The 57,671-nt window shown below is 58.9% G+C and carries 46 protein-coding genes and 5 pseudogenes (2 of these 51 only partly in view); 22 read left to right on the forward strand and 29 right to left on the reverse strand.

The annotated features are described in order from the left end of the window. The 9 genes from ACF6ZU_RS29400 to ACF6ZU_RS29440 all read left to right on the forward strand — a co-directional run. On the forward strand, positions 1–1,465 hold the 3' portion of the coding sequence (locus ACF6ZU_RS29400; RefSeq protein ID WP_392889506.1) for an amino acid ABC transporter permease/ATP-binding protein. The gene continues 44 nt to the left of window position 1, outside the view; 1,465 of the gene's 1,509 nt are visible here — the last part of the coding sequence; the start codon falls outside the window, past its left edge; it ends in the stop codon at positions 1,463–1,465. A 17-nt stretch (positions 1,466–1,482) separates the two neighbouring features. Next, the gene (locus tag ACF6ZU_RS29405; RefSeq protein WP_392889508.1) at positions 1,483–2,148 is read left to right on the forward strand and encodes a GntR family transcriptional regulator; all 666 of its coding nucleotides are present in this window, start codon (positions 1,483–1,485) and stop codon (positions 2,146–2,148) included. Between the two features lie 15 nt (positions 2,149–2,163). After that, entirely contained in the window at positions 2,164–3,015 is an 852-nt protein-coding gene (locus ACF6ZU_RS29410; RefSeq protein WP_392889510.1) for an urea carboxylase-associated family protein, read from the forward strand. Between the two features lie 143 nt (positions 3,016–3,158). Further along, positions 3,159–3,461: a helix-turn-helix transcriptional regulator gene (locus ACF6ZU_RS29415; RefSeq protein WP_168232933.1), complete on the forward strand. Its 303-nt coding sequence runs from the start codon at positions 3,159–3,161 to the stop codon at positions 3,459–3,461. Positions 3,462–3,523: 62 nt separating this feature from the next. Next, complete coding sequence (locus ACF6ZU_RS29420) at positions 3,524–4,498, forward strand: zinc-dependent alcohol dehydrogenase family protein (protein WP_392889512.1); 975 nt, start codon at positions 3,524–3,526, stop codon at positions 4,496–4,498. A gap of 41 nt (positions 4,499–4,539) precedes the next feature. Next, on the forward strand, positions 4,540–4,869 hold the full coding sequence (locus tag ACF6ZU_RS29425; RefSeq protein WP_392889513.1) for an antibiotic biosynthesis monooxygenase family protein: 330 nt from the start codon (positions 4,540–4,542) through the stop codon (positions 4,867–4,869). Positions 4,870–5,081: 212 nt separating this feature from the next. Beyond that, entirely contained in the window at positions 5,082–5,597 is a 516-nt protein-coding gene (locus ACF6ZU_RS29430; protein WP_392889515.1) for a sigma-70 family RNA polymerase sigma factor, read from the forward strand. After that, the gene (locus ACF6ZU_RS29435; protein ID WP_392889516.1) at positions 5,584–6,573 is read left to right on the forward strand and encodes a FecR domain-containing protein; all 990 of its coding nucleotides are present in this window, start codon (positions 5,584–5,586) and stop codon (positions 6,571–6,573) included. The genes ACF6ZU_RS29430 and ACF6ZU_RS29435 overlap by 14 nt, the downstream gene beginning before the upstream one ends. A gap of 122 nt (positions 6,574–6,695) precedes the next feature. After that, complete coding sequence (locus ACF6ZU_RS29440) at positions 6,696–9,107, forward strand: TonB-dependent siderophore receptor (protein ID WP_392889517.1); 2,412 nt, start codon at positions 6,696–6,698, stop codon at positions 9,105–9,107. A 123-nt stretch (positions 9,108–9,230) separates the two neighbouring features. Here the strand turns inward: ACF6ZU_RS29440 and ACF6ZU_RS29445 are convergent, their stop codons facing one another. After that, positions 9,231–9,644, reverse strand: coding sequence for a PaaI family thioesterase (locus ACF6ZU_RS29445; RefSeq protein WP_392889519.1), 414 nt, complete (start codon positions 9,642–9,644; stop codon positions 9,231–9,233). 271 nt (positions 9,645–9,915) lie between these two features. Between ACF6ZU_RS29445 and ACF6ZU_RS29450 the strand changes: the two genes are divergently transcribed. Both ACF6ZU_RS29450 and ACF6ZU_RS29455 read left to right on the forward strand, forming a co-directional pair. Then, positions 9,916–10,728: a lytic transglycosylase domain-containing protein gene (locus ACF6ZU_RS29450; RefSeq protein WP_392889520.1), complete on the forward strand. Its 813-nt coding sequence runs from the start codon at positions 9,916–9,918 to the stop codon at positions 10,726–10,728. Between the two features lie 197 nt (positions 10,729–10,925). Then, a pseudogene (locus ACF6ZU_RS29455) lies at positions 10,926–11,174 on the forward strand (hypothetical protein). Between the two features lie 170 nt (positions 11,175–11,344). On the opposite strand, the gene ACF6ZU_RS29460 reads toward ACF6ZU_RS29455, so the two are convergent. The 5 genes and pseudogenes from ACF6ZU_RS29460 to ACF6ZU_RS29480 form a co-directional block, all read right to left on the reverse strand. Beyond that, the gene (locus ACF6ZU_RS29460) at positions 11,345–11,587 is read right to left on the reverse strand and encodes a hypothetical protein (protein ID WP_392889522.1); all 243 of its coding nucleotides are present in this window, start codon (positions 11,585–11,587) and stop codon (positions 11,345–11,347) included. 356 nt (positions 11,588–11,943) lie between these two features. Beyond that, positions 11,944–13,080, reverse strand: coding sequence for a methyl-accepting chemotaxis protein (locus ACF6ZU_RS29465; RefSeq protein WP_392889524.1), 1,137 nt, complete (start codon positions 13,078–13,080; stop codon positions 11,944–11,946). A gap of 428 nt (positions 13,081–13,508) precedes the next feature. Continuing rightward, positions 13,509–13,874, reverse strand: a pseudogene (locus ACF6ZU_RS29470) (methyl-accepting chemotaxis protein); the annotation flags it as partial. 231 nt (positions 13,875–14,105) lie between these two features. Next, a pseudogene (locus tag ACF6ZU_RS29475) lies at positions 14,106–14,777 on the reverse strand (PAS domain S-box protein); the annotation flags it as partial. 99 nt (positions 14,778–14,876) lie between these two features. Beyond that, complete coding sequence (locus tag ACF6ZU_RS29480; protein WP_392889526.1) at positions 14,877–15,770, reverse strand: helix-turn-helix domain-containing protein; 894 nt, start codon at positions 15,768–15,770, stop codon at positions 14,877–14,879. A 300-nt stretch (positions 15,771–16,070) separates the two neighbouring features. Between ACF6ZU_RS29480 and ACF6ZU_RS29485 the strand changes: the two genes are divergently transcribed. Beyond that, positions 16,071–16,982: a LysR substrate-binding domain-containing protein gene (locus ACF6ZU_RS29485; RefSeq protein ID WP_392889528.1), complete on the forward strand. Its 912-nt coding sequence runs from the start codon at positions 16,071–16,073 to the stop codon at positions 16,980–16,982. 497 nt (positions 16,983–17,479) lie between these two features. Here the strand turns inward: ACF6ZU_RS29485 and ACF6ZU_RS29490 are convergent. After that, positions 17,480–17,845: pseudogene (locus ACF6ZU_RS29490) on the reverse strand (methyl-accepting chemotaxis protein); the annotation flags it as partial. A gap of 231 nt (positions 17,846–18,076) precedes the next feature. Continuing rightward, positions 18,077–18,697, reverse strand: a pseudogene (locus tag ACF6ZU_RS29495) (PAS domain S-box protein); the annotation flags it as partial. Positions 18,698–20,166: 1,469 nt separating this feature from the next. Here ACF6ZU_RS29495 and ACF6ZU_RS29500 point away from each other — a divergent pair. Continuing rightward, positions 20,167–20,532 (forward strand): DUF6632 domain-containing protein, encoded by a 366-nt coding sequence (locus ACF6ZU_RS29500; RefSeq protein WP_392889530.1) that lies wholly within the window; start codon positions 20,167–20,169, stop codon positions 20,530–20,532. A 49-nt stretch (positions 20,533–20,581) separates the two neighbouring features. On the opposite strand, the gene ACF6ZU_RS29505 is transcribed toward ACF6ZU_RS29500, so the two are convergent. Beyond that, positions 20,582–21,538: a LysR family transcriptional regulator gene (locus tag ACF6ZU_RS29505; protein ID WP_392889532.1), complete on the reverse strand. Its 957-nt coding sequence runs from the start codon at positions 21,536–21,538 to the stop codon at positions 20,582–20,584. Between the two features lie 42 nt (positions 21,539–21,580). On the opposite strand from ACF6ZU_RS29505, the gene ACF6ZU_RS29510 reads away from it, so the two are divergent. Then, positions 21,581–22,021: a GFA family protein gene (locus ACF6ZU_RS29510; protein WP_392889534.1), complete on the forward strand. Its 441-nt coding sequence runs from the start codon at positions 21,581–21,583 to the stop codon at positions 22,019–22,021. On the opposite strand, the gene ACF6ZU_RS29515 is transcribed toward ACF6ZU_RS29510, so the two are convergent. Both ACF6ZU_RS29515 and ACF6ZU_RS29520 read right to left on the reverse strand, forming a co-directional pair. Beyond that, positions 22,005–23,864 (reverse strand): ABC transporter ATP-binding protein, encoded by a 1,860-nt coding sequence (locus tag ACF6ZU_RS29515; RefSeq protein ID WP_392889536.1) that lies wholly within the window; start codon positions 23,862–23,864, stop codon positions 22,005–22,007. The genes ACF6ZU_RS29510 and ACF6ZU_RS29515 overlap by 17 nt on opposite strands. Before the next feature lie 132 nt (positions 23,865–23,996). Beyond that, positions 23,997–24,746, reverse strand: a complete 750-nt coding sequence (locus tag ACF6ZU_RS29520; protein ID WP_392889538.1) for an SDR family NAD(P)-dependent oxidoreductase — start codon at positions 24,744–24,746, stop codon at positions 23,997–23,999. Positions 24,747–24,903: 157 nt separating this feature from the next. Between ACF6ZU_RS29520 and ACF6ZU_RS29525 the strand changes: the two genes are divergently transcribed. After that, positions 24,904–25,815, forward strand: coding sequence for a LysR substrate-binding domain-containing protein (locus ACF6ZU_RS29525; RefSeq protein WP_392889540.1), 912 nt, complete (start codon positions 24,904–24,906; stop codon positions 25,813–25,815). Between the two features lie 49 nt (positions 25,816–25,864). On the opposite strand, the gene ACF6ZU_RS29530 is transcribed toward ACF6ZU_RS29525, so the two are convergent. Beyond that, positions 25,865–26,614, reverse strand: coding sequence for a glucose 1-dehydrogenase (locus ACF6ZU_RS29530; protein ID WP_392889542.1), 750 nt, complete (start codon positions 26,612–26,614; stop codon positions 25,865–25,867). Between the two features lie 208 nt (positions 26,615–26,822). On the opposite strand from ACF6ZU_RS29530, the gene ACF6ZU_RS29535 reads away from it, so the two are divergent. After that, entirely contained in the window at positions 26,823–27,713 is an 891-nt protein-coding gene (locus ACF6ZU_RS29535; protein ID WP_392889544.1) for an AraC family transcriptional regulator N-terminal domain-containing protein, read from the forward strand. A 194-nt stretch (positions 27,714–27,907) separates the two neighbouring features. Here the strand turns inward: ACF6ZU_RS29535 and ACF6ZU_RS29540 are convergent, their stop codons facing one another. The 11 genes from ACF6ZU_RS29540 to ACF6ZU_RS29590 form a co-directional block, all read right to left on the reverse strand. Further along, positions 27,908–29,305 (reverse strand): MFS transporter, encoded by a 1,398-nt coding sequence (locus ACF6ZU_RS29540; protein ID WP_392889546.1) that lies wholly within the window; start codon positions 29,303–29,305, stop codon positions 27,908–27,910. A gap of 599 nt (positions 29,306–29,904) precedes the next feature. Continuing rightward, positions 29,905–30,918, reverse strand: coding sequence for a GlxA family transcriptional regulator (locus ACF6ZU_RS29545; RefSeq protein ID WP_392893969.1), 1,014 nt, complete (start codon positions 30,916–30,918; stop codon positions 29,905–29,907). 105 nt (positions 30,919–31,023) lie between these two features. After that, the gene (locus ACF6ZU_RS29550) at positions 31,024–32,022 is read right to left on the reverse strand and encodes a 4-hydroxyproline epimerase (protein ID WP_392889547.1); all 999 of its coding nucleotides are present in this window, start codon (positions 32,020–32,022) and stop codon (positions 31,024–31,026) included. A gap of 12 nt (positions 32,023–32,034) precedes the next feature. Continuing rightward, a complete protein-coding gene (locus tag ACF6ZU_RS29555) occupies positions 32,035–32,886 on the reverse strand; it encodes an ABC transporter permease (protein ID WP_392889548.1) in 852 nt (283 codons plus the stop codon). Further along, entirely contained in the window at positions 32,883–33,731 is an 849-nt protein-coding gene (locus ACF6ZU_RS29560; protein WP_392889550.1) for an ABC transporter permease, read from the reverse strand. Before ACF6ZU_RS29560 ends, ACF6ZU_RS29555 begins: the two co-directional genes overlap by 4 nt. After that, a complete protein-coding gene (locus ACF6ZU_RS29565) occupies positions 33,728–34,846 on the reverse strand; it encodes a glycine betaine/L-proline ABC transporter ATP-binding protein (RefSeq protein ID WP_392889551.1) in 1,119 nt (372 codons plus the stop codon). The genes ACF6ZU_RS29560 and ACF6ZU_RS29565 overlap by 4 nt, the downstream gene beginning before the upstream one ends. 74 nt (positions 34,847–34,920) lie before the next feature. Beyond that, a complete protein-coding gene (locus tag ACF6ZU_RS29570) occupies positions 34,921–35,769 on the reverse strand; it encodes a glycine betaine ABC transporter substrate-binding protein (RefSeq protein ID WP_392889552.1) in 849 nt (282 codons plus the stop codon). A gap of 72 nt (positions 35,770–35,841) precedes the next feature. Further along, positions 35,842–37,188: an NAD(P)/FAD-dependent oxidoreductase gene (locus ACF6ZU_RS29575; protein ID WP_392889554.1), complete on the reverse strand. Its 1,347-nt coding sequence runs from the start codon at positions 37,186–37,188 to the stop codon at positions 35,842–35,844. Continuing rightward, positions 37,185–38,702: an aldehyde dehydrogenase gene (locus ACF6ZU_RS29580; RefSeq protein WP_392889557.1), complete on the reverse strand. Its 1,518-nt coding sequence runs from the start codon at positions 38,700–38,702 to the stop codon at positions 37,185–37,187. The genes ACF6ZU_RS29575 and ACF6ZU_RS29580 overlap by 4 nt, the downstream gene beginning before the upstream one ends. Then, complete coding sequence (locus tag ACF6ZU_RS29585; protein ID WP_392889559.1) at positions 38,695–39,606, reverse strand: dihydrodipicolinate synthase family protein; 912 nt, start codon at positions 39,604–39,606, stop codon at positions 38,695–38,697. The genes ACF6ZU_RS29580 and ACF6ZU_RS29585 overlap by 8 nt, the downstream gene beginning before the upstream one ends. Next, on the reverse strand, positions 39,603–40,316 hold the full coding sequence (locus ACF6ZU_RS29590; RefSeq protein WP_392893971.1) for a GntR family transcriptional regulator: 714 nt from the start codon (positions 40,314–40,316) through the stop codon (positions 39,603–39,605). Before ACF6ZU_RS29590 ends, ACF6ZU_RS29585 begins: the two co-directional genes overlap by 4 nt. Before the next feature lie 423 nt (positions 40,317–40,739). On the opposite strand from ACF6ZU_RS29590, the gene ACF6ZU_RS29595 reads away from it, so the two are divergent. The 4 genes from ACF6ZU_RS29595 (at position 40,740) to ACF6ZU_RS29610 (ending at position 45,267) form a co-directional block, all read left to right on the forward strand. Continuing rightward, positions 40,740–41,678: a LysR substrate-binding domain-containing protein gene (locus ACF6ZU_RS29595; protein WP_392893972.1), complete on the forward strand. Its 939-nt coding sequence runs from the start codon at positions 40,740–40,742 to the stop codon at positions 41,676–41,678. A gap of 138 nt (positions 41,679–41,816) precedes the next feature. Beyond that, positions 41,817–43,073, forward strand: a complete 1,257-nt coding sequence (locus ACF6ZU_RS29600) for an SRPBCC family protein (RefSeq protein ID WP_392889561.1) — start codon at positions 41,817–41,819, stop codon at positions 43,071–43,073. A gap of 3 nt (positions 43,074–43,076) precedes the next feature. Beyond that, positions 43,077–44,219: an FAD-binding oxidoreductase gene (locus tag ACF6ZU_RS29605; RefSeq protein ID WP_392889563.1), complete on the forward strand. Its 1,143-nt coding sequence runs from the start codon at positions 43,077–43,079 to the stop codon at positions 44,217–44,219. Between the two features lie 139 nt (positions 44,220–44,358). Beyond that, positions 44,359–45,267: an alpha/beta fold hydrolase gene (locus ACF6ZU_RS29610; RefSeq protein ID WP_392889566.1), complete on the forward strand. Its 909-nt coding sequence runs from the start codon at positions 44,359–44,361 to the stop codon at positions 45,265–45,267. Positions 45,268–45,587: 320 nt separating this feature from the next. Here the strand turns inward: ACF6ZU_RS29610 and ACF6ZU_RS29615 are convergent, their stop codons facing one another. From ACF6ZU_RS29615 to ACF6ZU_RS29630, 4 genes are all read right to left on the reverse strand, one after another. Beyond that, positions 45,588–47,006 (reverse strand): efflux transporter outer membrane subunit, encoded by a 1,419-nt coding sequence (locus tag ACF6ZU_RS29615; RefSeq protein ID WP_392889568.1) that lies wholly within the window; start codon positions 47,004–47,006, stop codon positions 45,588–45,590. Continuing rightward, the gene (locus tag ACF6ZU_RS29620) at positions 47,006–50,197 is read right to left on the reverse strand and encodes an efflux RND transporter permease subunit (protein WP_392889569.1); all 3,192 of its coding nucleotides are present in this window, start codon (positions 50,195–50,197) and stop codon (positions 47,006–47,008) included. The genes ACF6ZU_RS29615 and ACF6ZU_RS29620 overlap by 1 nt, the downstream gene beginning before the upstream one ends. 11 nt (positions 50,198–50,208) lie before the next feature. Next, complete coding sequence (gene mexE / locus ACF6ZU_RS29625; protein ID WP_392889570.1) at positions 50,209–51,453, reverse strand: multidrug efflux RND transporter periplasmic adaptor subunit MexE; 1,245 nt, start codon at positions 51,451–51,453, stop codon at positions 50,209–50,211. 140 nt (positions 51,454–51,593) lie between these two features. Beyond that, positions 51,594–51,872, reverse strand: a complete 279-nt coding sequence (locus tag ACF6ZU_RS29630) for a LysR family transcriptional regulator (RefSeq protein WP_392889571.1) — start codon at positions 51,870–51,872, stop codon at positions 51,594–51,596. Between the two features lie 169 nt (positions 51,873–52,041). On the opposite strand from ACF6ZU_RS29630, the gene ACF6ZU_RS29635 reads away from it, so the two are divergent. After that, on the forward strand, positions 52,042–52,629 hold the full coding sequence (locus ACF6ZU_RS29635) for a TetR/AcrR family transcriptional regulator (protein ID WP_392889572.1): 588 nt from the start codon (positions 52,042–52,044) through the stop codon (positions 52,627–52,629). A gap of 1 nt (position 52,630) precedes the next feature. On the opposite strand, the gene ACF6ZU_RS29640 is transcribed toward ACF6ZU_RS29635, so the two are convergent. Continuing rightward, positions 52,631–55,657, reverse strand: coding sequence for an FAD-binding and (Fe-S)-binding domain-containing protein (locus tag ACF6ZU_RS29640; RefSeq protein ID WP_392889573.1), 3,027 nt, complete (start codon positions 55,655–55,657; stop codon positions 52,631–52,633). Positions 55,658–55,814: 157 nt separating this feature from the next. On the opposite strand from ACF6ZU_RS29640, the gene ACF6ZU_RS29645 reads away from it, so the two are divergent. Continuing rightward, positions 55,815–56,699 (forward strand): LysR substrate-binding domain-containing protein, encoded by an 885-nt coding sequence (locus ACF6ZU_RS29645; protein WP_392889574.1) that lies wholly within the window; start codon positions 55,815–55,817, stop codon positions 56,697–56,699. 119 nt (positions 56,700–56,818) lie between these two features. Here the strand turns inward: ACF6ZU_RS29645 and ACF6ZU_RS29650 are convergent, their stop codons facing one another. Next, positions 56,819–57,671 carry the 3' portion of an amidase family protein gene (locus tag ACF6ZU_RS29650; RefSeq protein WP_392889576.1) on the reverse strand. Its footprint extends 692 nt past the window's final position, so only the last 853 of its 1,545 coding nucleotides appear in the window; its start codon lies beyond the right edge, outside the window; the stop codon is at positions 56,819–56,821.

Below are 57,671 nucleotides of genomic sequence, written 5' to 3' on the forward strand. Positions count from 1 at the left end.
CGATTTCTGGCGAGCCGTGGCGACCGTGGTCGAACTGAGCCTGGAAACCTGGCTGCTGGGTATCGTGCTCGGCTTTCTCCTGGCCTTGGCGCGACAGTCGCAGCGGCGTTTCCTGCGGGAGGCGGCCGGCCTCTATATCTGGTTTTTCCGCAGTCTGCCGCTGCTGGTTCTGTTGATCTTCGTCTACAACCTGCCCCAGGTGTTTCCATCCACCAGTGCGCTGCTGTCCAACCCCTACTCGGCCGGCCTGATCGCCCTGGTACTGAGTGAAGCAGCCTACATCGCCGAGATTCACCGCGGCGGCCTTCTGGCGGTGGCCAAGGGTCAACTGGAAGCGGGCAAGGCCCTGGGCATCGGCTATCGCGGCGTTCAGCGACTGATCGTGGTGCCCCAGGCGCTACGCGTAGCGCTGCCGACCCTGGCCAATGAATACATCACCATCGTCAAGCTGACCTCGTTGGTGTCGGTGATTTCGTTATCGGAAATCCTTCTCGTAGGCCAACAGCTCTATACCCAGAATTTCCTGGTCATGGAGACCATGTTCGCGGTGGCCTTCTACTATGTGTTCATTGTTACCGTGTTCAGCCGCCTGTTGCGCCTGCTGGAAAACCACCTGGACGTGACCCGTCGCAAACCGAAGCGCATCGCCCCTGCCGAACTCGGGCAAGTGACGACCCGGCGAGCCGCCGGCCAATCCACGCCAGGAGAGTTTGCTCTGCAGGCGCGGGGCGTGCGCAAATCCTATGGCGAGCTGGAAGTCCTCAAAGGTGTCGAGTTGAACGTGCGATGGGGCGAGGTGGTGTCGATCATCGGCCCATCGGGCTCAGGTAAAACCACGCTGATTCGCACCATGAATGGCCTGGAAAGCCTGGATCATGGCGAAATCACCCTCCAGGGCCAACCGTTCCTGCGGGGTACCAAAGCACCGGAGGGGGCCCTGGGTAACAAAGTACATATGCGGGGCATCGTGCATGTCGGGATGGTCTTCCAAGGCTTCAATTTGTTCCCGCACAAAACCGCCCTGGAAAACGTCATGCTCGCACCGGTCTACCACGCCCATAGCGGTGGTGAAGAGCTGCGCTTGTTGAGCCTGGCGATGCTGCGCAAGGTCGGCATGCTCGAGCATGCCGGCAAATACCCGCACCAGCTTTCCGGCGGCCAGCAGCAGCGCGTGGCGATTGCCCGGGCGCTGGCGATGCGACCTTCAGTCATGCTGTTCGACGAGCCGACGTCGGCCCTCGACCCGGAACTGGTCGGTGATGTACTGGCTGTCATCGAAGAGCTGGCCCGCGAAGGTATGACCATGGTGATCGTCACCCACGAAATGAACTTCGCCTTCAAACTCTCGGATCGGGTGGTGTTCATGGAAGGCGGCGAGATTATCCAGAACGCCGCGCCGCGAGAGATGCTGGAGCAGCGCAGCGAGCGCATGACCAAGTTCCTCAAAGACGTACAACTGGCGTGAGCCGAGGGAGCACAACGTTGAGTCAACCCAAGGAAAAAAGTCTGTCGCTGGTCGATCAGGTTGCCATCGAGTTGCGCGAAGACATTATTGGCGGGCGCCTGCTGCCCGGCATGCCGCTGGTAGAAAGCGAACTGGTCAATGCCTACAACGCCTCGCGCAATACCGTGCGCGAAGCGTTGCATCAGCTGGGCCGTGAAGGCCTGACCAGCTACGTGCGCAACAAAGGCGTGATGGTGCGCCGGCTGGGCATCGACGACGTGCGCGATATCTTCAAGGTCCGCCGCACCCTCGAATTGCAGGCGATCGCCGCAAGCAAACCGCTGCGCGAATACCAGTCAGACCGGATGCTCGAAGCCATCGAAGCCGCTCAACTGGCTCAAGACCGCGAGAACTGGCAAGCCTTCGGCACCCACAGTTTGCGCTTTCACCAGCACATCGTCGGCCTGTTGCGCAGCCCGCTGTTCGACGAATTCTTCACCCACGTCGCGGCCCAGATGCGTCTGGTGTTTTCCAACGCGCCCAGCGAGGAGACCTTCCAGAAACCCTGGCTCGAACGCGACCGGCATATCCACGATCTGCTGGGTGACGGGCGCAAGAAAGAAGCCGAGGAAGCCATGAGCAGCTACCTCAACGACTCCGAATTGGTGCTGCTGGACATTCTGAGCAGCATCCCAAAACACTGAAAAGAGGATCCCCCCATGTACAAGGACTATCCAGCGGCCTACCAAGTCAGCAAAGGTGCCGCTTTGCAGGTTGATAAAGCCTTCTATGACCGCGTGCGCGAGTCCAGGGATGGCCGCACCCTTATCGAGCAATTCGAGGTACCGATCCGCACTGGCCGCGCCTGGAAAGTGCCGGCAGGTCATGTGTTTCGCGTGACCACACCGGTCGGCCCACAGGTCGGGGACTTCAACGTGTGGAGTGCCAACGACCCCCGCGAACGCATGTGGGCGTCCCGTACTCGCCAGCTGCAAGGCGCCCATGTCAGCACGTACGATCGCCTGTGGTCGAACCTGCCTTTCCTGAGGCCGATGGTCACCATCACCGACGACAGCCTGGCCGATTACGGCATCGACGAGCACGGCGGTCGTCTGCACGACTTGCTGGGCACTCGTTGCGACCCTTACGTGAACAAGATGCTCACCGGCGAGGACTTCCACCACCACTGCCATTCGAACCTGACGCGTGCCGTGCTGCCCCATGGCCTGACCGAGTTCGACGTGCACGACGTGCTGAACATCTTCCAGTGCACCGGCCTCAATCACGACGACATGTACTTCATGAAAGCCTGCCCGGCGAAACAGGGCGACTACCTGGAGTTCTTCGCCGAGATAGATCTGCTGTGCGCCCTCTCCACCTGCCCGGGCGGCGATCTGTCGCTGCCTATGTGGGGCCCCGATGCCGAGGATCCGCTGAAGGTCTGCCGCCCGTTGGGCGTGGAAATATACCGCCTCGACGAGTCGCTGCTTGAAGGCTGGAAACAACCCGAGCGTGCGGCCTACAACGGCAATCACGGCCTGCTGATTCCCAAGGCCGAGTGGGAAAAATAACGACGGGGCAAATGACACCCGGGGCGGTCAGCCGCCCCGGGTATCTTGCGGGCTGGTTGCACTGCCTCAAAACTGTCCTGACTAAGTGTTTTGGATAGTGGCTGTCGTATTGACATATCGATAAATCTCGATATCCTCCGCTCATGGAATTACTCGAAATATTCAAAGCCCTCTCCAACCCTACACGCCTTGAAATCCTGAAAGGCCTGAAGGACCCCGTTAAGAACTTCCCTCCGCAGGATGAAGGAGACGTTCTCACGGTGGGGGTCTGCGTCAGTAGTATTCAAGAAGGCATCGGGCTTTCGCAGTCAACGGTGTCTGGTTATCTTGCAACGCTGCAGCGAGTGGGCCTGGTCGAGGTCAGGCGCATCGGTCAGTGGACCTACTACAAGCGCAATGAAGCCACTATCAGTGCGCTTGCCGAGATCATAGGGACCGATCTCTGATTTTTTTACCGCATGATATCGAGATATCTCGATATCCCTTTTTGTCGATACGAGGATTCACAATGAAAGCGTTGATGCTTAAGTCATTTGGCGGCCCGGAATCGTTCGAACTCTGCGACGTGCCCAAGCCAGTACCGGGTGCGGGACAAGTCCTGGTGCGGGTACACGCAACCTCCATCAACCCCTTGGATTATCAGGTTCGACGTGGCGACTATTCCGACCTGGTACAACTACCGGCCATTACCGGACACGACGTTTCCGGGGTTGTCGAGGAAGTCGGGCCGGGGGTGACGTCCTTCGCTCCGGGAGACGAAGTCTGGTACACCCCGCAGATATTTGAAGGGCCAGGCAGTTATGCCGAATACCACGTTGCGGCCGAAAGCATCATCGGGAAGAAGCCGCCATCGCTGAGCCATCTCGAAGCGGCGAGTCTGACCCTGGTGGGTGGGACGGTGTGGGAAGCACTGACCGGGCGTGCAGTGCTCAGAGTCGGGGAAAGCATCCTGATCCACGGCGGCGCAGGTGGCGTAGGTCATATCGCGATCCAGGTGGCAAAAGCCATTGGCGCTCGGGTCTTCACCACCGTGCGCGAAGCCAACTTTGAGTTCGCTCGAGGCATGGGCGCCGATGTGGTCATCGACTACGAAAAAGAGGATTACGTCGACGTCATCAATCGGGAAACCGATGGCCGCGGAGTCGATGTGGTGTTCGACACCATTGGCGGCAACACGTTGACACGCAGCCCCGACGTGCTCGCTCAACTCGGCCGCGTGGTCTCGATTGTGGACATTGCCCAGCCGCAGAACCTTGTTCAGGCCTGGGGCAAGAACGCGAGTTATCACTTCGTTTTCACCCGACAGAACCGCGGCAAACTTGATGAGCTGAGCGCATTGGTAGAGCGCGGTCAGCTGCGGCCACACGTTGGCGCTGTCTATTCGCTTGCCGACATGGCGCTCGCCCATGCCCGGCTGGAAAGCCCCAACAACGGCATTCAAGGAAAAATCGCGATTGCCGTCGAGCCATCGCTCATTTCGTAAGTGCGTACTTTTAACCGTTCAAGTCCTATGAGAGGAATGCCATGATTTATGAAATCGCCCTGCTCCCCGTCCACAAAGAACGCATTGAAAGTTTCAGACGCGCATTTGCCGAGGTCGCTCCCCTGCTCACCCGTGCAAAGGGTTACGGCGGCCACTTGCTCGCGCAAGGGATCGAAAGCCCCGAGCGGTTCAACCTGATAGTGCGCTGGGCTTCACTTGAAGATCACACGCCGGGCTTCGAAGAGAGTGAAGACCATCGGATATTCATGATGGGCCTGGAGGAATATTTTTCGGAAGAACCGAGGGTCTACCACATTGAAGGGGCTGCTTTTTCTGCTGGCGAACAGCTAGTTGCCGATATCGTAGACTAGAGCGACTGACTGGCTTTTGGCCGACTGGCTTCTGTCGTGACCGCTATGGGTCGGATGCAGCCCTTCACGACAGGCAGCAATCGGCCGGTTGCCGCCCTTCACGACAGGCAGCAATCGGCCAAAAGCTGACACTGAGCACCACGCATTTGCCTGAGACCTATCCCGTAGGTAGAATGCGAGTCATTATCAATTATGTACTCTCCGGGATGCCGATGCGCAGCGACGATACGCTAGGTACTGCAGATCTAGGGCTGCTCTATCGCACTCACCATTCGTGGTTACATGGCTGGCTAAGCCGACGCATGGGATGTCGCGATAACGCAGCAGATTTGGCGCAAGACACGTTCGTACGTCTGCTCAAATCCCGCCAGTCAAGCCCCTTGCGCGAACCCCGCGCCTATCTGAGCAGCATCGCCCGCGGGCTGATGATTGATCAGTATCGTCGCCGCGAACTCGAACGGGCCTACCTGGAGAGCGTCGCGTTGCTGCCTCAACACGAGGTTCCCTCGGAAGAAAGCCGACTACTGATTCTGGATACGCTCGAGCGGATAGACCGCATGCTCGACATGCTCAAACCGAGAGTTCGCCAGGCGTTTTTATTTGCCCGGCTCGACGGTTTGACCTGCGCGCAAATCGCCGAAAAGTTGGGTGTTTCCCGTGCGACCGTGGAACGCGACCTGTCCATCGCCCTGCAACACTGCTATCGCTTGCGTTATGTCGAGGCGTGAGTCGCAGACGCTGGATCCGGCCGTTGTCGACCAGGCGATCCGCTGGCAGGTGCGCCTTCGCTTCAATCAGCCAGATGAGCAAACCCAGCGCACTTTTGAGCACTGGCTGCAGCAGCGCCCAGAGCACGCTGTGGCGTGGCAGCGTGTGGAAACGCTTGGGGATGAGTTCGCAGGCGTGCCAGCGCAATTGGCCCGACACACCCTTGATGGCATCCACCATGGCATGCGTCGACGGGAAAGCCTGAAGCTACTGGGCTTATTGGCCACTGTTGGCGCAGCCGGCTGGCTCGGCCGGGATTACACACCCCTGCCGGCCATGCTTGCGCAGCAGCGCAGTAGCACTGGCGAGCAACGACGCGTCCAGCTCGATGATGGCAGCCTTATCCAGCTCAATAGCGACAGTGCTGTCGACAGCGATTTCGACGCACAGCGACGCCTGATCATTCTGCGACGTGGCGAAATCATCGTGAATGTCGGCGCGGACGAACACTCGGCTCAAGCGCGCCCCTTCTGGGTTCAAACGCGCGACGGGATCATGCGCACTCAGAGTCCCCGCTTCCTGGCGCGGGAACGTGACGATGGCACCCTGCTCGCGGTTCGAGGAGGCACAGTCACGGTATTTCCTGGAGCCAGCCAAACCCTGGCCGGCAGCGTTGGCAGCGGTGTCCAGTCCGCAAATCTGCTGCTGTTCACATCGAGTGGCGCCCGTGAGTTCAGGGATAACGGCCTTGATGTCTGGAGCTGGAGTGACGGGGTGATCAGCGCGCGCAATATGCGCCTCAGTGATTTTATTGCGGAGTTGTCGCGCTACCGCCCCGGCGTATTGCGCTGCGCCGCAGAGGTTGCTGATCGTCGGGTTTCCGGCACCTTTCAGCTCGCCGACAACGATCAGGTACTGGCATTGGTCGCGCAGTCACTGCGCTTGCGCGTTGATTATCGGACCCGTTACTGGGTGACGTTGACCGCGGCCAGCTGAGTCCATTCGTACTTTTCTCCTGCCTGAAAAATTTAATGAGGTGGTTTCTCATTCTCGTTCGACTTGTAAGGAAGGCCGACGTTAAAGGCCAATCTGCCGATACCCTTCCATGGAGCGAGAGAATGAGTTCGTCCCCGGTTACACAGCGCCATCCATTGAATCGTGCCGTACACGGCGCGATCTTGGGTTTGATCGTCAGCAGCTACGCATTGCCGTCGCTGGCACAATCTTCGAGCGCTGAACACAGCAACCAGGTCCAGCAATGGGAAATCGCTGCCGGCCCACTGGCGCCGGCACTCGACCGCTTTGCGCGCGAGGCTGGCATCAGCCTTTCCTTCGATGCCTCGAGCGTGGCGAACCGCACGACGGGAGGCGTAAACGGCACCTTCGATACGTCGGCAGCACTGTCAACGTTGTTGCAGGGAAACGAGTTGCAGATCGAGCAGCAAGGCCCGAACGCCTACCTGCTGATACCTCAACAAAAGCCTGCCGGCCCGCTCGAACTCGGCGCAACCGACATCGAGGACTACCGCCTCGCGCCCCTTATCATCAATGCCAAGGTCAAGGTTAATGCCGACGACGACACCAACTCGGTGGTCGCCAAGGAACTCTGGGTCGGCGGCAAAGTGGCAACCAGCATTCTCAACACGCCCGCCTCGGTGTCGGTTGTGACCCGCAAGGAAATGGAGCAACGCAGCGTCAGCACCACGGAAGAGGCACTGCAATACACGCCGGGTGTGGTCAGCGACTTTTATGGTTCGGACGACCGCAACGACTATTTCCAGATTCGTGGCTTCCAGGCCACCACCTACCGTGACGGCTTGACCCTGAGCTCGATGCGCGGTGTACGCGAAGATCCATTCGCCTATGAGCGCATCGAGATTCTGCGTGGCGCCAACTCCACGCTGTTCGGCCCGGCGGACCCAGGTGGCTCGGTGAACTTCGTGACCAAACAGCCGCGCTTCGAGCAGTTTGGCCAGGGCTATGTGACCTACGGTTCCTTTAACCATGTCGAGACAGGCGTGGATGTAGGGGATGCGCTGAACGACGAAAAGACCCTGGCCGGCCGCTTCACTGCCAAAGGGCAAAACAGCGACCGCGAGTACGACCACTCAAAGGACGATAACCAGTTGTTCATGGGCGGCCTCACCTGGGCGCCCACCGATTACACGTCGGCCACCATGATTCTGGACTACCTGAAAACCGAAAGTTCGCCGAACAGCGGTGGCTATCCGCTGGACAAGGAATACGACCGCAGCAAATTTTTTGGTGAGCCCAGCTTCAACTATCACGATGTCGAACGCACCAGCCTCAGCGGCAACGTTACCCATGATTTCGACAACGGCTTCGTACTGCGCAGCAACCTGCGTTACAGCAAGCTGACCGATGACTACGGCTACGTTTACCTGAGCGATAGCGCCTCACGTGTCGGCACTACGGTGCCCCGCTATCTGCTGGGGACGGACAGCGATGCCGACCAGTTCAACGGCAACCTGATGCTGCAATACGATGCCCGTTTCGAGAACATCGATAGCAGCACGCTGGTGGGCGTGGAATACCTCGACTCGTCGACCAAGGAAAGCTCCGTATACGACCTGGCGTCCTCCATCGACATTGCCAACCCGGTGTTCACTGGCGTTTCAAGCGCACTCACGCCGTACACCGCGAAAAAGAGCGACGCGACCACCAAGGCGGTCTTCCTCCAGCAGAACCTGTCGTTCTACGAACGTTTCATCGTCACCGGCGGTGTGCGCAACGACTCTATGGACCTGTCCAGCAAGGGCTACAACCAGTTCTCCAGCCCGGTGCAATTTGATGACAAAGACAACTTCTCTGAAACCTCCTACCGGGGTGCGTTGACCTATATCGTCAATGATGAGGTTTCCACCTATGTGAGCATGGTGGAGTCCGTCTCGCCGCCCCAGGTTGGCGTTACACCGCAAACGGGCAAGCAGTATGAAGTGGGTGTGAAGTATTCGCCTATGGCGATGGACGCGCTGTTCTCTGCAGCCGTTTATGACCTGACCCAGGAAAACGTCACGATCGCTGTGGTGCTACCCAGCGGGATTATTGAACAGCAGACGGTGGGCGAGTCGCGGGTACGCGGCCTCGATCTGGAAGCCAAGGCGCAACTGACGCAGAACCTCAGCCTGATTGGCGGCTATTCCTACATGAAGTCCGATGTTCTACGCGGCACGTTGTACGACGGCAGCTCCCTCAAGGGAAATGAGTTCACCACGGCACCGAGGCATTCCGCTTCTCTGTGGAGTTACTACAGCTTGCCGGGTACAGACGTGAGCGTCGGCCTGGGCGCACGCTACGTCGGCGCCTATTATCTGGATGCGGCCAACACCAGCAAAAGCGATGGCACCACGTTGTTCGACGCCGCCTTCAACTACCAGATTGCCAAGGGCACCGACCTTGCCGTGAATGTCAACAATCTACTGGACGAGCAACACGTGGTCGGTTCCGGCACGGCGAACTATTACAACCCGGGTCGCGAAATTACCGCCAAACTGAGTTACAACTGGTAAGCCGGCGTGTGAGCCTTTTTCCCACATAGGGAGTGGTGCCCGCTTTACAGCGGGCACCGTCAACCTGGCCATCAATCGGCGAGGTAACAAGCGAATACGATCGAACTAATTGCGCGCCGCACTTCAACTCATTGGCACAGCGAACACCGCGCTGGCGCGCGCAACGGCTCGCTCGCCGACATGCAGGCTGACGGCGGCAAACGCCAGTTGACGTCCTTTTTTAGAGTACTCAAGACGCACTTCCAGCCACTCATTGATTTGTACTGCGCCGAGATAGTCCAGGGTCATGCTTGCCGTGATCAATGGCTGCGGAGGGTCGCTGGAAAATGCCATGGCGTAACCCATGCCCACATCGGCTAATGTCGCCAATACCCCTCCATGCAAGGTCCCGCGACCATTGGCATGTCGTGAGTCAGTCAATAATCCCAGCTCCAATTGCAGCCCGCTGCCCCTCGCGTAAATCGGACCCAGCAAATCAAGCAATGGACTACTCCGGCTAAACGGGGTGAAACCCTCAGGAATAGCGGCGGTGTTCATGGTCCCTCCTTGTGCCGGCTACTCACTGGCGTCATTGACCTGAATACATCGATTCAACTCGGGGTTTATTAGTAACTGCGCAGTGGGGCAAGCACTATGCGTATGCGGAATTTGCAGTGATAAACCGTTCGACCTGAATCGGCAGCGCTGACCGGTTACAAGGGGTATAACTGTCAGAGCAGACGACGGGCCATCCGGGCAGGCCCTCCAAAAGCAGCGCCCAGCCCAGGCACCCCAGGCCTGATCGGCGCCTGCGGCGCGGAGTGATGCGATGAGTTCCAGAGCCTGGCGATGGGCGCGCAATAGCTTTCTTGGCAGCATCGAGCTGACCTTGCTGGTCGTCCCGCTGTGCGCCAGCGCCATGTTCAAATGCCAAGCCAAGGATGGAGCCATCAGCTACACCAGCCACGCCACCGCCGGCGCCCGTTGCACTCACCTGAAAGGCATGGCGGGCGTCGGTGTTGGCGCCAGGGAATCGGGCCAGCTCCGCGTCGTGAGGGCCAACGACCTGGGGGCGATGCGGATTAGGGTGTACACCTTCATGTACAAGGGGGTTCGTCAATATGTGAGCCGGCGCCCCGAAGGGATCTCCGCACGGGTCGATACCCTTGAGGTCTATCACATCAAGGGCTGCTATCTGTGTTCGGCGCCGAGGGGTTTCAAGGTCGCCTCGCTACGCCTGGACACTCACTCCTACCGACGGGAGATCGAAGCCGCTTCGGGTCATTATGGTGTCGACAGGGCGCTGATCCGTGCAGTGATGCATGCTGAATCGGCGTTTCGCCCCCACGCCATTTCCGATGCAGGCGCCCAAGGGCTGATGCAATTGATGCCCGCCACTTCCGAGCGCTTCGCCGTGGACGATCCGTTCGACGCAGGACAGAACATTCGTGGTGGCGTGCGCTACCTGGCCTGGCTGCTCAAGCGCTTCAACGGCAATCAGATGCTCGCGTTGGCAGGTTACAACGCCGGGGAAGCGTCTGTGGACCAGTACAACGGAGTACCTCCCTACGCCGAGACGCAAACCTACGTCACGCTTGTGCAGTCCCTGGCCGAACGGTATCGCGATCGCGATCGTCGCTAATACTGTTAGTGCCATAGGGCGCATAACTCGGAATAGCTAATAAGCGACCGGGGAATGGTTTTGCGAAATCCACGCTCACCGGTTGCCGCCTGTCTCGACGCTTAAAAAAGTTTGAACCGCTGTTCGACGCGCTCGCCTAATGATCAGCTTGTGAGCAATTGCACAGGCAATGTGCCAATAACGGCATTCCCCGAGAGGTGGTCAACGTGGCTAAAGACGAGAAGAAAAGCAAAGGTGAAGCTTCGAAAGCCAGTAAGGAATTGAAAGACAAATAGTCATCACCGGCAAAGAAATCAGCGGCGGCCTCGGCTCTTTCAAAATCTTCCGGAAAGAAAGACAAGAAAAAAGACGCCGAGCCAAAGAAATCTGCAAAAAAAGCTGATAGCAAGCCAGAAAAGACCAAGAAATCAGACAAGGCAGAAAAGCCGGCGAAAAAGAAAAAGTGACATCTGCCATCGGCTAGGGCTTTACGCCCTGGCTTCCTCAAGTCGTGCTGCCTTCACGAACGATCAAACGACTAACGGCCGCTTCCAGCCATTAGCCGCCTTTCATTTCGGCAGCTATGGGCAAGTGAAGACTACATATTTTGACTGAGTATTGATGCAAGTCAGAGGGGTCATTTCTGCATAGAGAGCCGTAACCGCTGCCATTCACTCCAGCAGTCCTCGGCAACTAAGTCCCGAAAACCACGTTCCCTCTCCATATCCAGGGCGACGTCGAATGGAACTGCAACACACGTCGCTTGATCACGGATCTTGAGTGCCTCGGACTCTGTAAGTGGGGATCCTTTGTTTGTTTCGGCGCTTTGCAAAGCCACCGAAAGCGCCGGAATGAATACAACGCAAAGCTGTTCCGTCATCTGTTGCTAGCCTCGAAGGTGCGGGATGGCCGAAAGATTACGCTGGTTGGCCAAGAGCATCCATCGCCTGATGTCAGCTTCGGGTCGACTGCTGCCCTTCGCGAGAGGCAGAAAACGGCCAAAAGCGGACGTTCGACTGATCGGATTAAGATGGTTTTCATCCTCGCGGGCGGGCGCGTGATAGAAATTAGCTATTTCATCGAGTTTTCTTTTGAGCTCGGGCGTTAACACACTTGGCGAACTTCGTCACAGTTGGAGGGGCAGCATCAGCGTGGCGTGGCTCACGACTTTTTCCATGTTGAATTTGGATGGTCGCTTCTGGGGTGACCAGTTCGACTCGATTTGTATGATAGCCCCTAACTCACCTGGATACGCTCAGTAAGCTCCATGAGGCGATGAGCCGAACCCAGCAAGACAAAGCTGTGCTGCTGGAGGTCCTCTGCGTATTTGTTGTTGCTCTCAGCGAGGGACGGGCCCCCTTGCAGGTGCCTCCCTATCTCGCCACTCGCGGCGGTTTGCTGATGCGTGGCAGTGGCGATCAACTGGTTCTTCTGGTTGATCGTTTCGATGCCGGCAGCCATACGGTTAAGTAAATGTGCCGTCCTCTGACTACTGAGCACGCACTGGTCGACGCTGGTGCGACTGCTTTGCAAGGCGCTCTCAGCATCGCGGCTACCTAATTGCAGGCGACCAATAATTCTCCGGATGTCCTCGGTTGAAGATGCCGTTTTCTGGGCAAGGTTGCGGACCTCGTCCGCGACCACTGCAAGGCTTCTACCCGCTTCACCGACACGTGCAGCTTCAATGGCGGCATTGAGGGCCAACAGGTTGGTCTGTCCGGCAATGCCCAAAATCAAATCCAGAAACCGTCCGATCTGTTCGACCTGCATGACCAATGCTTGTACCTGTCGGTTACTGCTGTCGCTTTGGTCGGCCAGTCGGGCGGTTTCTTCTAGCCCCTCTTTTACCTTACTACTGCCGTCGCGTGCTTCGTCATTGAGCCTTTGTGCACTTTGCGTACTTTTCGCGGCCTCGCGATGGGTCTGGATGGCGAGATAAACAAGAATGGCGGTTTCCAGCACCACGTAGGACGCATGGAGCAAAATCATTGCCCAACTGCTTCCCGTGTGGGTGATGTGTACTCCTGCGTCTGCTTGCTGGATTGCAAAAAATACTAAGTGATGCACCGTAATAAACAGGGTTACGACGAGGATAGGCGACCAGTCGCGGTAGTACACCAGAACGGCAAGCAGCACAAAGATACCAAAGTGCATTTCGGTCGTACCGCCGGCCTGGTTGATGTGCAACGCCGAGAACACCATAAAGGCAATGCCCATGCAGCAACGCAGCATCCCCCGGCCTGGTATCAACGCATTGAGCACGTGGAATACAAGTAGCGTACCGCCACCGACCAGCAGCGGCTGCCACCATGTGTCATGCCATGCCGCCAGGCCCATGGAGTAAATGAACATCAGCCAGAGCACACCCGGCATGATTCGCTCAGCCTTTCGATAGTGACACTCAGGATGAATGTTGAAGAGGACATTGAATGAAATCCTGTGGGGGTATTTGACTGCATCAATGCGTGCTCAGGGTTAGGCTGCGGTGCTGGGGCTGATGCCAAAGCGGCTGTCCCCATAGACAAAAATCGGGCCGAAATCAAAAGCAGGCCATGGGCTCTTCAGCGCAAGAACAGGCCCTTCGCAGGGTCGCTGCACAGAGGGAAGCGCGTGGTGGCGATCATGAGTTTGACCCGGTCTGCGCAACGGAATGGTCATGATCAGTAGGCGTACTGAAATGTTCACAAGCAAGACCGAATATCTTCCAGTACGACTTTCACAACCGTTCTCAGGTAGTCCTTCAGTACGCAGTGAAAGGAAGTAACGGCTAGAAAACGCCAAAGGCTCAACAGTGTTGTGCATCAATCCAGGTCGCTGGTGACCCTGCCAATCGCCTCCACGACTTGCTTTGCGCCCAGTTGGATATCTGCCATCGCCCTGCCTGCCTGCTCCGCCAAGTCCAGCAAACGGTCGGCGTGGTCTCTGCTGCATTGCACTCGTAACGCGGCTTGACCGGCCAATTCGCGATTTTGCCGTACCACGCCTGTTATCTCTTGCGTAGCTGTGCTGGTGCGGCCGGCGAGCTTACGCACCTCATCCGCCACTACAGCGAAACCTCGCCCGTTTGTTCCCGCGCGTGCAGCTTCGATAGCGGCGTTAAGAGCTAACAGATTGGTTTGGGTGGCGATGGCCCCGATGGTGTCGACGATGGAACCAATCAACTGTGACTGCGATTCAAGCGCAATCATGCTGTCAGTCACAGAGGACATTTGTTGCGCGATGGTTTGAGTGCCAAGCACCGAGCCGGCGACCAGCTCCATGCCTCTATTCGCTTTCACATCGGTATCAAGCGACACGTCATAGGCCATGTCTGCTGCCTGCTTGATTCCATTAGCCTTCTCTACTTGCTCGGTCACCACGCTGGCGAATTTGGCAATTCTATAAACCCGACCCGCAGCATCTTTAATGGGGTTGTAAGTCGCCTCCAACCACACCACTCGGCCGTTTTTACCGACCCGGCGAAAACGCCCTGCGTTAAACACGCCCTTGTTCAAACTCTTCCAGAACTCGATGTAGTGCGCCGAAGCCGCATCCTCCTCCAAGCAAAATATGCGGTGATGCTTGCCCTCGATCTCCGCAAGGCTGTAACCCATGGCCTGTACGAACGACTCGTTGGCGCATAGGACTTCACCCGTAAGACTGAATTGAACCATCGCCATCGAGCGGTTCAGTGCGCTGTACATCTCGATGGCTTCCCGCTCGTCCTGCGCCAGAGGGGGGGCAACAAAGCCGTACCCTTGGAAAGTGCCATTCGCCATGGCGATCCAGCCAAAACTGAGTGCCACAGCACGGCCGTCAGCGGTGCGATAGAGCTGCCGTTCGATGGCGTATAGATTCGGTGCAAAGCCTTTGTGCGGCTCAGCCATAATGTCACTTACTGCCATGCTCGACAGCCTTTCCAACGAGTAACCGAGTGTTTCTGCAAACCGCTGATTGGCCGAAATGATTCGGCCAGTCTCATCGATACGTACTGCAAAAAAAACCGATTCGATGCCGACAACCATACCGAGCAACGTGGTCAGTTCCATTTGGCAATCAGACAGGGCATTCTTGAATCGACGATCAAACATACTGACCTCCGGTATAAACGAGTAAAACGAAAGAGGACAATTTATTGGTGATCCAAACGCTCTCTACAGCACGACTAAAAAATAGGCGATTTCATCAGGCTAACGTCCGCAAGAACTGCAAACCCCGAATGACTTCCTATTCATGTCACTATCGTCGACACCCAATTCCAAGCTGACCCGTGCAACGGAAAAGTAAATTGACATGGCCCGTCTGATCAACTCGATAAACGCAGGACTGATTTCCACCACACGTTTGTGGCCTTTGAAATAGCCCTGCAATTCGCCCTCTTTGATCATTCGCTGCATATGGGTTTTGGAAACACCCAAGCGCGCCGATACTTCAACGTAGGACGAAACATTGTAACCAGTCGCCAACGACCCGTTTCGCAAGGTATCGGCATAAAGCGCCAGCATTGGCAAGTGTCCACCATCCCGATTCAGAAACCACTTTGCTTCAGGCAAAAGGTTACCGACCTGAAACTCCGCCTCAAGTAATCTAGTATAGCCTCGAAAAAAAACATCCAGTAAATCCGCAGAGCTTACTATGTCAAACAGCCGGCTATCGTATGGAGAAACCAATTGCGACGGCAGCAAGTAAGACTTAACCAACTGCGTGGTATCACGCAACGCTGCATTCGTAGGTTGAAAAATGCGTTGACGCCCATCTTCTGCGTCAAGTCGAACATTCATATTTCCTGTAATAACGAAAAATGAAAAATAAGAGTCCAAGCTGTTGTGAGACATATAGCCTCGCTCGTAGCAAAACGCTTTTACTTTGGACAGGGGAACTCTCTCGTCTTTGTAGCTAAAGCTCAACAACGATAGAGCCACCATGAGCCTGTCATATTTAAATACGTTTTTATAGAACGAAGGCTTGGTGCGATACTGTTCCATCACCAAATCGAAATGCAAAAGAATTGCATCATCTATATTGCCTTTGGCTATCTCGAAACTGGTTTCTTTCAAATGCTCCAGCAGATCGGCTTTGTTCATCAACGTTTAACAGCCCTAACTATACAGCATCAAAATATCACTAGTCGTGTTGCGTACAGTATATGCAAATTCGAACAGCGGATTAGTTCACCCCAAAAATGGTTTACGGCGTAGGGTAAAAACTCCGGCTGACATTTACTGTGCTGCGGTTTGAAAACGGCCGATCTAAGGCAAGAATTTTTTTGTGCTCCACGGTTTGGCGTGGGCTAGCGAATTATTCTGATCAAGGCTACATTTAATCAATCTATATATTCTATACGCACAACAATCAGAAAAACTCAACGATAGGTGATTATGGCAATGCCTCCTCTACACGCCTTTCGCGTGTTTGAAACCGTCGCAAGACTTGGTCACGTAGGTGCTGCGGCGTCTGAACTCAATGTCACACCCGCTGCCGTGAGCCTGCAAATAAAGGCCTTACAAAGTGCGCTCGCCATTGAGCTATTCCGCAAGCAGGGAAGACAATTGGTTTTGACCGAAAGCGGTCTGGCCCTGCAACAGGCTGTGGCGAGAGGCATAAGTGAAATCACAGAGGGTGTGCACCTCATTGCGCGGATGCGTCATAGCTCTCCCGCCACAAAAAAACTCGTCGTCGCTACCGATACAGTTTTGGGGGCATCCTGGCTGACGCCAAAACTATTAACCTATTTTGCAAATAACTCGCATTTCAATTTGCGGGTGGTTACGGCAAAAGATTTCAATCAGATAGATTGGCGTAAGACCGACCTGGCGGTGCTCTACGACACGCCCCCATGGGAGGGTTTCTGGTGGCGCAAGCTTCACACCGTGCACCTAACCCCGGTCTGCTGCCCTCAGCTTTTACGGGGACTGCATGCAATGAGGAAACCATCAGATCTTCTACATCACCGTCTTCTACATGAAGACGACGGCAGCCAGTGGCGTCGCTGGTTGCTCGAAGCACGAGTTCCATATCCTGGGGAAGCAGATTTTTACATTGAAGATTTCAGCATCGCGCTACAAGCGGCACGAGATGGCTACGGCGTAGCTCTTAGCGATGAAATTGTCTCGGCACGGGATTTCGAAGAGGGCCGTCTGGTGCAGCCTTTTACGCTCAAAGTTCCGGCGGCGATGAGCTACTATTGCATCTGCAACGAAAACACTCGGGCAGATCCTGAAGTGAGTAGGCTTATCGACTGGTTAATTGCAGAAGCTGCTTCAATCCCACTCACTCAGCGTGTTCGAATTGTATAAGAACGCTGCCCACGCCACGAATCTACTTACTTTTCTCACTGACGCTCCCTTTTCTTACCCCTTTTTTGGATGGTGCTTGCCAGGTGACTGCTCCTAGTCGATTTTAGTGCCCCCTAACTTACCTGGATACGATCTAAGCCCTATGAAACGATGAGCCGAATGAAGTAAGGCATTGCTGTGCTGCTTGGCCCCCCCTCTGCGTACTTGTTGCTACTCTCTGCTATAGATTGCCCGCTGTAGTTCCCCCCGGCCTCAACATTCACTGCGATTTGCTGGTGAGTGACAGTAGCGATTTACTGTTTCCTCTGTTGAACGTTTCGATGCCGCTAGCCATATGGCTAAGTAACTGCGCCGAACTGACTACTGAGCACGCATTGGTCGGCGCTGATGCGACTACTTTGGCTCGCAGCCTCACGGCTACCTTGCTGCACAACGTAGAACGCAGGGAGGAAAATAGTAGCGGCTTGAAGATTCCAAGGGATCAACAGTGTCGCGCATCAACCCAAGTCACTGGTGATCCTGCCAATCGCCTCCACGACTTGCTTTGCGCCCAACTGAATATCCGCCATCGCCCAGCCTGCCTGCTCCGCCAAGTCCAGCAAACGGTCGGCGTGGTCTCTGCTGCATTGCACTTGTAACGCGGCTTGACCGGCCAATTCGCGATTTTGCCGTACCACGCCTGTTATCTCTTGCGTAGCTGTGCTGGTGCGGCCGGCGAGCTTACGCACCTCATCCGCCACTACAGCGAAACCTCGTCCGTTTGTTCCCGCGCGCGCAGCTTCGATAGCGGCATTAATCGCTAACAGATTGGTTTGGGTGGCGATGGCCCCGATGGTGTCGACGATGGAACCAATCAACTGTGACTGCGATTCAAGCGCGATCATGCTGTCAGTCACAGAGGACATTTGTTGCGCGATAGTTTGAGTGCCAAGCACCGAGCCGGCGACCAGCTCCATGCCTCTGTTCACTTTCACATCGGTATCAAGCGACACGTCATAGGCCATATCCGCTGCCTGCTTGATTCCATTGGCTTTCTCCACTTGCTCGGTTACTACGCTGGCGAATTTGGCTATTTTATAAACCCGACCGGCAGCATCCTTAATGGGGTTGTAAGTGGCCTCCAACCACACCACTCGGCCGTTTTTACCGACCCGGCGAAAACGCCCAGCGTTAAACATGCCCTTGTTCAAAGTTTTCCAGAACTCGATGTAGTAGGCCGAAGCCACGTCCTCCGCCAAGCAAAATATGCGGTGATGCCTGCCCTCGATCTCCGCAAGGCTGTAACCCATGGCCTGGGCAAACGACTCGTTGGCGTATAGGACTTCACCCGTAAGACTGAATTGAACCATCGCCATTGAGTGGTTCAATGCATTGAACATTTCGACAGCTACTTGCTCGTTCCGCGCAAAGGAGGGCGCAATAAAGCCATAGCCTTGGAATGCGCGCGTATCCATAGCGATCCAGCCAAAACTGAGTGCCACAGCACGGCCGTCAGCGGTGCGATAGAAGTGCCGTTCGATGGCGTGCGGATTCGGTGCAAAGTCCTTGTGCGGCTCTGCCATAATGTCACTTACCGCCATGTTCGACAGCCTTTCCAACGAGTAACCGAGGGTCTCTGCAAACCGCGGGTTGGCCGAAATGATTCGACCTGACTCATCGATGCATACTGAAAGAACCGATTCGCTGCCCACGGCCGTACCGAACAATGTGGTCATTTCCACTTGGCAATCAAACAGGGCATTCTTGAGTCGACGATTAGACACACTGACCTCCGATATAAACGAGCACAATGACCAAGGTCATGTTTGGCGATCAAGTCGCTCCAAAGAGTACGACTAAGAAAAAGGCAAACTCATCGAACTAACGTCCCAAAAAACTGCAATCCTCCGTATAACTTGCTATTCGTTATACCATCATCAGCACCCAATTCCATGTTGAACCGCGCAACGGCAAAGCAAACTGACATGCCTCCTCTGATCGATTCGATAAGCACAGGACTGATTGCCACCACTCGTTTGTGGTCCGATTCAGAAATCACACCACTCAAACAAAACTTACATAGCAAGAATTCCCACCTCAGGTAGCGTGGCAAAACCTAGTAAACATCCTCAGTAAATCCAAAAATATTTCTATTCTCTACAATTCGCTACCGTATGCAGAGATCATCTGCCACGATGCCAAGCAAGATTTGACCAACTGTGCGATATCACACAATGCTGTATCTGCGGGCGGAAAAATACGTCAACAGATCAGCTTTGTTCATCAGCGTTTATTATACTTAACCATACGACATCAAAATATTACTGCTCGTAGTGTGCACAGTATATGCAAACTCGAATATCGGGCCAGTTCTCCCCAAAAATGGTTTAGCACTTTTGCGAAGAAACACCGTTCGACATCTGCACCGCGTTTTGATAACGGAAGATGACAGCAGCCAGTGGCATCCCTGGTTGCTCGAAGCATGGGTTCCATAAGATGGGATAGCGGATTTACATCGAGGACTTCAACATCGTCCTGCAAGCGGCACACGATGGGTATGGCTTAGCGCTTAGCGCTTAGCGCTTAGCGCTTAGCGCTTAGCCATGAATCATCTCGGCACGCGATTTTGATCAGGGTCGGCTGATGCAACCTTAGCGTTTAAAGTTTGGCAGCAATGAGCCTCTATTGCATCTGCAACAAAGACATTCAGGAAAATCCCGAACTGAGTAAGCTTATCGACTGATTAACCGCATAAGCTGCTTCAATCCCACTGATTCTGCGTGCTCGAATTGGATAATGTTCACGTCCGTACGGCTCTATACTCCTACGGCCAGAATCACGGCTGATCGAGCTGCTATGCAAACGCACCGATTGAAATTATCTTTCGCCAGAATTGTGTCTTTTCCCACCGGCAGCTTAGGGTCGGAAACAGCCTCTCGCGACAGGCAGCAATCGGCCATAAGCGGTCGGTGGACGGAGCGATAGCCAATGACTAGCTATGCTTGGTCTGCCGCCGAAACTGATTGAGCAGATTGGGCTTCCGCTCATAGTGTATGACCCCGTCAGCGGTCACCCGACTGTCACAATGCCCGGCCTGGTCATGGATAGACGACAGAACAAGAACTGTTATCCACCAAGCCTGTAAAGGCGTTATCACCCCACCCGGGGTCTATTTAGAGTCAGGCAAAAAAAGAGGAGCCCCCCCATGACCGTAGTCGATCGCCTCAGGTACTTGCGCGTCGTTCTGGTTTTGGCTGGCCTCGCGTGCCTTGCACTCTACCCACTTATGTTGTTCTGGCCGTCCGGCTGGGCCTGGCACGTCGGTCACTCGGACTACCCGATGATGATCGTTGGCATGTACGCCATACTGGGTGTTTTCTTGATCCTGGCCGCACGTGATCCATTAGCCAATCTGAGCCTCATCTGGTTCACCGTGTGGTCCAGCGCCGTACACGGAGGAATCATGGCCGTCCAGGCGGTCACCCAGCCTGGGCAAATGGGGCACCTGGCAGGTGACGTGCCGGCGCTCTTCATCGTGGCGATTGCCTTGGCCATCTTGACGCCCCGATAGACTGTGCCCGAGCTTTTCCACAGCCAGCGGACGTTCCGAATCAGCGCCCTCAGAGCTCGTTCGAGCGCAGATAGTGATGCAACTCCTCACCTATCACTTCGAACGCCTTGACGATCCGTTTGATTTTGCGCAGGTCACTGTGCATCGCGATCCACACATCGACCTCGAAGCCAAAGCTGTCTGGCAGTACGTGAATCAACCCGTGGGTTCTGGCGATATGCGTCGGGCAAAGACCGTAGCCCAATCCCGCTTTCAGCGCGGCCAGTTGCGCGAGGTGATGATCCGTGGCAATCGCGAAATGCTGATCGGCTTCACACAGTCCGGCTTCGACCAAACGACGCAAGTCGGCTGAGCGTCTGTCCGGTCCGATCAGCGGCCGCTGGCGCAGCGACGCCAGGCTGACCGGGTTGCCGTAGCGTTCCAGACACTCGGCACTGGCATGGATGCCGATCCGCAAGCTGCCGACCCGCCGCACCGCAATATCGGCTTCCATGGGACGCCTCAGGCGTACGGCTATATCCGATTGCAGCCTGGCGATGTCTTCAAGTGCGTCACCGATGCTCAGTTCAAGCTTCAGCCCAGGGTGGCCGTAATGGAAGCTTCGCAGCAAACCGGGCAGCACCTCCACCCCCAGCAGTTCGCCACAGGTCAGCCGCACCGTGCCATGGTCCACCGACGTTTCAGCGCTGGCCGCGCGGTTGAAGGCTTGCGCGGCGAGGTCCATGGCTTCGGCATGATCGATGAGGCGCCGCGCCCCACTGGTTGGTGTCAGGCCTGTGGGCGTGCGGGTGAACAGGCTCAGGCCGAGTGCCTGCTCAAGATGATCGAGGCGTCGGCGTGCCGTGGCCTGCGCAATCCCCAGTAACTTCGCAGCGCCGCTCAGGCTGCCGGAGCGCAACACCGCGAGGAACACCTGCCGGCTTTCCCATTCAAGACCGCTCATACATTCTTGACCAACAGTTGCTCCTTTTTTGCTCTTCTGCCCGGGCCTGCGAAAAGGGATCATGCGCCCCGAACTTATCCGGGCGTCATTGTAAGGAGTCAACGCATGAGATTCACCGGTCAGTGCCGATGCGGGCACGTCAGCATCAACATCGAAGCGCCGCAACTGCCGCCGCTGTATGCCTGCCATTGTCTGAACTGCCAGCGCTGGAGCGGCAGCGCGTTCGGCCTGCATCTGCTGTGCGCCGCTGCAGCGTTGCAGGTGACAGGCGAAACGGCGACCCATGTGCACGAGCATCAGGGGCAAACGTCCACGCAACATGCCTGCGGCCAGTGCCATACCCGGCTGTTCAACGAGACCACGGCAGCGCCCGGCATGTGTGTGGTGCGGGCCGGCGTGCTGGAAGGCACGGAGCGCTTCGAGCCGGTGGCGCATATCTGGACACGACGCAAGCAACCTTGGCTGGTGCTGCCGGAAGCCGTTGCGCAATGGGAGGAGAGCCCGACGCCCGAAGCATTCGCCGCCGCGCTCACGCCTGATCCATAGCCTCGATCACTCCCGTATCCTCGCCCAGGAACCCGCCGCTCTGATGCTGCCAAAGGCGCGCATAAATCCCGTTCTTCCCCAGCAATTCGGTATGGGTGCCCTGCTCGACGATGCGCCCGTCATCCATGACAATCAGCCGATCCATCGCCGCGATCGTGGACAGCCGGTGCGCGATGGCGATCACGGTCTTGCCCTGCATCATTTCATCGAGGCTTTCCTGAATCGCCACTTCGACTTCCGAGTCCAGCGCGCTGGTGGCTTCGTCGAGCAGCAGGATCGGGGCGTTCTTGAGCATCACCCGGGCGATCGCGACGCGCTGGCGCTGTCCGCCCGACAGCTTGATGCCGCGCTCGCCCACGAGGGTTTCATAGCCGGTATGGCCTTGCCGGTCGCTCAGTTGGCTGATGAATTCATCGGCCTGGGCGTTGGCCGCGGCGCGGCGGATTTGTGCGTCGGTTGCATCGGGACGACCGTAAGCGATGTTGTCGCGAATGGAACGGTGCAGCAGCGAGGTGTCCTGTGTGACCATGCCGATGGAGCTGCGCAGACTGTCTTGTGTCACGTGCGCGATGTTCTGGCCGTCGATGCGAATCACCCCGCTGTCGACGTCATAGAAGCGCAGCAGCAAGTTGATCAGCGTGGATTTACCGGCACCCGAGCGGCCCACCAGACCGATCTTTTCGCCGGCGCGGATGCTCAGGCTCAGGCCATCGAGCACCTGGCGTTCGCCGCTGTAGTTGAAGCTCACATTGTCGAAGGTGACCGCGCCGCCTGAAGTCACCAGCACGCCTGCGTCCGGCGCGTCCTGCACCTTGGGGCCGCGAGTCAGGGTGGCCATGCCGTCCTGCACGGTGCCGATGCTCTCGAACAGCGAGGTCATCTGCCACATGATCCAGTGCGACATGCCATTGATGCGCAACGCCATGGCGGTGATCGCCGCCACGGCACCGGCGCCGACTTCACCCTGATGCCATAGCCACAGCGCATAACCACCCGCGGCCATGATCAACGCCACCACCAACGCCTGGTTGACGATCTCGAACTGGCTCACCAGGCGCATCTGGCGAAAACCGGTTTGCTTGAAATCTTCCATCGCCGCACGCGCGAAGTGCGCTTCACGATTGGAGTGGGAGAACAGCTTCACAGTCGTGATGTTGGTGTAGGCGTCCGAGATCCGCCCGGTCATCATCGACCGCGCATTGGCCTGTTCCTGCCCGACTTTTCCCAGGCGGGGCACGAAGTACATCATCGCCAGCCCGAACAACGCGACCCAGGCAATGAACGGCAGCATCAGTTTCAGTGCGAAGCCGCCGGCCAGTGCGATGATCGCGATGAAATACACGCCGATCCCTGGCGCGATCTCGATCAGGGTGAACAGCACGTCGCGTACGGCCAGCGCCGTCTGCATCACCTTGGTGGTGACCCGGCCGGAGAATTCATCGGAAAAAAACGAAAGACTTTGCCGCAGCATCAGACGATGGAAATCCCAGCGCAGCCGCAACGGCAAGTTAATCGCCAATATCTGGTGCTGCACCATGGTGCGCAACGCCACCAGCCCGACGCTGCCTACCATCACAATGCCCATGCCCCACAACACGCGACTTTCCTGCGCCGCCGCGTCACCGCCCGCCTGCCACGTCGAGAGCAGGTCCACGACCTGTCCCAGGAAGGAAAACAGCCAGGCTTCGTAAATCGACACGCTGGCACTGAGCAGCGCAAACGCGAGGATGTAACCGCGTGCACCCCGGGTGCAGGCCCACAGAAAACGCGCAAGGCCGTTGGGTGGCGGTGGTACCTCGTCAGGAGGAAAAGGGTCGAGTCTTCGTTCGAATGCACGAAGCATGGTGATCTCCAAAACGGTCAAGTGAAGGAGATTCTGCCATTGAACGGGGGGTTGAGTGTTTGCGGCGTTCAAGGTAGGGCGCTTTTGGCACCCTACCCCAATGGCAATCCGCGATGCCCGCCCTATCAATCTTCAGCTGTTCTGACCGCCATCGACATTCACCGTCGAGCCCGTGATGTAGGCCGCATCCGGCCCCACCAGGAAGGCCACGACCCCGGCGATTTCCTCAGGTTGACCATACCGTCCCAACGCCGTCATCTGCGTGACCATCGCCGCGACCTCACTGGTCTCGGGATTCATTTCAGTGTTGATCGGGCCTGGTTGAACGGTATTCACCGTGATCTGGCGCGGTCCCAGATCTCGAGCCCAGGCACGACTGTAGGCGGCGACCGCAGCCTTGCTGGCCGCATAATCGCCGATGCCGGGGAACGGAGCCCGGCTGGCGAACATGGTCCCGATCGACACGATGCGACCGCCGTCCGACAGCAAAGGCGCGGCAGCGCGTACCGCGGCGAGGACGCCACCCAGGTTAATCGCCAGCTGACGGTCAAGCCCGGCGACATCCGCCAGGGGATCACCGATAACGCCCGTCACGAATACACCTGCGCTGTTGACCAGGATGTCCAGTCGCCCGAAATGCTCGTGGGCCTGGTGGACAAATGCGGCGACAGCGTCGCTATCCGCCTGGTCAGCAGCGACAGCGAGCACCTTCACCCCAAGGGATTCTATGTCCCCGGCCACCGCTTCGGCGCGCTCAGGTGATTGGGCGTAGCTGAAGGCAATGTCCGCGCCCTCAGCGGCAAGACGTCTGGCGATCGCCGCGCCAATACCGCGCGATGCGCCGGTGATCAATGCGACTTTGCCTTTGAGAACCTGGGTCATGGGATGTCCTTTGTCGACGTTGAGGATCATGGGCTCTGCGGATGCAGGCCAGAACCAACACGATAAATAACCCCCGCAACGTGATAAACGGACCAAACAGGTATATGCAATCCTGGAATCAGTGATAATCCCTCATCACTTACGTCGAGCGTCAGCCATGGACTATTTCCTTGCCGTAAAAGCCTTCAACCGCATCGTCGAGACGGGCAGCTTTGTCAAAGCAGCCGCTCAGCTGGACCTTCACCCCAACGTCATGACGAAACTGGTGCAAGCGCTGGAGTCGCACCTGCGGGTCAGGCTGCTCAATCGGACCACCCGACGCGTAACCCTCACAGACGAAGGCAGTGTTTACCATGAGCGGATGAGTCGCGTGCTCGATCAATGGCTGGAAGTCGAATCGGAGATGGCGGTCACGCAAGCCAATCCGAAGGGCCGAATTCGGGTGGATATGGGGACCACCATCGCGACGCATCTTGTCATCCCGGCACTGCCTGAATTCAATGCCCGCTACCCGGGCATCCAGATTGAAATTGGTGCCAGCGATCGCACCGCCGATATGGCCAGCGAAAACATCGACTGCGTCATACGCGGTGGCGACCTGCAGGACTCCTCACTGATCGCACGTCGTCTGGGCAGTCTCGATTTCGTCACCTGTGCGACCCCTGCCTACCTTGCCGCACACGAACCACTGGCACATCCCGCGCAGCTGGACATTGGCCACACCGTGGTCCGGTACATTTTTCCGTCGTCGGGCAAGCACAATCGAATTGAATTTGCCCGCGGCAATGAAAAGATCCTGGTGGAGGGCAACTATGTCGTGGGGGTCAACGACAGCAACGGTTATCTGGCGGCAGGGCTTGCGGGCCTGGGGGTCATCCACACGTTGCGCTTCATGGTCCAGTCGCATATCGACTCAGGAACCCTGATTCCCGTACTGGAAGATTGGTCTGCACGCGCCAATACGCTGTCGGTGGTGTACATGCCCAATCGTCATCTCAGCGTGAGAGTGCGCGCATTCGTCGATTGGCTGGTGGCGCATTTTGCCGCCCATCCGCACGTACTGCCGTGAGCGCGCGCAGGCGCACGTCACCGAGCGCCTGCCCTTCCAATCGGCGGTGTTAGTAACCGACACCGCGTACACCACCTGAAGCCCGGATCGATTCGCCGGTCACCCAATGCGCATCCTCGGAAGCGAGAAACACCGCCAGCGCAGCGATATCTTCAGGCTCGCCAAACCGGCCGAGCGGCGTTCCGGCCAGCAGTTTCTCGCCGAATTCACCGGCGAAATTACCGTCGGTGCCCGGCGTGTTGGTGTGCCCTGGCAGTATGGAGTTGACCCGGATGCCGCGCGATCCCAGCTCTCTAGCCAGCGCGAAGGTCAAGGTGTCTACCGCGCCCTTGGTGGCCGAATAGACACTGGACGCCAGATAAGGGTCAGTGCTCAGGATGGAGCTGATGTTGATGATGCTGCCCTTTGGGCCCAACAGTTTCACGGCCTCGCGCACGGCCAGGAGATAGCCCAGCACGTTCAGGTTGAACTGCGTGTGGAAGGCCTCTTCTGTCAGGTCATCAATCATCTGGAACACGGCGACGCCGGCATTGTTGACGAGAATATCCAGCGTTCCATGTTCGGTTTTCACCGCATCGAACAGACGCACGACATCGGCAGCAACGCTCATGTCTGCCTGCATCGCGAATGCTGTGCCGCCGTGCATCGTAATCTGTGCAACCACCGCCTCAGCCGCGCTCCGGCTGGAGGCATAGTTAACGATGACCGTTGCGCCTTGTGCGCCCAACGCCTTGGCGATGCCGGCACCGATGCCCTTGGATGCGCCGGTGACCAACGCAACTTTCCCTTCAAGTTTCATAAGCTGACCTACTTTGAGTGGTGTGATTTCTCTATGAACGGTCGTTGTGTCGGGTGACGAATACCGGACCGCAACGAACTGCACGCCCTCAGTATTCCGTCGAGCACGCGTGCTCCGTGTGCCGGTTCCTCGCACATCCTTGCCTATTCTTCTCAATGGCTTGCATTGCCCCGGCAACTGGCCCACTTTCACGAACATGCAAAAAGCAATGGCAGAACTGCGCAGCATCGTGATGCGCGCACAAGACAAGTGGACGGACACCGGGTTGCCGCGCGTGGCAATGGTGCGGGCCGAGGCGTGTGCGGATCAGGTGTATCAACCGATGCTGCACCTGGTGTTGCAGGGCCAGAAAACCCTGTCGATAGGCGATGAGGTTTCTCGGTACGGTGCCGGGCACTATTTTCTGGTGCCCGTCGATGTACCTGCGACAGGTCAGGTTCATGCGGGCGCCACGGACCAGCCCTACCTCGCGGTCAGTCTGACCCTGGATCCGACTGTGATCTCGACGTTGCTGGTGGACGAAGAGAAGTCCCCCAGGGAGCCCGGCCGCTCAAATTTTGATGCCGTGCCGGCACCGGCTGAAATGATTGATGCGTGGCTGCGCATGCTGCGGCTCATGGACCATCCTCGCGAGGCGGCCGTGCTGGCGCCGATGATCGAACGTGAAATCCTCTTTCGCGCCCTGCTCGGACCGCTGGGCGGGATACTCCGCGACGTTGCCCGCCCGGACGGGCGCCTTGCGCAGATCCGCCGGGCTACCCAATGGATCCGCGAACACTACACCGAACCCTTTCGCGTGGAGCCCTTGGCGGTCATGACCGACATGAGCGTCGCGGCGTTCTACCGGCATTTCAAATCCGTCACAGCCATGACGCCCATTCAATACCAGAAACGTTTGCGCTTGCTGAGGGCGCGCTGGCTCTTGCTGTTCGACACGCTGGACGTCACTTCCATTGCCTACACCGTTGGCTATGAAAGTGCCTCGCAATTCAGTCGCGAATACGCACGGCTGTTCGGGCTGCCCCCCGCACGCGATGCGGCCAGATTCAAAACGCCCGGTGTTTCGCGCGGCATTCCGGCCACTGCGAACACCCTGTAGGAGCCGGCTTGCTGCGGGCGGCGTTCCGGCGATAGCGTCAGTCCAGTCAATATACGAATCGACTGACCCACCGCTATCGCCGGCAAGCCGGCTCCTACAGTTGAGGACGCGCGGAGAATGCCTGTCGGAATGCCGGAACGAAAAAGGCCCGATAAAATCGGGCCTTTTCGGTTCAACCAGTTTAGAGGTGCCTCTTACAGGTCAGTGATTTCCTTGTGACGCGGCACCAGCAGTTTCATCACGCTCCACGCCACCAGATAGGCGCACGCGCAGATGGCGAACATGATCATGTAGCCGGTGTGAATATCGTTGATCGATTTGTAGTAGTCGAACACCCAGCCACCGAGCTTGGTCATCGCCACACCGCCCATGCCGCCGGCCAGACCGCCGATACCGACGACGGAGGCAATGGACTTCTGCGGGAACATGTCGGACACGGTGGTGAAGATGTTGCACGACCATGCCTGGTGGGCCGAGGCGCCTACGCCGATCAGCAGCACCGGCACCCAGAAGCTGATGTAGCCCAATGGTTGTGCCAGCAGTACCAGCAGCGGGAAGAACGCAATCACAAGCATCGCTTTCATCCGGCCGTCGTACGGCGCGTCGCCGCGTGCCATGAAGTAGCTCGGGAACCAGCCGCCACCGATGCTGCCGACCATGGTCATGCTGTAGAGCACGGCCAGCGGCCACACGATCGCCTGGCCTTTCATGCCGTATTGCGCCGACAGGTAGGTTGGGAGCCAGAACAGGAAGAACCACCACACGCCGTCAGTCATGAACTTGCCGAAGGCAAATGCCCAGGTCTGGCGGTAGGTCAGCAACTTGAACCACGAAACTTTTTTCTCGGTGACGCCCGGCTCCGGGGTGACGATGACTTGTGCATCACTGCGGATGTAGGCCAGTTCTTCCGGCGACAGACGCTTTTGCTTTTCCGGTTTTTCGTACAGCGCGATCCAGACCGTCACCCAGACGAAGCCCAGCATGCCGATCACGATGAACGCCGCTTCCCAGCCCCACAGGCCGGCAATCAGCGGTACGCAGATCGGTGCGAGGATCGCGCCAACGTTGGCGCCGGAGTTGAAGATACCGGTGGCGAAGGAACGTTCCTTCTTCGGAAAGTATTCCGCCGTGGCCTTGATCGCGATCGGGAAGTTACCCGCCTCGCCGATCGCCAGCACGGCGCGGGACAGCATGAAACCGGCGATCGACACCGGGATCACGGCCAGGCCGAATGCTGCACTTATCGAAGCGATGCCCTCGCCCATCGGCACCGAGAAGGCATGCATCATGGCGCCGGTGGACCAGATACTGATGGCGATGATGTAGGCCTTTTTGGTGCCGATCTTGTCGACGAAACGGCCGGCAAACAGCATCGAGATCGCGTACACGAACTGGAACACCGAAGCGATGTTGGCGTAGTCGCTGTTGCTCCAGCCGAATTGCGTCGACAGGTCCGGCGCCAACAGGCTGAGCACCTGGCGGTCCAGGTAGTTGACGGTGGTCGCGAAAAACAGCAGCGCACAGATCGTCCAGCGGTATTTGCCGACCGCCTGGCCGACACGTTGCGCATTGATGGGCTCGTTCAGATTCATGGCATCACTTTATTATTGGATTATGGTGATGATCTCTCGGTTTCAAGCGAGATCACTTCTTACGCGCAGCACACAGCGTTGTGGCTCGCGTCAGACGGGCAACAGGTGCAATCGGGAGGTTGGCGGAGCGGTGACAGATAACGGGGATGACCGGGCGCAGGGACAGCCAGTCGAAACCGGGCCACAGGAAGCGGCGCGCGGCGAGGCGAGAAAGCGGATTGAGTTCATGATGGGACCCGGTTTTTGTTTTTAGGGGTGTAACATCGTATGTCGTCGTACAACTGCGCCTTTTATAACGAGTCCCCTGCCCGGCTGTCAATCGGGAAAATGGCCGTTCGTCTCGATATTTTGCGTCGCTGAATATGTGGATGTCGCCAAGAGACACAGGCTGTAACGCCTGAAAGCATTCAGCGGTTGGGAGATATCAGGGGATATCTAAAAATCAGATAGTCGTACGACAACGCATGTCATCACGAACATGGGAACTGTAGGAGCGAGCCCTGCTCGCGATGGTCGTCAACGAAAACGCGTGTTATCTGGATAAACGCGGTGTTTGGGAGTCCATCGCGAGCAGGCTCGCTCCTACAGGGATTGCGGGGTTATTTGACCAGCCGTATTTCCTTCGACGGCCGGTAGCCAAAGTACGAGCTATAGCACTTGCTGAAATGGCTCGGCGACACAAAGCCGCACGCCACCAGCACATCCACCTGCGACAACTCGGTGTGCTGCAACAACCGGCGCGCTTCGGTAATCCGCAACTCCATGTAATAACGCTGCGGCGTGGTGCCGAGCTGTTCCTTGAACAGGCGCTCCAGCTGGCGACGGGAACGACCGGCGTAGACCGCCAGTTGCTCCAGCTCCAGCGGCTCTTCGAGGTTGGCGTCCATCAGTTTCACCACCTCGCGCAACGGCGCGCTGACGCAGACATTTTCCGTGGGTTTGATCCGGCGGTAACGCGACTCTTCGAAAGCGAGAATGTCTTCGATGCCTTCGACCAGCGCCTTGTCGTGCAAACCCTTGATCCAGTCCAGCGCCATGTGGAAGGCCCCTGACGGACTGGACGCCGTGAGGCGGTCGCGATCGATGACGTAGGGTTCGCTGGTGACGTGGGTCGACTTGGCGATTTCCGCGAGCGCCGGGCGATGCTCGGGGTGAATCGCGCAACGGTAGCCGTCAAGCAGGCCGGCGATCCCGAGGAACCACCCGCCATTCCACAAACCGGCCAGGCTGACACCTTGGTCGGCAGCAGTCCTCAACAGGTGGACCAGTTCGTCGCTCGCCTTCAGTTCGGTGCGGTAACCACCGCAGATGACCAGCAGATCGAGGTCGTGGAGCGCGGCACAGTCGATGCGCGCATCCGGCCGGATCACCAGCCCCAGATCGCTGACCACCTCCCCGTCACTCAGGCCGAACGTACGGGACGAGAACAGTTTGGGGCGCAGCAGGTTGGCGGTAACGATGGTGTCCAGCGCCTGGGTAAACGCCGGCAGGGAAAAATGTTCGAGCAGCAAAAAGCCTGTTCGTGTCAGTTGAACAGGCTGGTTGGAGTTGTCGTTGAGATAGCGGAGATTCTTCCCCTTCATCCCACCGCTGAATTGGCGTCGTTCGATCAAGATTTCAGGCACTCGGTTACGTTGACGACCCGGTCGTTCAATGCGTGGAAAAAACCTTATGCTACCTGCAGATGTTCACAATGCCCTAGCGCCATTTTCGGCGCGTCAGGCCAATTGAAAACCGTGCCGCAACGGGTCCTTGTCATCGACAAAAATGGTGTTGTGCCCGGTGATCTGCGCCCAGCCGCCAATGCTGGGGCGGATGCCATCAAAGGTGCCGACCTTGACCGCAGACTCGACCTTGCCTTCGAAAATCGTGCCGATCAGGCTTTCATTGCGGAACGTATCGCCGACCCGAAGCCGACCCTTCCCCACCAACTGCGCCATGCGCGCTGACGTCCCGGTGCCACCCGGAGACCGGTCGATCGCCTTGTCGCCATAGAACACCGCACTGCGCCCATCGGCGGCGCTGCCGTGCCCGTCGTCGCACCAGATCACATGGTGAACACCGCGAATCCGGCTGTTCTCCGGGTGCTCGGGGTCGCATACCTCGGCCAGGGCCGAGCGCAGTTTCTGACTCAGGCTGACGATGTCGGCGGTGGTCATCCCGGTCAGGCCCGACCAGTTTTCCTGGGGTTCGACCACCGCATAGAAATTGCCACCGTAGGCAATGTCGACGGTGAAGGCCCCGATACCCGGCACCTCGACCGCCACGTCAGCGCTGTGCAGGTAGCTGGCCACGTTGAACAGGCGGATCGAGTCCACGTATTCGCCGCTCATGACGTAGTCGACATCCACGCGCCCGGCCGGTGTTTCGATGGCCAGCCGGCCCGGCTCGCGAGGCGTGACCAGGCCCTCTTCGATGACCACGGTCGACAGCCCGATCGTGCCCGCCCCGCACATCGGCAGGCAGCCGCTGACTTCAATGAACAGCGCACCAAAATCACAGTCATCACGGTTCGACGGGTAGATGATCACGCCGGACATGATGTCGTGGCCACGGGGTTCGAACATCAGCGCCGTGCGCACCCAGTCATGGTCACGCACGAAAATCTCGCGCCGTTCGGCCATCGACACCGACGGCAACAGCGGCCCGCCACCGGTCACGACGCGCACGGGGTTGCCGCACGCATGGGAGTCGACACAAAAAAAGCTACGTCTCATTCGGAAGGTCTCTCAAAGCAGTGCGCGTGGGGAATGGCGCTGCAACGCGCCGCGGGTCAACCGGTCCAGCAACAGCGCCACGGCGACGATCGCCAGCCCGGCACGCAACCCCAGGCCCATCTCCATCCGGGAGAGTCCGCGGGTCACTTCGGCGCCAAGTCCGCCGGCACCGACCAGGCCGGCCAGCACCACCATCGCCAGGGACATGAGGATGCATTGGTTGAGACCGACCAACAGCGTCGGCGTGGCGGTCGGCAGTTCGATCTTGAACAGGATGTCCCGGGGTGAAGCGCCGGAAGCCTGGCCCAGTTCCAGCAAATCTTTTGGCAACTGTTTGAACGCCAGGGTGGTCAGCCGCAGCATCGGCGGAATCCCGTAGACAATGGTCGCGATGATCGCCGGCACGCGCCCGAGGCTGAACAGCATCACGGCCGGGATCAGGTAAACCCACGGTGGCACGGTCTGCATGATGTTGAGGATCGGCAGGAACGCTTCATCCACGCGCTTCACCCGTGCCGCCAATACCCCCAGCGGAAAGGCGATGGCCACCGAGATCAGCACCGCCACCGACACCAGGGCGATGGTTTGCATCGAGGCCGCCCACAGGCCGGAGAACAGGCAGAACGCCAACATCAACGCGGCAAATACCGCCACGCGTTTGTTGGCGAAAAAGAACGCGCCGACCACGACGATCGCGATCAACAGGTAAGGATGCGGCGCCAGCAGCGCGGACTCCACCGCGCCCAGCACCGCTTCGATGACCTGGCTGATGCCTTTGAACAAGCCATGCAAATTGGCATTCAGCCAGTCGACGGCAGGCGCGAGGAACTCGCCCGGGGAAAACTGCAGTTCAGAGGTTGTCATTGGCTTTCTCCCATCCGCGAGCGTGCCGCGTGCTGCGCCAACCGATCCAGGATCATGGTGAGGATGACGATGGCGATGGCTGCGTTGATCGACTTGGCGATGTCCAGCGTGCGAACCGCGCCATAGATCGACTCACCCAGCCCGCCGGAGCCGACGATGCCGGCAATCACCACCATGCCGAACGCCATCATCAGGCTCTGGTTCACCCCGGCCATGATGCTCGGCTTGGCGAACGGCAGGCGAATCTTGAAAAACATCTGCCAGCCGGTGACACCGCTGGCATCACCCAGTTCGATGAACTCCCGTGGGGTCATGCGGATCCCCAGCGAGGTCAGGCGAATCGCCGGCGGCACCGCCACGATAAAAGTGGCGAGCAGCGCCGTGGCCGGGCCGTAGCCCAGCAGCGCGATGGCCGGCAACAGGTAAATGTAGGGCGGCATGGTCTGGATCAGGTCCAGCACCGGATCGACCACGCGGTCCACCGAGGGCGCCAGACCGGCCAGCACGCCCAATGGAATCGCGACCACCAGGGCCAGCACGGTGGCCGTCAGCACCAGGGCCAGCGTGCTGACCGTCTCCGGCCACAAGCCGATCACATCGCAGAACACCAGCGCCAGCCCGGCGAGAATCGCGAACCGGGCGCCCACCACGCGCCAGCCGATCAGGGCGATGGCCAGCGCGACGAGGTAATACGGCGGATAGGCGATGCACCAGAGCACACTTTTGTAGACGCCTGTCAGCAGCGCATTGACGCCGTCGAACAGGAACTCACCGTGCTCCGAGAGCCATTCCAGGCTCGCATCGATGGTCGCGTCGAACTGATCGGCAAAGTCCGGGATGCTCATGTCGATGCCTCCAGAACTGGGTCGGTTGTTGAAGCCGAGAACTCATTCGGAATGCCCTGGACGCCGCGCAGCAGATCCCGCGGCGTGATGATGCCAACCACCGCGCCGTTGTCGACGACGGCCAGCGCGTCACGCTCGGACTTCATCGTCAGACCGATCAGCTCGTTGATGTCGGCGCCCGGCGACGTCTTGCTCAGGCGGGAAATGTCGCAGCCCGGGTTGGCGACCTTGAAAGGCTCGACCGGTGTCATCACCGAGTGCGCCTTGACCAGGTGCAGCCGGGAAATGCCTGCCACGAACTCGGCGACATAATCGTCCGCCGGGTTGAGCACGATTTCTTCGGCGGTGCCGACCTGAATGATCACGCCATCCTTCATGATCGCGATGCGATCACCGATGCGGATGGCCTCATCCAGATCGTGGGTAATGAAGACCGCGGACTTGCCCAGTTCCTTGGTCAGTTGGCGAAACTCGTCCTGCAACTGTCGGCGAATCAATGGATCGAGCGCACTGAACGGCTCATCCATCAGAATCACTTCCGGGTCGGCGGTGATCGCCCGGGCCAGACCCACGCGTTGCTGCATGCCGCCCGACAATTCGGTGGGATAACGCGACGACCAGTCGCTAAGGCCCACTTTGGCCAATGCCTGCTCGGCCACCTTGTAACGCTCGGCCTTGCCGACGCCCTGCACTTCCAGGCCAAACGCGGTGTTCTCCAGCACGGTTCGATTGGGCAACAACGCCACGCTCTGGAAGACCATGCCGATGTGACGTGCCCGCACGTCCCGAAGCTGTGCCGGGTTCAGGGAAGACAGATCCTTGCCCTTGACCAGCACTTTTCCGGAGCTCGGCGTGATCAGTTTGTTGAGGAGCCGGATAAGGGTGGATTTGCCACTGCCGGACAAGCCCATGATGCAGAAGATTTCGCCTCGTCGAACCTGGAGACTGACGTCGGAGACTCCGACCACACAGCCGTAGTTTTGCAGGATCTGAGTCTTGGTCAGCCCTTGCTGAGTGACAGCGTTCATCGCTGCAGGTGCGGCTTTCCCGAAGATTTTCCAGACTGACTGGCAATCTATCAGCACTTCGTTAGTGTCTATTTTGGCCGTTGTCATTTTCGTAACCCGTGAACCAGTTTTCTGGTTTCTCTAATGAATCAAAGGGCGGCAGTGGCGTAAGGCGTCAGCAATCAGTTCTTGATGTTTTCCCAGCGTTTGAGCAACTCGCCGTGGCTATCGGTCCAGCCCTTGATGGCCTGTTCCATGGTCTTGCCGTCTTTGACTTCAGCGTTCATCGCGGTGATGTCACCGATGGGCACGTACACGCTTGCCATCAGTTCACGCGCACGCGGATTGCTCTCGGCAAAGCCCTTGTGGCCGATCCAGTAGTAGCCCTGCAGCGGTGGGAAAATGCCTTTTGGGTCCTTGAGGAATTTGAGGTCGAATTTCTTGGTCATCCAGGACGGATCCCACACGGTGACAACCACCGGCTCTTTACGATCGACTGCCGATTTCAGCGCAGCGGTCATGGCCGTGGTACTGCCTTCCACCAGTTTCAGCTTGAGGTCATAGGCTTTCACGACGTTGGTCGCATCGTTCATCAGGCCCGAACCCGGTTCGATGCCGATGATCTTGCCGCCGAGTTTTTCCGCGTTGGCGTTCAACTGGTCGATGGAATCGATGTCGACATAGCTGGGTACCGCCAGCCCTTGATAGAGGCCAAAGGAAACCGGCGAGAGTTTCTCTATCTTGTTCTTGTTTTTGTTCCAGTAATCGTTTGCCGCATAGTCCGTTTGCGAGGCCAATACTTGAACATCACCTTTGCTGAGTGCCGCATAAGCGATGCCCCATTCGGAAAACTCGACAACTTTCACGGTGTAACCGGAATCTTCAAGTACCTTCTTGGTAATACCCGTGATTGGCGTCAAGTCCTCCCACGTCATCGTGCCCATGGTGATGTTTTTTTCTTCGGCGTGAACTGGCAAACACATAACGCCGGCCACAGCGACAGCGCAGAATGCCTTCCAAATCTTTTTCATGGCGTGCTCCGATCTACGGTTAGAACTAGCAATTAGACTTTTAAGAATTAAAAGCCGGTGGTTTAAAACTATTCAGCCTTCCCGCCCTGCTCTTAATGCCTGCCAACGAATTACCGACTTGACACCCAGCGTCGTTAATATCTTTGGCGGTAGCCGTGCGGGACCTGGCATTTGACTGAAACTTTGCAAGACCGCTGACGAGTGACCGCTGGCCAACTCGGCCGCCATCACGCCTGCCAGCGTGCTTTTAACCGTGCCCAGGCCGTTTTCGCAGCAGGCGGAATACAGGTTTTCCTCTATTTCGCCAAAGGCCGGGGCGTTGTTGCGACTGAGGCACAACCGCCCTGCCCAGCTGAATTCCAGCGGGGTGGACTTCAACTCCGGAAAACGCGCGTCCAGTGAGTGGCGTTGTTCTTCGGCCACGGCAGCCACCCGCATAGGGGTCACTTGAATACTGGGGTCATACGTAAACTTGGTGCGGATAACAATCCGTGAAAGTCCGTTTGAGGTGATCTTGCGCAATGTCGCGCCCATAGGATCAGCCGGCAATAACGCCCAACGGTCTTTACCGGTGACGGGTCTTGAAAACTCATCATGACTGTAAGCAGCGGTCATTGAAGCGTAAGTAAAAACATGCAATAGCCGACCCTGGAAATGTCCGAAGTCTTCAATATGGCCATTGACCGCAAGAATCACTTTAGGCGCACTGACAGAACCACGATGAGACTTCGCCTTCCAGCCAACTCCCGACCGGGACAACTCTACAATCGGCGAGCGCTCATACAGTTCAATCTGCCGATCAAGTCCGTTGGCAAGATCCCGAATATATTGAGCGGGCTGAATCATTACCGCGCCGGGGGTAAACAACCCGTTGTGGTAATAAGTGGAGCCGGTAATGTCTTGCATCTGCGCGGCGTCCAGCAGTTCAAACCGTTCGCCAATACTTTTTAACGACTGGGCATAGTTGTCATTGAGTTTCATCCCCCGCTCGGTAGCGGCGGCGTTGATCTTGCCGGAAGGGTCGAACGTCTGTTCCGACATGCCGTATTCACGTGCCGCGTCGGCGGCAAACGCAATGGCGAAACGGTTCTGGTTGATCTCCAGTGCCGTCGCCGATTCGCCGCCCACCGAATACTCCCCGGTGGACAGGCTGTGCGGCACGTCGATCATGAAGCCCGAGTTCCTGCCCGCCGGCCCCTTGGCGATTTCATGGGCGTCCACCACCGCGATGCGGTCGCCGGGGTGCAACTGGGCCAGCCTGCGCGCGGCGGACAGACCGGCAAAACCCGCGCCGATAATCAACCAGTCCGCCGTCACGTTGCCATCAAGCAGGCGAACAGGCGCAGTGCGTACGGAAATGGCCTCCCATCCTGAAACTCCGGTGTCGACCGGAAGGCGCTTGATGGTATGGGTGCTCATTTTTCGTTCTCTTCATCCGACCGATCAGACACATCGATCCAGATGGTTTTGATTTCGGTGTATTGATCGTGGGCAAAAACCGATTTGTCCCGACCGCCGAAGCCCGACTCCTTGTAACCGCCAAATGGCGTGGACGCGTCGCCCTCACCGAAGCAGTTGACGGTGACGATCCCGGCCCGGATTTCCCGCGCCAGCCTGATCGCACGGCGCAAGCTGCCGGTGTAGACCGAGGCGGCCAGGCCGTAGACCGTGTCATTGGCCAGGGCAATGGCTTCGCTGATCGAACTGAATGAGGTGACCGAAAGAATCGGGCCGAAGATCTCTTCCTGGAACAGCCGGCTGTCCCGATCCACGCCGTCGATCACCGTCGGCTCGACGAACGCGCCGTCTTCAGTGCCGCCGCCGTAAACCGTCGTGAGTTTGCCGGCGGTGGCCTGCTCCAGGTACGACTTCACTTTGGCGAAATGTTCGGGGCTGACCAGCGCGCCAACACGGTTTTGCGGATCGAGCGGATCGCCCATTTTCCATTCGCGGATATAGGCGCCCATGCGCTCCAGCAACTCGTCCTTGACCGACGCGTGAACGATCAGCCGAGAAGTCGCCGAGCAGTTTTCGCCCATGTTCCAGAACGCGCCGTTGACCACATGCTGGGCGACGAGGTCGAGGTTTTGCGCATCATCCATGACCACGGCCGGGTTTTTGCCGCCGCACTCCAGAACGATGCGTTTCAGGTTCGAATCGGCTGCGTAATGCAGGAAACGGCGGCCGGTCGCGGTGGAGCCGGTGAAGCTGACCATGTCGACGTCGTGATGCAGGCCGATCGGCTCGCCGACTTCTTTCCCGGTGCCGGTGACAATGTTGAGCACGCCCGCTGGAATGCCAGCTTCAAACGCCAGTTGCGCCACACGCAAGGTGGTCAGTGTGGTCTGCTCGGCGGGTTTGACGATCACCGAACAACCGGCGGCGAGCGCCGGGCCGATTTTCCAGGCCAGCATCAGCAGCGGGAAGTTCCACGGCAGCACGCAACCCACGACGCCGATAGGCTCGCGCACCACCAGGGTCAGCGCGTCAGTGCCCACCGGGGCGGTGTTGTCGTAGATCTTGTCGATCAACTCTGCGTGCCAGCGCAGGGTGTTAATGGTGTCAGGGACATCGACCAACTGGCATTCGCTGACCGGTTTGCCGCTGTCGAGGCTTTCCAGCACCGCCAGTTCATGGCTGTGGTGTTCAAGCAGATCAGCGAATTTCAGCAGGACGGCTTTGCGCTCTTTTGGAGAAATGGATCTCCAGCGACCATCCTCAAAGGCTGCCTTGGCGTTGCTGACCGCCAGATCGACATCGGCAGACGCGCAAGCGGCGACGTCGGCGAGGAATTCACCCGTTGCCGGGTTGGTCGTGACAAACGTCTTGCCCGAGATCGCGGGCGCGAATTCGCCGTTGATGAAGGCGTTGCCAGGGAACGCGATGTCTTTGGCGATGGCGGCATATTCAGCCTTGCTCAGAAGATCACCCATGGCTGGCTCCCGAAGTGATGCGGGCAACGTCACGCTTCACATTGGCGATGATGGTTTGCAGGCTTTGCTTTTCTGCCAGGTCGAGCGGTTGCAGCGGCAGGCGCACGTCACCGACGTTCAGGCCGGCGAACTCACAGCCATATTTGATCGACTGCACGAACTTGCCGCCGTCCAGGGCGTTCATCAAAGGCATCATCGCCGACATGATCCGGCGACCTTTGTCGAAGTCCTTTTCAACGGCACAGGCCTGGTATAGCGCGACGTGTTCGGTGGGCAGGAAGTTGGAGCCGGCACACACCCAGCTGCGGGCGCCCCAGGCGAAAAACTCGAGGGCCTGGTCGTCCCAACCGCAGGACAGCGCGATGTTCGGGAACTGACGGGCCAGCAAGTGAACGCGACCCATGTCACCGGAGCTTTCCTTGATCGCCACCACGTTTTTCGATGCGCTCACGCGGGTGAGGTAATCCTCGTCCATCGAAACGGACATGCGGCCCGGGTAGTTGTAAAGCATGATCGGCAAGTCGGCCGCGCGGTCGATGGTCAGCGCGTGGATCGCGTTTTCCTCAGAGGTTGGCAGCGCGTACGGCGGGCTGGTGACGAGAATGGCGTCGGCCTTGATGGCCTTGGCATCCTTGGCGTACTGCACCGAATCTTCAGTGCGGATCGCCCCGGTGCTGATAATCAGCTGGACACGGTTGCCGATGACGTCCTTGGCGTAGGCGGCCAGTTCAGTGCGCTCTTCGGCTGTCTGCGCGTAATACTCGCCGGTCGATCCGCCGATAATGATGCCGTGCACTTTGGCTTCGATCAGCGACTCCAGTACTTCGGAATACACGCTCCAGTCGATTTCCCCGTCCGGTTTGTTAGGGGTCACTGCAGGTGTGTAGATGCCTTCAAATTTCAAGATGATTTCTCCGGAAATGAATTACGTGGAAGGTCAACAAGCGCGTCCGCCTTGATGCCTTGGGGCGCGATAAAAATCTCCATGTTTTCCCGGGACAGTTCCCAGTGTTCAAACACAAGATCGACGACGGCGGCTTCATCGCGGCGCTCGATGGCCTCGATGAAAAAATCGTGGTGTCCGGCAGACAGTTCGAGGCGTTCTTCCATGTCCTCGTTCTGAGGCCGGAAGAACGTGTTGCCGATGCGCGAGTGATCAATCAGCAGGCGTTCCAGGCTGGGCTGGAGGTATTGATTGCCGGCCATCTCACCCATGATTGCGTGGAAGCGGTTGTTCTCGACGACCATGGCCAGCGCATCCCGTGAGGTGGTGGCGATGCGGAAGCGGTGCTGGGTTTCCTTCAGGTCGATCAGTTGGCGTGGCTTGAAGTTCTGCACGGCCAGCCGGCCAATGGCGGCATACATCATCGGGGCAACGAGGAAGAAATTTCGAAGGGTCGAGTGGTTCATCGGAATCACCCGGGCACCGCGGTTTTCCCGGATATCGACATAGCCTTCGCCGGCCAGGCGCCGGAAGACTTCGCGGACCGGGGTCCGGGACAAGCCATAACGCTCGCTGAGCACCACTTCATCCAGTGCTTCGTCCGGGTCCAGTTCCATCGTCAGGATTTGACGTTTCAGGTCTTCGTAGAGACTTGTTTTGCCGTTTTTCACAACGACCTCCAAGGATGATTTTGCGGTCAGGTGCGGCTGACTGATGAGTCGAGACTCGCACGGGTTTCTGGGTCGGTCAATAGATTGTATTTCTTGTGTATACATGGAAAACACAGGAAAAACACAATGCGATTCTGGTTATTTTTCTTTTAATTCATTCACTTATGAATTCACTCCGAAAATGGACTAGTCGGTTACAGAAAAGAAACACGTCGTTTTTGGAACGCAACTTTCTAGATCATTCCCTCATAAAGGCTATTACCAAGCGCACTTTGCCAGCGCCCCGGTTGGCCCGGAACGACACGTCGAAAGGCGTTTGCGACACGGCTTTGCGAGCGCTTCACGGCGAGCGGCGGAACAGGCGATAGTGTGTCACCGGTTGAAGCCGGCCGAACGCTCCGTTTTCCTTCAGGAACGACCATGATGGGCAGTGAAGAAACCAATAAGAAGGTCAAGGGTTACCGCCGGCTGATTCCGTCCATGACTGCCCTGATGGAGTTCGAGGCCGTGGCGCGCTTGAGCAGCTTCACACTGGCGGCGCAGGAGCTGGGCGTGACCCAGGCGGCCGTCAGCAAGCAGGTCAAATACCTCGAAGAAACCCTCGGCACCCGACTTTTTCATCGGCTGCACCGGGCGATCAAGCTGACCAGCGAAGGTTACGTACTGTTTTCGGTGGTCTCTGAATCCATGCAGCGCATGGCGGGCGTCTTCGACAAGATTTCCGAGGGGATTCCCGAGCAGGAACTGGTGCTCGCCTGCACGGCGGCGTTTTCACACCTGCGTGTCCTGCCACGGCTGGCGGCCCTGCGCCTGTTGCAACCCAAGCTGCAATTGCGCCTGATCACCCAGGTCCATAATCCGGACGTGCACCGACAGGACGTCGACCTCGCCGTGCGCTTCGGCAATGGCAAATGGGAGGACGGCACGGCGATCCTCCTGTTTGACGAAGAGGTGTTCCCGGTGTGCTCCCCCGCCTGGCTGACCACGCACCCGGCGCCGCTATCCGTCGACGACTTTCTGCACATTGACCTGATCGATTCGGACACCACGCTCGAAGGATGGATGACCTGGAACAGTTGGTTCAAGGAGCTGGGCGAGAGCCGTCCCAAGGTGAATTACTGCCTGCGTTGCAGCAGTTACAACGACACGGTGCAGGCTGCGTTACAGGGCTATGGTGTCGCGTTGGGCTGGAACCGCTTGTTGCGCCCGCTGTTGCTGAGCGGCGAACTGGTGCGGATTACCGACTATGCGGTGAAACCCAAAGAGGCCTATTACCTGATTGTTCCGAACGGCCGGGAAATCACCCCGCTGGTGCACGCCATCGTCGATTGGCTGCGGGATGAATCGGTACTTTCACACTGATCCCGGTTGTCGATTCTTCGCATAACTTTTAGCTATGCGAGGGTGAAATTAAAGCGCATTGACGCAAAACCGGACCATTTTGATACTGGCCTCACCGTCAGGAGATGACGATTCAACATCGCCCCCGTGAGGCTATACATGACAACCATCGTCGCGAAATCCCAACAAGAACTGGTGACTGCACGCACCCCCGGCCATGGCATGCACGGCGCGCTGTTCGGGCGTCAGGACATTTTCGAGACCGACCTCGATATCTTTTTCACCCAACACTGGATCCTGGTCGGCGTGACGTCGGATATCCCGGAGCCCGGCGACGTTTCGACCATCGACATCGGCAAGTCCTCGATCATCCTCGTGCGCGATGACGACGAGCAGGTGCAAGCGTTTCGCAACGTCTGCCGCCATCGCGGGGCAAGGCTGAAGCAGGCCGGCAAATCGACCGTCGGCATGCTGGTGTGCCCTTACCATCAGTGGACCTATGACCTCGATGGCAGCCTCAAGCACACCGCCCACATGGGCAAGGATTTCGATCCGACCTGCAAAAGCCTGAACCGTGTTCATACCAAAGTGGTCGGCACTCACGTGTTTGTCTGCCTGGGCGAGCAGCCACCGGAAGACATCGCCTACCTGGAAGACACCATGGCGCCTCGGATGGCGCCCTATGACATCACGCATTCGAAGATTGCCTATGAGGCCGAGATCATCGAGAACGGCAACTGGAAGCTGGTCATCGAAAACAATCGCGAGTGTTATCACTGCTCCGCGACGCACCCGGAGCTGACCGCGTCTTTCCTTCCGGAGGACTTCGGTTTCTGCGCCGAAGGGCTGAGCGAGGAGTCGCTGCAAGCGCTGGATGAATACGAAGAACGCAATGCCGCGGCCAAACGCAGCTGGGAAAACGACGGGTTCATCTGCGACGCGGTGGAGCACCTGGACATCGACGCCGTCACCCAGTTTCGTACCCAGCGGCTGGTCATCGCCGGCAACGGCGAGTCGCAAACCCTCGACACCCGGGTGGCTTGCACGCGGCTGTTTGGCGACCTGAGCCGCCGCGACCTCGGCGACGTCCATCTGTGGACCCACAATTCCTGGACGCATGTGATGAGCGATCACGCGGTGATTTCGTACATCATCCCGCTCGCTCCCGACAAAACACTGGTGCGCACCAAATGGCTGGTCAATGCCGACGCCATCGAGGGCGTGGATTACGACATCGAGAAGCTGACCGAAGTGTGGAAAGCCACCAATCAGCAGGACGCCAACCTCGTCGCCATCACCCACAGCGGCACCCAGGATCCCGGCTACTCGCCCGGCCCGTTCTCGACGTTCACCGAATCCTACGTCGATCAATTTTCCCGCTGGTACGCCGCGCGGCTTGCCGCCAAGGGTGTGTGAGCCATGACCCTTCTCGAAAAACCGCCGGTAACCGCGGGCATTCTGGATGCGCAGAGCGTATTCACCGATCCCGACACCTGGGGTCTCTGTGGCGCGCAATGGAATAGCGGCGAGCAAAAGACCCTGCACTGCTGCGCCGTACGCGACGAAACCCATGACGTTAAGACCTTCACCTTTCGCAGTGCGGATTTCAGCGCCGTCAGTTTCGAACCGGGTCAATTCATTACCGTCACGCCGGCGATCCCGGGGCAGCGCGTGTCGCGTTGCTACACCCTGTCCTCGTCGCCTACCCGCCCGTTTGCGCTGTCGATCACGGTCAAGCGCGTGCCCGGCGGAGTCGTCTCTAACTGGCTGCACGATCACTTGCGCGAAGGCGACAGGCTGATCGCCTCGGGCCCTGCGGGCAGCTTCACGCCGGTGGGACGTCCCGCCAACAAGCTGCTTTATCTCTCGGCGGGTTCCGGGGTGACGCCGCTGATGTCCATGACCCGGGCGGGTTTCGACCTGGCGGCCCGGCTGGATATCGTCTTCGTGCACAGTGCGCGAACCCCGGTCGATATCATTTTCCATGAAGAGCTGACACGCATGCAGGCCAGCATGCCGGGCCTGCGTGTGGTGAATGTCTGCGAAGGACTTGGCGCCAGCACCGATTGGGCCGGGCCGATTGGTCGCCTGGACCTGGCGTTGCTCAGCGAACAGGTACCGGATTTCAAGGAGCGGGAAGTTTTCACCTGCGGACCACAAGGCTACATGGACGCGATCAAGTCGCTGCTCAAGCAGGGCGACTTTGATTTCCGCCACTATCACCAGGAGAGTTTCGATATTTCGGTGCTGGACGAATCACCGATCCTGGAAGAAGCGCCCGTCGCCGATCAACAGGAAAGCCTGTTCACCATTACCCTGTCCCGCTCCGGTAAAAGCTTCAGCATGCCGGGCAACCAGACCGTGTTGGCGGCGGCGAAGAAGGCCGGTGCGATCGTCCCCTCCTCGTGCAGCCAAGGGATTTGCGGCACCTGCAAGACGGCGGTGCTGCAAGGCACGGTGGCGATGAACCACAACGGCGGCATCCGCCAACGGGAAATCGACAAGGGTTTGCGCCTGCTGTGTTGCAGCAAACCCACGTCCGACCTGGTCATCGATTTGTAGGGAACATCAGAACCTTTCAAAGTGGGCTACGCTCCAGCCTTGGGTACCCTGTCCAGCCCCGGGCAACGTGCGTTTTCGGCATGGTGGTTTGCAGCGGATGCGGTACACACCCCTCCTCGCACCCTTCCGGGACAACCACATGATCCGTACCCTGCTGACTGCTTCCCTGCTGCTCGCGCTGAGCCTGCCCGCCCACGCGGGCATCGTCCCGTTCCCCGCTGCGTTCCGCACCCAGGACATCGCCGTCGATGGCGCGACAATCCATGTCCGCGTCGGCGGCAAAGGGCCGGCCGTGGTGCTGTTGCATGGTTTTGGCGACACCGGCGACATGTGGGCGCCGCTCGCGGCCGACCTGGCCAAGGATCACACAGTGGTGGTGCCGGACCTGCGCGGTCTGGGGCTGTCGTCGATCCCGAAAGACGGCTACGACAAGAAGACCCAGGCCGGTGATGTCCGCGCCGTATTGGCGGCGTTGAAGATCGACCATTCGGTGGTGATCGGCCACGACATCGGCACCATGGTCGCTTTCGCCTACGCCTCCCGTTACCCACAACAAACCGATCGCCTGGTGGTGATGGATGCGCCTGTGCCGGGCATTCCACCGTGGAACGAGATTGTGCGCTCACCGATGCTGTGGCACTTCGACTTCGGTGGCCCGGACGCCGAACGTCTGGTGGCCGGACGTGAACGTATCTACCTGGACCGTTTCTGGAACGAGTTCGCCGGTGATCCGAAAAAGGTCGATGAAGCCACCCGCCAGCACTACGCCAAGCTCTACGCCCGTCCGGGTGTCATGCACGCGGCGTTCTCGCAGTTCCGCAGCATCCGCCAGGACGCGATCGACAATGAAGCGTCGAACAAGACGCGGCTGACCATGCCGGTGCTGGCCGTCGGCGGGGAAAAATCCTTCGGCAACAACGAAGCCATCGTCATGCGCAACGCCGCCGACCAGGTCACGGAAGTGGTGATTCCGGGAGCGGGACATTGGTTGATGGAGGAAGCGCCGACGCAGACGATCAAGGCGGTTCGCGACTTTATTGCGCAGTAATCTTTATGCCTGTGCCATGCCCGGAGAACCGGGACGAGCACAACCCCCTGTAGGAGCCAGCTTGCTGGCGATGGTCGTCAACGATAACGCGTGTGATCTGATTCAACGCGGGGCGCTTGAGTTCATCGCCAGCAAGCCGGCTCCTACAGGTTTTGTGGCGTTTGGTGGAACCGGGAGGAGCGCACTCCCTTGTAGGAGCCAGCTTGCTGGCGATGGTCGTCAACGATGACGCGTGTGATCTGATTCAACGCGGGGCGCTTGAGTTCATCGCCAGCAAGCTGGCTCCTACAAGGAGATGCGTATAGTTCATCCGGGGTGGGTCAATTGATCGTGGCAACCTTCCCGCCACTGCTATCCCAACCACCCCCCAACGCTTTATAGATCGCAACGATGCCCCGGTACTGGTCGGTTTCGCCCAGTGCCTGCGCATCCTCGGCGTTCAATCGCTCACGCTGGGCATCCAGCAACACCAGATAATCCACCGTCCCTTCCTTGTACTGGATTGCCGCCAAGTCGGCCGCGGCACGGCTCGACTCGCTTTGCTTGATCAGCGACAACAATCGCTGTTGGCGTTTGCCGTAGTCGCTGAAGGCGTTCTCCGATTCTTCCAGCGCCAGCAGCACTTGCTGATCGTAGGTCGCCAGGGCGCCCTCGGCATTGGCGTCGGCACCGCGGATGCGGGCCCGCACGCTGCCCAGGTCGAATGCCGCCCAGGTAATGCTCGGGCCTAACGCCCAGGCCCGGGCCGCACTCGAACCGATCTGCGAACCGCGCCCGGCGGTGAAACCGAGGAAGCCGCTCAAGCTCACCCGTGGGAACAGGTCGGCGGTGGCCACGCCGATTTCGGCAGTGGAGGACGCCAGCCTGCGCTCGGCGGCCAGCACATCCGGCCGGCGACGCAGCAACTCCGCGGGATCTCCGATCGGCAGCGCTTTGGCAATGGCGGGCAAATCCGCAGGACTCAACGACACGCTCAGTGTATCCGGGCGCTCACCCAGCAGCGTGGCGATGCGGTTCTTCTCCCGCACCTGCTCAGCTTGCAGTTGCGGCACCGTGGCCTCGACGGCCGCCAGGCGTGCATCGGCGCGCACCACGTCGAGCTCATTGCCGACGCCAGCGTCGCGCAGGCTAACAGTCACGGCGCGGGAATCCTGCTGATTCTTCAGGTTCGCCAAAGCGATTTTTTCCCGCAACTGCGCGCCACGCAATTGACCGTAGGCGTCCACCAGCTCGGCAATCATCGTCACCCGCAGTTGATACAGGTCGGCCGCCGCCGCGTCCTGCTGGGCATCGCTGGATTCCAGTTGACGCTGGATCCGGCCAAACAGATCGACTTCCCACGCCATGTCCAGGCCCAGATCGTAGCGTTCCTGATTAACCCGGCTTTCGGTCTGGCCGGGCACTTGCCCTCGCCCCTGCTGACTGCTGACGCGGCTGGTGACCACCGGCAGATTGTCGTTGCTGACGTCGTCGCGAATCGCTCGGGCCGCTTTCCAGCGGGCAAACGCGACGCGTAAATCGCGGTTGCCTTGCAGGGATTTGCTCACCAACTGGTTGAGCGTGGGGTCATCGAACTGCTGCCACCACACCGATTCGAAATGCGATTGATCGTAGCGATTGCCTTGGGCCGACACGATATTGGCCGGCGCGGTGTCAGGGGTTTTGTAGTCGGGGCCGACCGTGCAAGCAGCGAGCGCCGCGACCAGAAGGCTAGGTAGAAAAAGCTTCAAGGTGTTCATTAATGTGCCTCCTGAGTGAGTGCGTTTGCCTGATGAACCTGGCTGGCCTTGCGCGCGTTCTTGCGCTCGATGTAGCGGCGAATCAACACGAAGAACACCGGCGTCAGCAGCAACCCGAAGAAGGTCACGCCGAGCATCCCGGAGAACACCGCCACCCCCATCGCGCGGCGCATTTCCGAGCCGGCGCCAGTGGACGTCACCAGTGGAATCACCCCCATGATGAACGCGAAGGACGTCATCAGAATCGGCCGCAGACGCATGCGACAGGCATCCAGCACCGCGTCCAGCGGCGACAGGCCCTGGTCCTGTCTGTCCTTGGCGAACTCGACGATCAGGATCGCGTTCTTGCACGCCAGGCCGACCAGCACGATCAGGCCAATCTGGGTGAAGATGTTGTTGTCGCCTTGGGAAATGATCACCCCGGCAATCGCCGACAGCAGGGTCATCGGCACGATCAGGATCACCGCCAACGGCAGGCTCCAGCTCTCATACAGCGCCGCCAGCACCAGGAACGCCAACAGCACGCAGAGCGGGAAAACCAGCAGCGCGGTGTTGCCCGAGAGGATTTGCTGGTAGGTCAGGTCGGTCCACTCGTAGGTCATGCCGTTGGGCAATTCCTCTTTCAGCAGTTTTTCAATGGCCGCTTGTGCCTGACCGGAGCTGTAGCCGGGAGCGGCGCTGCCGTTGATTTCGGCGGTAAGGAAACCGTTGTAGTGCGAGACCCGGTCCGGACCCGACGTCGGGCTGACCTTGACGAAAGTCGCCAGCGGAATCATCTCGCCGCGATCATTGCGCACCTTCAACTGACCGATCTGCTCCGGCTCCTGGCGGAACTGTTGCTCGGCCTGGACGTTGACTTGATAGGTGCGTCCGAAACGGTTGAAGTCGTTGGCGTACAGCGAGCCCAGGTACACCTGCAAGGTGTCGAAGATATCGTTGATCTTCACCCCGTGAGTCTTGGCTTTTTCGCGGTCAATGGCGGCTTCGACCTGCGGCACGTTGACGGTGTAGCTGGTGAACAGGTTGGCCAGCTCCGGCGTGGTGCGGCTCTTGCCGATGATGTTCATCGTCTCTTTGTACAGCTCGTCGTAACCCAGGTTGCCACGGTCTTCGATCTGCAGACGGAAGCCGCCGATCGTGCCCAGGCCTTGTACCGGCGGTGGCGGGAACACGGCGATGTAGGCGTCCTGAATCCCACCGAACTTGCCGTTGAGCGAAGCGGAAATCGCCTTGGCCGACAGGCTCGGGTCCTTGCGCTCGTCGAACGAACTCAGGCCGATGAAGGCGATACCGGCGTTCGGACTGTTGGTGAAGCCGTTGATTGACAGGCCCGGGAAAGCCACGGCGCTGTCGAAACCCGGCTCGTTCATGGCGATGGTGCTCATGCGGCGGATCACCGATTCGGTGCGATCCAGGCTCGCCGCGTCCGGCAGTTGCGCGAAGGTCACCAGGTACTTCTTGTCCTGGGTCGGCACGAAACCTGTCGGCGTGGTGCTGAAGCCCATGTACGTCATGGCGATCAGCCCGGCGTAGACCAGCAAGGCGACGCTGCTGCCACGAATGACTTTGGCCACCGCAACCATGTAACCGTGACTGGCCTTCTCGAAGAAGCGGTTGAACGGTTTGAACAGCCAGCCACCGAGCAGACGATCCAGCACTTTGGAGAAACGGTCTTTCGGCGCGCCATGGGCCTTGAGCAACACCGCCGCCAGCGCCGGCGACAAGGTCAGGGAGTTGAACGCCGAGATCACTGTCGAGATAGCGATGGTCAGCGCGAACTGTTTATAGAACTGCCCTGTCAGCCCGGAGATGAACGCGGCGGGCACGAACACCGCGCACAGCACCAGCGCCGTGGCGATGATCGGCCCGGTCACTTCGCCCATGGCTTTCTTGGTCGCTTCGACCGGTTCCAGCCCGGACTCGATGTTGCGCTCGACGTTTTCCACCACCACGATCGCATCGTCGACCACGATCCCGATGGCGAGCACCAGGCCGAACAGCGACAGCGCGTTGAGCGAGAACCCGAGCAAGTGCATCACGGCAAACGTACCGATCAGCGACACCGGCACGGCCACCAGCGGGATGATCGAAGCACGCCAGGTTTGCAGGAACAGAATCACCACCAGCACCACAAGGATCAGTGCTTCAAACAGCGTGTGCACCACCGCTTCGATCGAACTGCGGACGAAGATGGTCGGGTCGTAGACGATCTCGTAATCCATGCCTTCCGGGAAGTTCTTCTTCAGCTCGGCCATCTTCGCCCGCACCTGATTGGAAACGTCGATGGCGTTGGAACCCGGCCGCTGGAAGATCGGCATCGCCACCGCTTCCTGGTTGTTGAGCAAGGCGCGCAAGGCGTACTGGTTGGACCCCAGTTCGATCCGGGCAATGTCCTTCAGGCGAGTGATTTCGCCGTTCGGGCCACTGCGCACGATCACGTTTTCAAACTCTTCCTCGCTGACCAACCGCCCCTGGGAGTTGATCGACATCTGGAAGCTGGTGGCATTCGGCGCCGGCGGCGAACCCAGTTGGCCAGCCGCGACCTGACGGTTCTGTTCCCGCACCGCCGTGACCACATCGGTGGCAGTCAGGTTGCGCGAGGCGGTTTTGTCCGGGTCGAGCCAGATGCGCAGGGAGTAATCGCCGATGCCGAACATCTTCACATCGCCGATCCCGTTCAGGCGCGACAGCTCGTCCTTGACGTTGAGGATCGCGTAGTTGGACAGGTAGAGCATGTCGTAGCGTTTGTCCGGCGACACCAGGTGCACCAGCAAGGTCAGCTCGGGCGATGCCTTGTCGACGGTGATGCCGATGCGCGTCACTTCCTCGGGCAGCTTCGGTTCGGTGCGGGTTACGCGGTTCTGCACCTGGACCTGGGCATTGTCCAGATCGGTGCCCAAGGCGAAAGTCACCGTGAGCGTGAGTCGGCCGTCCGCCGTGGATTGCGAGGACATGTACAGCATGTTCTCGACCCCGGTGATGGCTTGCTCAAGCGGCGCCGCAACGGTTTCGCCGATGACTTTCGGGTTGGCGCCGGGATAGTTGGCGTGGACGACCACGGTCGGTGGCACCACTTCCGGGTATTCGCTGATCGGCAACTGGAACAGTGAGATGGCGCCGGCGATCAGGATCAGCAGCGACAGCACCGCCGCGAAGATCGGTCGCGTGATAAAGAACTGGGAGAACTTCATGTCGAGGCTCCTTATCCGCGAGGCGAAGCGTTGGAATCCGCTTTCACCAGTGCAGGCGATTTAGCCGCAGCCGGCTGATTGGACGCTTCGATGGCCTGACGCTGGCGAGCCAGTGTGGCGACGGTTTCCGGGCTGGCCATCGGTGCATCCTGTGGGTCGATCACCGCGCCGGGACGCACGCGCTGCAGGCCGTTGATGACGATGCGATCCTCTTTCTGCAAACCACTGCGCACGATGCGCAAGCCTTCCAGTTTCGGGCCGAGATCGACGCTGCGATAAACGGCTTTGTTGTCCTTATCCACTACCAGAACGAATTTCTTGCCGAGGTCGGTGCCCACCGCTTCGTCCTTGATCAGCAGGCCGGGATAGGCGGCGCTGCCCACCAGTTTCAAGCGTGCATAGAGACCGGGGGTGTACTGGCCGTCCGCGTTGTCGAACACCGCACGGCCGCGAATGGTGCCGGTCTTCGGGTTGACCTGGTTGTCGACGAAGTTCATCTGGCCGAGGTGGCTGTTGCCCTCCTCGTTTGACAGGCCCATGTACACCGGCGTGGCCTGACCGCGCTGGCCCTGGCGGGACAACAGGCTGTACTTGAGGAACATGCGTTCGTCTGCATCGAAATAGGCGTAGACCTTGTCGGTGGAGACCACGCTGGTCAGCGCAGTGGTGTCGGCGGTGACGATGTTGCCGGCGGTGATTTCCGCACGGCTGACGCGGCCGGTGATCGGCGCCGTAACGCGGGTGAAACTTAGGTTCAGGCGCGCCAGGTCCAGCTGCGCCTGAATGGCATCGACACCGGCCCGGGCTTCCTGGGCGGTGGTGGTACGGGTGTCGGCCAGCTCGGCGGAGATCGCGTTGCTGCTCAACAACCGCTGACCGCGCTGTGCCTCGTTGCCGGTGCGGACCAGGGTGGCGCGGGCCTGTTGCAGCTGCGCCTCGATGCGATGCACTTCATGTTCGAACGGACGTGGATCGATCTGGAACAGCAAATCGCCCTTCTTCACCAACGCGCCATCGGTAAACGCAACGCGCTCGATCTGGCCCGACACCCGTGGACGAACCTCGACGGTTTCCGGCGCTTCCAGGCGAGCGGTGACTTCATCCCACTCGGTAATGGGCTGCTCAAGCACTTTCGCAACGGTGACATGCGGCGCTCCCGGCGCCTGGGCGGCATCGGGTGTGCGTTCACACGCGGCAAGCGCTACCAACGCCAACGCTGCAAGGGGGTAACGCAAAGGTTTGAGTGACTGTTCCATGGGGGGTGTCCGCCAGACGGTTGAGGAATTTCCGGATTCTCGGCCTCGCGCGAGGTCTCGACGAATTGAACGGAGTGAAGTTGGCTATCACCAATAATGATAGCCATCATGTATAAGGCCAAAAAAAGGGACGAGCCCGCTTAAATCCTGGTGTCTGCGATCACAGTGCAAACGCAATCCAGCGCTGGCCCGAGGGTTTTTGCCACGCTCAACGCCCGTGCTGTGGGCACCATCCGGCGCCCGATACGTTCGAACAACGGGTCGTTGAACAGCCTGCGCAAACGCACCAGCGCCGCGCTGACGGCGGGTTGGCCCAGGGACAGTTTCTCGGCAGCACGCGTGAGGTTGCGCTCCTGAATGAGCGCTTCGAACACCACCAGCAGGTTCAGATCGATACTGCGCAGGTCGTTACGGTTCATGGGTCCGGTCCAGGTAGAGATTTTTGACTTGAGCCACAGGCGCGGTATCCGCCAGACTTGAGTCGATACCGACACAGCCGTTGCATCGACTTTATATTACGCCCATCATAATTACCAGCCTCAGCGCAGTTTTTCCAGGCGATGCCGACCTGGCCACAGGAGCAGACTCATGAAAGTCACGAAAGACCAGGCCGCCGCCAACAAGGAAGCGATCCTCACGGCCGCGTCACGGCTGTATCGGGAAAAAGGTATCGATGGCATCGGCATTGGCGAACTGTCGCGCTCCGTAGGCCTGACCCATGGCGGCTTTTACGGACAGTTTCCGGGCGGCAAGGAACAGCTGGCGTCAGAGGCGGTTACCCGCACGTTCGAGTCCAACATCCAGGACTGGCAGGACGCCAAATCCATTCCCGAACTGATCAAGGGTTACCTGACGCAGTCGCACCTCGACAACTGGACCGAGGGCTGCCCTATTCCCGCGTTGGGCGCCGATGTCGCCCGCTCGGGTGGCACCGTCAGCAGCTCCTTCACCAAAGGCGTCGAGCGTTTGATCGAAACGCTGATGGCGCTGGTCGAGGGGGAAAATCACGAGGAGAAATATCAGGAATCCCTGCGCATCCTGTCATCGATCGCCGGGGCAATGCTGATTGCCAGGGCGCTGGACAACCCTGAGTTGTCCGCGCAATTCCTGCAATCGGTGATCAACGCGTGGCCTGCCGTTCCTGAAAAGGAAGAGCAGGCAGACGTCTCGAACTGACTCAGCTTTTAACGCTCACAGACTCCAACACCACCTCCAACGGATGCCGCAATTGCTGGCTGGCCAGGCGCTTGACCTGGCTGCGGCACGAGTACCCCGTCGCCAGCGCTTCACCCGCCTTGTCCAGCTTGCCCGCCCATGACTGTTCGAAAATAGTCCGCGAGGTGGCCTGGTTACGCGCTTCGTGGCCGTAGGTGCCCGACATGCCGCAACAGCCCGTCGCCTCGGTCACCAGTTTCAGGCCAAGCCTGGCAAACACCGATTCCCATTGCGAAGTGCTGGCCGGGACGTTGGTTTTCTCGGTGCAGTGCGCCATCAAACGAAACGCCTGAGTCGCGCCTTGAGGCCGTTCAGGCAGCACATCCACCAGCCACTCCTGGGGCAGCAGGACGTTCGGGCAACCCTCGAGTCCCGGCACTTTCTGATATTCCTGGCGATAGACCAGGGTCATCGCCGGGTCCAGTCCCACCAACGGCACACCACAGTCGGCCAGCGCCTTGAGCTGATTGCCGTTGCGGATGGCCGCTTTGGCGAACGCGCCGAGGAAACCCTGCACATGCAAAGGCTTGCCGTTGGCACTGTAGGGCGCCAGAAACACGCGATAACCGAGTTGATGCGCCAGTTGGATAAAACTCGCCAGCAACGGCGTTTCGAAATAACGGGTAAAGGCGTCCTGCACCAGCACCACGCTGCGCTCACGTTGCGCAGCGGTCAGTTCGCGCAGGGCAGGCACGCTGGCGACAGCAACCTTGCAGCGGGTCAATGTGGTTTGCAGGTCGAAGCGGTGGATCAACGGACTGTCGAGCATGCCGACGTGACGCTCCAGCAAACGGCTGACCCACTTCGACCCCATCACCGCGTTGTACAGGCCCGGTGCATAGGCCATGTAAGGAATGGTGAACTCCAGCGAACCGATCAGGTAGTCTCGCAGCGGACGTTGATAGCGACCGTGATACAGCTCGAGAAAACGCGAACGGAAATCCGGGACGTTGACCTTGATCGGGCATTGCCCCGCGCAGGATTTGCAGGCCAGGCAGCCGGCCATGGCGTCGTACACTTCATGAGAGAAATCCGCCTCGCCACGGGAACGTGCGAGGTTGTTGCGCAATCGCGCCGGCAACCCGCTCAGCCACGCGAGTTTCCCTCGGGCCGCTTGCAGCACATCAATGTTGGCCGTGCCTTGCAGGCGCAACCATTCGCGAATCAACGACGCCCTGCCCTTCGGCGAATGCTGGCGTTCGCGGGTGGCTTTCCACGATGGGCACATCGCATCGTTGGGGTCGTAGTTGTAGCAAGCGCCGTTGCCGTTGCAGTGCACGGCACTGCCGAAACTCTGCCAGACGCGCTCGTCGATTTGCCGGTCCAAGTCACCGCGCAGCGTCACTTCGTTGACCTTGAGCAAGCCCTGGGCGGCATCCGGCGGAGTGCAGATTTTGCCGGGGTTGAGCTGATTGTGCGGGTCGAACGCGCCCTTGAGCGATTGCAGCGCCGGGTACAGTTCGCCAAAAAACTCCGGCACGTATTCCGAGCGCAAGCCCTTGCCGTGCTCGCCCCACAACAGCCCGCCATAACGCCGGGTCAACTCGGCCACGGCATCGGAAATCGGCTTGACCAGCGCGGCCTGCTTCGGGTCTTTCATGTCCAGCGCCGGACGCACATGCAACACGCCGGCATCGACGTGGCCGAACATGCCGTAAGCCAGGCCATGGCTGTCGAGCAAGGCGCGGAACTCGGTGATGTAGTCGGCGAGTTTTTCCGGCGGCACGGCGGTGTCTTCGACAAACGGCTGCGGGCGGACTTCGCCTTCGACGTTGCCCAGCAGCCCGACGGAGCGTTTACGCATGGCGTAGACGCGGGTCACCGCTGCGGCACCTTCGGCCAGCGTGTGGCCCAGTCGTTCGATGGTGGTATCAGCCTGCAAATGCGCCACGAACGACGCCACGCGAGCGTTCACTTCCACCAGGTCTTCGCCGCTGAACTCCACCAGGTTGATGCCCAGCGTCGGGCGCTCGGCATCTGCCGGGAAATACTCGGCGACGCTGTGCCAGACGATGTCTTTCATCGCCAGCATCAACACTTTGGAATCCACGGTTTCGATGGACAGCGGCTTCTGCGCCAGCAATGCGTTGGCGTCGCGCAGCGCATCCATGAAGCTGCTGTAGCGCACGTTCACCAGTACTGAATACTTGGGAATCGGCAGCACGTTGAGCTTGGCTTCGACGAGGTAGCCTAGCGAACCTTCGGCCCCGCACAGCACGCTATTGAGGTTGAAACGCCCCTGCTCGTCGCGCAGGTGCGCCAGGTCGTAGCCAGTCAGGCAGCGATTGAGTTTGGGGAACACTGCCTCGATCAGGTCGGCCTGGGTTTCCTGGATCTGCCGCGCAGTGCGATACACCTCGCCGATACGGCCGGGTTGCGCACATGCCGCCTCCAGCTGTGCGTCGGACAGCGGCTGGCTGTGCAGGCGCTCACCGCCGAGCAATACGCTGTGCAGCTCCAGCACATGATCGCGGGTCTTGCCGTAGGTGCAACTGCCCTGCCCGCTGGCGTCCGTGTTGATCATCCCACCAACGGTGGCGCGGTTGGACGTCGACAGCTCCGGCGCAAAAAACAGTCCATGGGGCTTGAGCGCGGCATTCAGCTGGTCCTTGACCACCCCCGCCTGCACCCGCACCCAACGTTCGGCGACGTTGATTTCGAGGATGGTGTTCATGTGCCGCGACAGGTCGACCACGATGCCGTCGGTCAGCGACTGGCCGTTGGTGCCGGTGCCGCCGCCACGCGGGGTCAGCTTGATCTGACGGAAACGCGGTTCGGCCATCAACGTCGCGAGGCGCACGATGTCGTCCGCATCCAGGGGAAACACCGCCGCTTGTGGCAGACGCTGGTAAATCGAGTTGTCGGTCGCCAGCACTGTGCGGGTGGCGTAGTCGGCACTGAGCTGACCGCGAAAGCCACTGGCACGCAAGGCCTGGAGGAATTCCGGGTACTGTGCGGCGGGTGCAGCGGTAGGCAACTGAGCGATCATCGCGGGTGGGTCTCTTCTAGGTCTAATCACGGAAAATCAAAATACTTGTCGCCTGAGCATTAATAGGTCAGCCTCAGGTCGTCGGCCAAACCAATGATCCTGCAGGTCCTGGCGCCGGACAAACGGATAATCCTGCCGCTATCGATGACTTTTACGAATGAATTACCGCCATCTCACGCCCTCCATGTCACTGCTGCTGGCTTTTGAAGCCGCCGCCCGGCATGAAAGCTACACCCGCGCAGCCCTGGAACTGTCCCTGACCCAGAGTGCTGTCAGCCGCCAAGTCCAGGCGCTGGAGCAACAGCTGGGTCTTACGCTGTTTCGCCGCGAAGGCCGGCAGGTGCAACTGACCGATGTCGGTCGGCTGTATCAGCGGGAAATGAGCGAGGCGCTCGGGCGCATCCGCAGTGCCACGTTGCAGGCATTGGCTTATCAGTCGGGCAGTGGAACCTTGCGCCTGGCCACGTTGCCCACGTTCGGCTCGAAGTGGTTGTTGCCGCGTCTGCATGACTTCTACAAAACCCATCCCGGCATGCTGGTGCACATCAATTCGCGGATCGAAGCCATCGACTTCGAAACCAGCGGCATCGATGCCGCGATCGGCGTCGGCACAGCGGACTTGCCGGGCCTGATCAGCCATCGCCTGCACACGGAAGAGTTGATGGTGATCATTTCTCCGCAAGAAGCCGCGGCCCATGACCTCTGGACCCCGGAACACATAGGCGGACAGACACTGCTCAATGTCGCGAACAACGCCAACGTCTGGGGCGAGTGGTTCAGCCATCACGGCCTGCCCCATCGCATGATGCGGCTGGGGCCGAGTTTCGAACTCACGTCACACTTGATCCAGGCCGTGAGAGCGGGCATCGGCATCGGGCTGGTGCCGCGCATCCTGGTGACCGACGAGTTGGCCAACGGCGAGTTGATCAGCCTGGACCAGCCTTTCGCCAGCCAGCGCAGTTACTACCTGACCTACCCGCCGCGCAACGAAAGGCTGCCGTCGCTGATCGCGTTTCGCACCTGGCTGCTGGCGCAGATATGACCTCGTCCGGCGATGGACCGTGTCGTCTGGATCGCCAGCAAGCCGGCTCCAACAAGGGGGACGCAGGCTGTAGGAGCCGGCTTGCTGGCGATCCAGGCAACCCGGTGTATCAGACAAACCTACCGCCCAAGAAACGCGTACCCGAAACTCACCACCTTGGCGTCTTCCCCATACCCGCCCAGGAATGAAACACCCACCGGCAGATTGCCCTTGATGGTGCCCGCCGGAACCGTGATCTCGGGAAACCCGGTCGCCGAGGCAATGTACGACGACGCATAGGTGTCACCGGCCTTGCAGACATAGCTCTCGTCCGTCACCCCATGAACCACCGAAGCCGGGCAATTGATGGTGGCGAAAAACAGACTGTCGACCTTGTTCTTCTGCATGATGCCCATCAGTTGCGCGCGCAATTGCGGGATCTTCCTGGAGAGGATCGAGATGTACAGCGGCGAATCGGTGCTATCGGTTTTCGCCAGCGATTCCAGCCCGGCCAAACGCGCCGGGTTCATGCCATGCGGCCCGTTCTCTGCCTGGTTTTTTCGCGCCAGAGCCAGAAAATCCGCCAGGGTCCGCGGCTGGTTCGCGTCGAGGGTCGCCAGATAACGTTCGAATTGCGGCTTGAACTCGCTCTCTCCCACCGGTCCCAGCACATCACCCCAAAGCGTTTCGAATGCTTTCGGCAGTTCGATGGCGACAACATGGGCGCCGCGCTTGCCGAGGGTGTCCTGTGCGGCCTTGAACACGGCATCCACTTCAGGGTTGGCGCCGTTGAAGTTGCTGATCACGCCGATGGTCTTGCCTTTCAACGAGCTACTGTTCAGTGCTTGCTCAAACTGAATGCGCTCGGACGCCAGGTCGAGGGTCGCGGAATCGCTTTTGTCCTGGCCCTTGATCGCATCCAGCACAATCGCCTGATCCACCACGCTGCGGGTGATCACGCCGCCGGTATCGAACGCCAGCGACAGCGGAATG

Origin of the sequence: Pseudomonas migulae, assembly GCF_043225285.1 — a bacterium.
In the GTDB taxonomy this organism is placed as follows: Bacteria; Pseudomonadota; Gammaproteobacteria; order Pseudomonadales; family Pseudomonadaceae; genus Aquipseudomonas; species Aquipseudomonas migulae_C.

Bases quoted from the DNA above. Each gene is read 5' to 3' on its own strand.
- ACF6ZU_RS29410 (WP_392889510.1), top strand. From the start codon at position 2,164: ATGTACAAGGACTATCCAGCGGCCTACCAAGTCAGCAAAGGTGCCGCT.
- ACF6ZU_RS29415 (WP_168232933.1), top strand. From the start codon at position 3,159: ATGGAATTACTCGAAATATTCAAAGCCCTCTCCAACCCTACACGCCTT.
- ACF6ZU_RS29420 (WP_392889512.1), top strand. From the start codon at position 3,524: ATGAAAGCGTTGATGCTTAAGTCATTTGGCGGCCCGGAATCGTTCGAA.
- ACF6ZU_RS29425 (WP_392889513.1), top strand. From the start codon at position 4,540: ATGATTTATGAAATCGCCCTGCTCCCCGTCCACAAAGAACGCATTGAA.
- ACF6ZU_RS29430 (WP_392889515.1), top strand. From the start codon at position 5,082: ATGCGCAGCGACGATACGCTAGGTACTGCAGATCTAGGGCTGCTCTAT.
- ACF6ZU_RS29435 (WP_392889516.1), top strand. From the start codon at position 5,584: ATGTCGAGGCGTGAGTCGCAGACGCTGGATCCGGCCGTTGTCGACCAG.
- ACF6ZU_RS29440 (WP_392889517.1), top strand. From the start codon at position 6,696: ATGAGTTCGTCCCCGGTTACACAGCGCCATCCATTGAATCGTGCCGTA.
- ACF6ZU_RS29445 (WP_392889519.1), bottom strand. From the start codon at position 9,644: ATGAACACCGCCGCTATTCCTGAGGGTTTCACCCCGTTTAGCCGGAGT.
- ACF6ZU_RS29450 (WP_392889520.1), top strand. From the start codon at position 9,916: ATGAGTTCCAGAGCCTGGCGATGGGCGCGCAATAGCTTTCTTGGCAGC.
- ACF6ZU_RS29460 (WP_392889522.1), bottom strand. From the start codon at position 11,587: ATGACGGAACAGCTTTGCGTTGTATTCATTCCGGCGCTTTCGGTGGCT.
- ACF6ZU_RS29465 (WP_392889524.1), bottom strand. From the start codon at position 13,080: ATGCCGGGTGTGCTCTGGCTGATGTTCATTTACTCCATGGGCCTGGCG.
- ACF6ZU_RS29480 (WP_392889526.1), bottom strand. From the start codon at position 15,770: ATGAACAAAGCCGATCTGCTGGAGCATTTGAAAGAAACCAGTTTCGAG.
- ACF6ZU_RS29485 (WP_392889528.1), top strand. From the start codon at position 16,071: ATGCCTCCTCTACACGCCTTTCGCGTGTTTGAAACCGTCGCAAGACTT.
- ACF6ZU_RS29500 (WP_392889530.1), top strand. From the start codon at position 20,167: ATGACCGTAGTCGATCGCCTCAGGTACTTGCGCGTCGTTCTGGTTTTG.
- ACF6ZU_RS29505 (WP_392889532.1), bottom strand. From the start codon at position 21,538: ATGATCCCTTTTCGCAGGCCCGGGCAGAAGAGCAAAAAAGGAGCAACT.
- ACF6ZU_RS29510 (WP_392889534.1), top strand. From the start codon at position 21,581: ATGAGATTCACCGGTCAGTGCCGATGCGGGCACGTCAGCATCAACATC.
- ACF6ZU_RS29515 (WP_392889536.1), bottom strand. From the start codon at position 23,864: ATGCTTCGTGCATTCGAACGAAGACTCGACCCTTTTCCTCCTGACGAG.
- ACF6ZU_RS29520 (WP_392889538.1), bottom strand. From the start codon at position 24,746: ATGACCCAGGTTCTCAAAGGCAAAGTCGCATTGATCACCGGCGCATCG.
- ACF6ZU_RS29525 (WP_392889540.1), top strand. From the start codon at position 24,904: ATGGACTATTTCCTTGCCGTAAAAGCCTTCAACCGCATCGTCGAGACG.
- ACF6ZU_RS29530 (WP_392889542.1), bottom strand. From the start codon at position 26,614: ATGAAACTTGAAGGGAAAGTTGCGTTGGTCACCGGCGCATCCAAGGGC.
- ACF6ZU_RS29535 (WP_392889544.1), top strand. From the start codon at position 26,823: ATGGCAGAACTGCGCAGCATCGTGATGCGCGCACAAGACAAGTGGACG.
- ACF6ZU_RS29540 (WP_392889546.1), bottom strand. From the start codon at position 29,305: ATGAATCTGAACGAGCCCATCAATGCGCAACGTGTCGGCCAGGCGGTC.
- ACF6ZU_RS29550 (WP_392889547.1), bottom strand. From the start codon at position 32,022: ATGAGACGTAGCTTTTTTTGTGTCGACTCCCATGCGTGCGGCAACCCC.
- ACF6ZU_RS29555 (WP_392889548.1), bottom strand. From the start codon at position 32,886: ATGACAACCTCTGAACTGCAGTTTTCCCCGGGCGAGTTCCTCGCGCCT.
- ACF6ZU_RS29560 (WP_392889550.1), bottom strand. From the start codon at position 33,731: ATGAGCATCCCGGACTTTGCCGATCAGTTCGACGCGACCATCGATGCG.
- ACF6ZU_RS29565 (WP_392889551.1), bottom strand. From the start codon at position 34,846: ATGACAACGGCCAAAATAGACACTAACGAAGTGCTGATAGATTGCCAG.
- ACF6ZU_RS29570 (WP_392889552.1), bottom strand. From the start codon at position 35,769: ATGAAAAAGATTTGGAAGGCATTCTGCGCTGTCGCTGTGGCCGGCGTT.
- ACF6ZU_RS29575 (WP_392889554.1), bottom strand. From the start codon at position 37,188: ATGAGCACCCATACCATCAAGCGCCTTCCGGTCGACACCGGAGTTTCA.
- ACF6ZU_RS29580 (WP_392889557.1), bottom strand. From the start codon at position 38,702: ATGGGTGATCTTCTGAGCAAGGCTGAATATGCCGCCATCGCCAAAGAC.
- ACF6ZU_RS29595 (WP_392893972.1), top strand. From the start codon at position 40,740: ATGGGCAGTGAAGAAACCAATAAGAAGGTCAAGGGTTACCGCCGGCTG.
- ACF6ZU_RS29600 (WP_392889561.1), top strand. From the start codon at position 41,817: ATGACAACCATCGTCGCGAAATCCCAACAAGAACTGGTGACTGCACGC.
- ACF6ZU_RS29605 (WP_392889563.1), top strand. From the start codon at position 43,077: ATGACCCTTCTCGAAAAACCGCCGGTAACCGCGGGCATTCTGGATGCG.
- ACF6ZU_RS29610 (WP_392889566.1), top strand. From the start codon at position 44,359: ATGATCCGTACCCTGCTGACTGCTTCCCTGCTGCTCGCGCTGAGCCTG.
- ACF6ZU_RS29615 (WP_392889568.1), bottom strand. From the start codon at position 47,006: ATGAACACCTTGAAGCTTTTTCTACCTAGCCTTCTGGTCGCGGCGCTC.
- ACF6ZU_RS29620 (WP_392889569.1), bottom strand. From the start codon at position 50,197: ATGAAGTTCTCCCAGTTCTTTATCACGCGACCGATCTTCGCGGCGGTG.
- mexE (WP_392889570.1), bottom strand. From the start codon at position 51,453: ATGGAACAGTCACTCAAACCTTTGCGTTACCCCCTTGCAGCGTTGGCG.
- ACF6ZU_RS29630 (WP_392889571.1), bottom strand. From the start codon at position 51,872: ATGAACCGTAACGACCTGCGCAGTATCGATCTGAACCTGCTGGTGGTG.
- ACF6ZU_RS29635 (WP_392889572.1), top strand. From the start codon at position 52,042: ATGAAAGTCACGAAAGACCAGGCCGCCGCCAACAAGGAAGCGATCCTC.
- ACF6ZU_RS29640 (WP_392889573.1), bottom strand. From the start codon at position 55,657: ATGATCGCTCAGTTGCCTACCGCTGCACCCGCCGCACAGTACCCGGAA.
- ACF6ZU_RS29645 (WP_392889574.1), top strand. From the start codon at position 55,815: ATGAATTACCGCCATCTCACGCCCTCCATGTCACTGCTGCTGGCTTTT.